This is a genomic window from Streptomyces sp. NBC_00669 (genome assembly GCF_036226785.1).
GTDB lineage: Bacteria > Actinomycetota > Actinomycetes > Streptomycetales > Streptomycetaceae > Actinacidiphila.
In genome coordinates this window covers 1-56,619 of record NZ_CP109018.1, presented here as the reverse complement: position 1 = coordinate 56,619, position 56,619 = coordinate 1, and the positions used below count along the sequence as shown (strand labels likewise).

Sequence of the window (56,619 nt, the reverse complement as noted above, 5' to 3'; positions counted from 1 at the left end):
CATGGTGCGCACAGCGGTGACCGAGGTCGCGGCGTGGTGGGTCGTCATGGTCGCGCTCACGGTGGTGCTGATCAGCTCGGTCGGACCTGTCGAGCTGGCGGTCGCCGCCGTGGCCGGGCTCGGCGCGGCGTTCGCGGCCCGGCGGATCAGGCGGGCGGTACGGCTCGGGCGGCCGCGCGGCCGCGGAGCTCCCCGCGCGCTGGCGGTACTGCCCTGGTCGCTCGTCCGCGGCGCCGCCGTGCTGGCCCGCGACACGTGTGCCGGCGGGAGGCGGTCGGGCGCGGTGCGCCGGGTCGTGCTGCGTCCGGGCACCGGAGCCGGTTGGGCGGGGCTGCTGCTGGGCGCTTCCGCGGACACGTGCGTCCTGGGGACCGGCGAGGGCGGCGACGAGGAGAGCGCGGAGAACGGCGGGAACGGCGACGGCCCCGCCCCCGGGGTGCGGGTGCATGCCCTGCGCCCCGAACCCGGCGTGATGGAACGCGCGTTCGGCGGTCCAGGCGGCCCGGGCGGTCCGCGGTGAACGCGTGGACGGCCGCGGCCCTCGTGCTGCTCGCCGGCGCCGGCCCCGCGTGCCTGTGGGTCGCCGCGTCCGGCTCCCCGGTGCGGCGGCTCGTCGCCCTGTCGTCGCTCTCCACGGTGGTGGGCGCGGTGTTCCTCGTCCTGCCGCAGGGCTACGACCGGTCGTCGTACCAGGACCTGGCGCTGGTGCTGGCGGTGCTGGCACCGGCCGGGACGCTCGTCTTCGCCCGTTTCGTCGCGGGGGAGGGGAGCGACGCCCCCGTGGAGGAGCGGCACCGATCCAGCGACTGAGAGGACAGCAGGACATGGTGGGACTTCGGTACGACACGTCCGCGGTGAACCGCGGATGACCGCCGGTCACGTGGTGGCCCTGGCGCTGCTGTGGGCGGGCGTGGCCTGCGTGCTCCTGTCGGCGCTGGCCCTGGTACGGCTGAAGGGAACGTTGATGCGCCTGCACGCGCTGGCCGTCTCGTCCTGCCTGGGCGTTCCGCTGATCGCGCTCGCCGTCGCGGTCCAGCAGGGCCCCGGACGCGCGGCGGTCAAGACCCTGCTGATCGGGCTGCTGTTCGCGGCCGGCGGCACGGCCGGCACGATCGCCGTCGGGAAGGCCGCGTGGGAGTCCGGCGAGGGGGAGCAGCGGTGAACACCGCACTCATCGGCGTCGCGCTCGGCTTCGTGGTGGTGGCCGCCACGCTGGCGGTGCTGTGCCGCGAGCCCGTGCGGCAGGCGGTGCTGCTGGGCGTCCTCGGACTCGGCCTGGCCGTGCTGTTCGCCGTGCTGCAGGCACCCGACGTGGCGCTGTCGCAACTGGCGGTCGGCACCGTGCTCACACCGCTGCTCATCCTGCTGACGGTCCGCAAGGTCAGACGCCGCTCGGTGGCCGACGCCGCGAAGCCCGCCGGCGGCGGGTCCGGGCCCTGCGACCAGGGCCCGCGGGGCGGGACCGGGTCGTGAGTCCCCGGGCACGTCTGCTGCTGTTCCTGGTCTCCGCCGCGGTGATCGGCGTCTACTTCACCCTGTCCTGCCGGGAACTCCCGTCGTTCGGCGGAGCCTCGCACCCCTACGGCGAGCGCGCGGTGGCCGCGGCGCTCGCCCACCGCACCGCCAACGTCGTCTCGTCGGTCAACTTCGACCTGCGCGCCTTCGACACCCTCGGCGAGGAGTCGATCCTCTTCTGCACGGTACTCGGGGCGACCTTGCTCCTGCGTCTCGCCCGCGACGAACGCCAGCACGCCGCCGCGTCGGAGACCGTCCTGCCCACCACCCGGCTGCTGGGAGCCGTGCTGCTGCCGGTGACCGTGGTGGTCGGGGTGTACATCGTCGCCCACGGCCAGCTCAGCCCCGGCGGCGGGTTCCAGGGCGGGGTGGTGCTGGCCACCGCGCTCCACCTGGGCTATGTCGCCGCCGACTACCGCGTGTTGCAGCGGCTGCGACCGCTGGTCGTCCTGGACATCGCCGACTCGCTCGCGGCGGCGTCCTTCACCGCGATGGGCGTGGCCGGGCTGGCCGCGGGCGGCGCGTTCCTGAAGAACGTCCTGCCGCTGGGCACCTTCAACAAGATCACCTCGGGAGGCATGGTGCCGCTGTTCAACGCGGCGGTCGGCGTCGAGGTGGCCTCCGGGGTGATCGTGCTGCTCGCGCACTTCCTCGACCAGGCCGTCGAGGTCACCGGGACCGGTACACAGGAGGAGGACGCCTGATGGGCGTGTGGCCCTACCTGGCCGCGGGCTGGATTCTGCTCGTGGCCCTCTACGGACTGGTGACCAGCCGGAACCTGATCCACGCGATCGGCTGCCTGGCCGTCGCCCAGTCCTCGACGTACGTCCTGCTGCTCGCCGTGGGCTACCGCGACCACGGCACCGCCCCGGTGTTCTCCGACCTCCGACCCGGCTCGCGCCCGGTGGTGGACCCGATCGTCCAGGCCCTCGCCCTCACCGACATCGTCGTCGGCGCGACGGTCACCGCCCTGCTGCTCGCCCTCACGATCCAGCTGCGCAAGCGGCACGGAACCGTCGATCCCGAGTCGCTGACCGCGCTGAGGGGCTGACGGTGTGACGGACGCGACCCTGCTGCCGCTGGCAGTGGCGATCCCGCTGCTCGGCGCGCCCCTGCTGGCCGTCGCGGGCCGGGTACTGCCGCGCACCGGCTGCGACGTCCTGGCCACCGGCGCCGCCGCGGCCGACGTGGTGTGCCTGGCGCTGCTGTGGTCGCACATCCAGGGCGTCGCCGTCACACCGGTCGGCGGCTGGCCGGCGCAGATCGGCATCGTGCTCGCCGCGGACCGGGTCGGCGCGGGCCTGGCTCTCCTCGCGTCATGTCTGGTGCTGGCGGTCCTGGCCTACTCCTGGCGGTACTTCGACGAGCCGCGAGGTGAACGCGCGGGCCTGTTCCCCGCGATGGTGCTGACCTTCCAGGCCGGCATGGTCGGCTTCGCCCTGACCGGCGACCTGTTCAACGCCTTCGTGTTCTTCGAGTTGATGGGCGCCGCCGGATACGCCCTGACCGGCTACCGCATCGAGGACCCGCGCCCGCTCCAGGGCGCCCTCACCTTCGGGATCGTCAACTCCCTCGCCGCGTACTGCTCGCTGCTGGGCATCGGGCTGCTCTACGCCCGCACCGGGCAGCTGAACCTCGCCGCGATGGGCCGGGCGATGGGGGAGCACCGGACCGACCTGCTGGTCGTGGTCTCCTTCGTGCTCGTGGTCACCGCCATGCTGGTCAAGGCCGCGGTGGTGCCGTTCCACTTCTGGCTGCCCGACGCGCACGCCGTCGCCCCGACCCCGGTGTGCATGCTGCTGTCCGGCGCGATGGTCGAGCTGGGCGCCTACGGGATCGGGCGCGTGTACTGGACGGTCTTCTCCGGTCCTGGCGGCATCCCGCACGACGCGTTCCGCCACACCTTCACCGCGCTGGGCGTGCTCACCGCGCTCGTCGGCGCCGCGATGTGCTGGCAGCAGCGGCACCTCAAGCGCATGCTCGCGTACTCGACCGTGGGCCATGTCGGGCTGTTCATGGTGGGCATCGCGCTGCTCACCCCCGGCGGCGTGGCCGGCGCCGCCGTCTACGTGGCCGCGCACGGCTGCGCGAAGGCGGCGCTGTTCGGCCTGACCGGTGTGCTCCTGGACCGCTACGGCTCCGTCGACGAGCACGGCCTGTACGGTCGGGCGCGCGATCTGCGGCTGCTGGGCGTGCTGTTCGTGCTGGGCGCGCTCGCGCTGGCCGGGCTGCCGCCGTTCGGCACCGGGCTGGGCAAGGCCCTCGGCGAGGCCGCGGCCGGCCACAGCCAGGCGTGGCTCCCGGCCGTGTACGTCCTCACGTCCGCGCTGACCGGGGGAGCGCTGCTCCGGGCGGCCCTGCGGATCTTCTGGGGCGCCGGACCGGTTCCGCACAGCCGGCCCGGCGAGGCCGAGACCAGCGGAGAGGGCGAGGAACCCGAAGTCAGGGAGCCCGGGCGGGCGCTGCCGCCGATGATGGTGGCGGTGCCCGCCCTCCTGCTCGCCCTGTGCGCCGTGGTCGGCTGCCTGCCTGCCGTGGCGCGCTCGCTCGCCCGCGGCGCCGCCGTCTTCACCGACCCCGCCGTCTACCGTGCCGCCGTCCTCGGTCCCGCCGTCGCGCACCGGGCGGTGCTGCCGCACGTCGCGTCGGCGTGGACCGCCGAGGGGCTGCTGCTGGGCGGCGGGTCGGCCGCCGCCGCGGCCGCGTTCGCGGTCCTCGCGGTGCTGCGCCCCGTCCGGCTGCCCTTGCACCGGGGGGTGCGCGCCTTGGTGACCGGGCTGCGGCGGCTGCACTCCGGGCACCTGGGCGACTACGTCGCGTGGCTCGCCCTCGGTGTCGCCGCCCTGTGCGCCGCGTTCGGCGCGCAGACCTGATCCGGCGCGCAGACCTGATCCGGCGCGCAGACCTGAGGGGGCGGTAGCCCCGGCGTCAACGCGTCATCACGTGCGCGGATCACCGCGCGGCGCACGCCGGGCCGGACCCGCCCGGGCAGGCTCGGGCCAAGCAGGCTCAGGCCGGGCGGGTCACCGCTTGCAGGACGGTGCGGTTGAAGGCCGGCAGGTCGTCGGGCTTACGACTCGTGATGAGGGCGTTGGGGCCCGCCGTGCACACCTTCACCTCCTCGTCCACCCAGGTCGCGCCCGCGTTGCGCAGGTCCGTCCGCAGGCTCGGCCACGAGGTGAGCGTCCGGCCACGGACCGTGTCCGCCTCGACCAGGGTCCACGGGGCGTGGCAGATCGCCGCGACCGGCTTGCCGGCGGCGAAGAACCCGCGTACGAGGTCGAGCGCCTTGGCGTCCTGGCGCAGCGCGTCCGGGTTGGCGACGCCGCCGGGCAGGACCAGCACGTCGAAGTCCGCCGCGGAAGCCTCGTCCACGGCGAGGTCGGCCGGGAAGGTGTCGGCCTTGTCCAGGTGGTGGAACGCCTGGACCTCGCCTGCCTCGGGGGTGATCAGTGACGGCGTCACGCCCGCGTCGGACAGCGCCTGCCAGGGGGAGGTCAGCTCCACCTGCTCGACGCCCTCGGTCGCGGTCAGGAATGCGGCTCGCACGACATCACGTCCTCTCGTTGCCGGAGCCCCGTTCGAAACGTTCACGCTGCGGCTACCCGTCGCCGTGCAGCGAAAACGGCATCCGCGCCCCGGCGTCCCGTCGCCTGCCCACCGCGAGGCGTACTCGGCTCCCGCCCGCCGGGGCGCTCGTGGCTCAGCCCTCCGGGGTGTCGTCGCCGTGGCTGCGGACGATCTCCTTCATCTTGGCGACCGCGAAGCCCCAGCCCTGCTCGACGGTGGGCTTGGCGGGGACGGCGATCTCGTCGGGGTTGGTGACGACATCGAGCAGCACGGGGCCGCGCACGTCCAGCGCGGTGCGCACCGCCTCGTCGAGTTCGGCGGGGTCGGTGACGCGGATGCCGGTGAGTCCCAGGGCGGTCGCGACCGCGGCGAAGTCGGGGTTGTCCAGGACGGTGCCGAACTCGGGCAGGCCGGACTGCTCCTGTTCGAGTTTCACCATGCCCAGGCGGCGGTTGTCGAAGACGACGAGCGTCACCGGAAGGTCGTAGGTCCTGAGCGTCATCAGGTCGCCGAGCAGCATGCTCAGGCCGCCGTCGCCGCAGAACGCGACGACCTGCCGGTCGCGGTCCAGGAATTGCGCGCCGAGCGCGTGCGGCATGGCGTTGGCCATCGAGCCGAGGTTGTAGGAGCCCAGCAGGCGGCGCGTGCCGCGCATCTCCACGAACCGGGAGAGCCAGACCGTGGCCATGCCGGTGTCGGAGGTGAAGACGGCGTCGTCGGCGGCGTACCGGTCGACCGCGGCGGCCAGCGCCTCGGGGCGGATGTCGTGGGCGCGGTTGTCCAGCGCCGAACGGACCCGTCCGATCAGCCCCTTGTCGTGGCCGGGCGCGGCCAGCCGGTCCTGGCCCTCGCGCCAGGAGGCGAAGTGCCGCACGGACTTCTCCAGGTGCCCTCGGTCACGGCCGCCGTCGGGGGCCGGAGCGGACAGGTGGGCGAGCAGGTCGCGGACCGTCGCGCCGACGTCGCCGACCAGGCCGATCTCCACCGGCACCCGGCGCCCGATGTGGGTCGGCTCGGTGTCGACCTGGACGACCGTGCGGCCCTCGGGATACCAGTCGCGGTACGGGAAGTCGGTGCCCAGCAGCAGGAGGGTGTCGGCGTCCTGGAGCGCGGCGGCCGCGGCGGGGTTGCCGATCAGGCCGGTCTGGCCGACCTGGAAGGGGTTGTCGCCCTCGAAGCCCTCCTTGGCCTTCAAGGTGAGCACCATCGGCGCGGCCAGCCGGTCGGCGAGCGCGAGTACCTGGTCGCGGGCCTCACGCGCGCCGCGCCCGACCAGCAGGGTGACCCGCTCCGCCTCCTCCAGCAGGCCGGCGGCCGCGCGCACGGCGTCCTCGTCCGGGCGGGTGGTCGGCGTGGTGACCGAGAAGCGGGACGGCCGGTCGTCGGGGAGTTCCTGCTCGCCGATGTCGCCGGGCACCGTCAGCACCGCGACGCCCTTGCGCCCGAGGGCGTTGCGGACCGCGGTCTCCAGCAGCAGCGGCAGTTGCCCGGGGGAGGTGATCGTGGCGCGGAAGACGGCCACGTCGCTGAAGAGCGCGTCGTTGTCGACCTCCTGGAAGTAGTCGCTGCCCAGCTCCGCCAGCGGCACCTGCCCGGCGATGACCAGCACCGGGGTGTGGCTCTTGGCCGCGTCGTAGAGGCCGTTGAGCAGGTGCACCGAGCCGGGGCCGACCGTGCCCATGCACACCGCGAGCCGCCCGGTGAGCTGGGACTGGGCGCTCGCGGCGAAGGCCGCGGCCTCCTCGTGCCGGCAGCCCACCCACTCCACGCCGTCGGTGGTGCGGATGGCGTCGGTCAACGGGTTCAGGGCGTCGCCTACGACGCCGAAGACCTGGCGCACTTCGAGTTCGGCGAGAGCGTCCACGATGACGCGGGCAACGGTGCGGGCCACGGTTCCTCCAACAGGGGTGGTTGGGACGGCTCAGAAGTGGTCGGGATCGGCGGCGGCCCAGTCGGCGGCCCATGACGCGGGCGGCTCCGCCAGGAGCTGCCCGGGCGACAGCCAGTCGTACAACTCCTCGTAGGAGCGGACGGTGTACGGATCGATCCGCCGCCGCAGCATGTGCGGACGCAGCTGGGACGCGTCGCCGACACCCATGGACGCCATGATCTGCAGCGCGCTGGCCACCGTCGCGGACTGCAGGCGCTGCACGCGCGCCGACTTGTCGCCCACGTCCAGGGCGCGGGCGCGCCGCGGGTCCTGGGTGGTGACGCCGACCGGGCAGGTGTTGGTGTGGCAGCGCTGGGCCTGGATGCACCCGACCGCGAACATCATGGCGCGGGCGGCGTTGCCGTAGTCGGCGCCCTGGAGCATCCGCTTGACGAGGTCGGAGCCGGTGGCGATCTTGCCGCTGGCGCCGATCCGGACCCGGTCCCGCAGCCCGGCGCCGACCAGCGCGTTGTGCACGGTGATCAGACCCTCGGTGAGAGGGGTGCCGATGTGGTCGGCGAACTCCAGCGGCGCCGCGCCGGTGCCTCCTTCAGCGCCGTCGACGATGATGAAGTCCGGCGTGGTGCCCTCCTCGACCATCGCTTTGCAGACGGCCAGGAACTGGCCGCGCGAGCCGACGCAGAGCTTGAATCCGGCCGGTTTGCCACCGGAGAGCTCGCGCATCCGGGCGACGAACCGGACCAGTTCGCGGGGGGTGCCGAACGCCCGGTGGTAGGGCGGCGACACGACGGTCCGCCCCTGCGGGACGTCCCGCACCCGGGCGATCTCCGCGTTGACCTTGGCACCGGGCAGCACGCCCCCGATGCCGGGCTTGGCCCCCTGGGAGAGCTTCAGCGACACGCACTTGACGTTGTCGTGACCGGCCTTGTCGGCGAACTCCCCGGGATCGAAGCCGCCGTCCTTGTCGCGGCAGCCGAAGTAGCCGGTGCCGATCTCCCAGACCAGGTCACCACCGTGCCGCAGGTGGTACTCCGACAGGCCGCCCTCGCCCGTGTCGTGCGCGAACCCGCCTGCCGCCGCTCCCTTGTTGAGGGCCATGACCGCCTGGGCCGACAGAGATCCGAAGCTCATGGCGGAGACGTTCAACAGCGCCATGTCGTACGGCTTGGTGCAGTCCGGGCCGCCGATGCGCACCCGCGGCGGCTCGTCGGGCACCGGGCGCGGGGCCATGGACGGGACGAGGAACTCGTGACCGGTCGCGTAGACGTCCCGCTCGGTGCCGTACGGCTGCTCCGCGTCGGTGCCCTTGGCCCGCTCGTAGACGATGCTGCGGGTGTCACGGTCGAAGGGGCGCCCGTCGAAGTTCCGCTCGATGAAGTACTGCTGGAGCTCCGGACGGATCTTCTCCAGCAGGAAACGGGCGTGGCCGAGGACCGGGTAGTTGCGCAGGACCGAGTGGCGGCGCTGCGACAGGTCGTACAAGCCGAGCAGCCCCAGCGCGGCAAGAGGCACCGTGGCGACCCACCACCACGGACTGGCCGCCACCGCGGCGACGGCCGCGGCAACGGCGGCGAGCAGGGTCAGGGCCACCGCAAGGGATCTCATCACCCCTGCCGCATTACCGCGCAGGTCCTCCGCATGCTGCCCGCCGCGTCAAGTTCCGGTCATGCCCGACGACGTTCGGTCATGCCCGGGCTCGGGCGGCCCGGCCCCGCCGTGACCGCCTCCCGGCGCCCTTCACGGACCGTGTCCGGGCCGACCGATTTTCGTGAGGGACGTGCTTCGATGCGGCCCGGCACGTGTCATTCCCGGTGCGGGGGTAACCGACTGGACATGGAGATGCCACGTTTGAAGGCTTTGGCCACGCTATGCACCATAGATCCCTCCCGGGCGGCATCCGGCCCGCGGTCGCCCGAGCGCGGCGACGGCCGCACGAAGGCCCTGCTCCGTCCGGGCCGGTGAGTTCCCCGATGCCGGTGAGCCCCTCGATACCGACAGGCTCGACCTGCGACACCGGCGGCCCCGGGGAGGCCGGGACCGCAAGACCGAGAGGTGTTTCCGTGACGACCGTCGCTGAGCCGCTCCGCCGGGGCTCCGGCAAGGTGTGGGCGCTACCGGGGGTGTACCTGCCGCAGGCCGACACGCGGTTGCTCGGCCGTGCCCTGCGGGCGGAGGAAGCGCTCGCAGGGGCGGACGTGCTCGAGATCGGAACCGGCAGCGGGGCGCTGGCGGTGCTGGCCGCTCGCATGGGCGCCCGGGTGGCTGCCACCGACGTCTCCTGGCGGGCGGTGCTGAGCGCCCGTGCCAACGCGGTGTTGCAGCGGCAGCGCGTTCGGGTCCGCCGCGGCGACCTGGCCGGCCCGGCCCGGGGGCGCACCTACGACATGGTCGTGACCAACCCGCCCTATGTGCCCTCGCCGCAGTCGAGGCCGCCGGCCGGCGCCGCCAGGGCCTGGGACGCGGGAAACGACGGGAGACACGTCGTGGACCGGGTCTGCTCGCACGCTCCGGCGCTGCTGCGCCCGGCCGGCGTCCTGCTGATGGTGCACTCCGGCCTGTGCGGGGTGGACCTCACGCTGGGGCAACTGGAGAGTGCCGGTCTGGCCGCCGAGGTCGTGGCGCGCGAGTACGTGCCCTTCGGGCCGGTACTCGGACGCCGCCTGCCCTGGCTGCGGGCGCAGGGCCTGATCGGGCCGGGCGAAGAGCACGAGGAACTGGTGGTGATCCGTGCCGCGCGAACCTGAGACGCACGACGCCGAGACGCACGACGCCGAGGCACACGGGGCCGGGTCACGCGGGGCGGACTCACGCGAGGCCGTCGCGCACCCCGACCCTCGTGAAGTCGAGCCGCGCGAGCCCGAGTTGCCCGACGCCGTACGGGATCGCCGCCCCCGCCGGATCACCGTCGATCCCGAGGGGCCGATCCTGGTCGAGGGCCCGGTCGAGGTGGTCCGTGAAGACGGCACCGTGGCTGCCAGCGACCGGTTCGCGGTCGCGATCTGCACGTGCCGGCGTACCCGAACCGCCCCCTGGTGCGACACCAGCCACCGCCGTCACCGCCGTCCGTGCGTGACCGAACAATCCGGAAGGGACGAGCCACGTGGCGACCCGGAATAGCACCGAGCGCGACCGGACCGCACCCGCGGTGCCCAGCTCACGCGGACCGCTGTCGAGCGCCGTGGTGGTGGCCCTGACCGCGAACCACCGGCCCGGCCCGCACCACCTGCGCCACGCGGCCACGACCGACGCGCCCTACGGGGACGACCTGCAACTGGCCCTCTACCTGCTGTACGAACTGCACTACCGTGGCTTCGCCGGGGTCGACGAGTCCATGGAATGGGCGCCCGTCCTCGCGCCGCTCCGGGAGGCGCTGGAGGACCGCTTCCTGCGTGCACTGCGCGACGACGTACCCGGCCGCGCTCCGGAGGACGCGTTCGCCGACCTCCTCGTCGAGCCCGCCGACCGGAGCGGGAGCGTCGCGTACCACCTCGAACACGAAGGCGCCCTGGGGCAGGTGCGCGAGTACGCGGCCCTGCGCTCGCTGTACCACCTGAAGGAGGCCGACCCGCACGCCTGGGTCATCCCGCGACTGCGCGGGCGGGCGAAGGCCGCCATGGTCGCCATCGAGTACGACGAGTTCGGCGCGGGAAGGGCCGAGGAGGTGCACGCCCGGCTCTTCGCCGACCTGATGGACGACCTGGACCTGGACACCGCCTACGGCCGCTACGTGGACCACGCGCCCGCGGAGATGCTCGCCGTCGTCAACCTGATGACCCTGTTCGGCATGCACCGCCGGTCGCGGGGGGCTCTGGTGGGGCACTTCGGCTGCGTCGAGGTGACCTCGTCGCCCGGCTCGCGGCGACTGGCCGCCGCCATGCGCCGTACCGGGGCCGGCCCTGCGGCGGTGCGGTTCTACACCGAGCACGTCGAGGCCGACGCGGTCCACGAGCAGGTGGTACGGCACGAGGTGGTCGGCGGGTTGCTCGCCGACGAGCCGCACCTGGCCGGCGACGTCGCCTTCGGGGTGGACACCACCGTCCTCCTGGAGGACCGCCTGGCCGCGCACCTCCTGGGTGCGTGGCGGTCGGGAGGATCGGCCCTGCGCCACCCGCTGTGACGGCAGGCGGCGGCCCTCGCCGACGTGGCGTCGCCGCCGTGCCTGCCGTCGCCCACCGCCGGCCGGGTGTCTTCGGACCGCCGGCCCGGCCGGCGACGGGCGGGTCCACTTGGCCTCCCGGATCGCGGTCCGGCGAGGAACGTACGCAGCGGTGGATCAGGGGATGGACTCGGCTGCCCGCAGACGGACACCTCCCGGAGGCTCACCGCGGTCAAGCTGAGCTGCGCGCGGGGCGGTCGAGCCGGGGAGTGACCGCGCGGGCGCTGTCCGTGGTCGGCCGACAACAGGTGTCTTTCGCGGCCCAACAGGCGGTGTGCCGCGCTGATTCAGGTCGTCGGCGGCGGAAGCGTCAGCGGCATGTCGTCCTCTCCAGATGCGAAGCCGTGGAAGAGGACGAGACTGGCTGGAAGGGCGAGGTGCCGTGAAGGCGGACCACCCCGGGCCGCACCTCTGGTGCCATCCCGGGCGGGGGGCGGCCGGGCGGCGACTCGTGGACGTGACCACTTCGCGCGGCCACCCCGGCGTGCGGAGGAGCCGGCCTCGGACGCGATGCCGGACCTCGTCCGGAACCGCGCACTCGACGGTGAGAAGGCGAAGCGTGATGGGCGAACCGAAGAACCTCGGCATGGCCGCGGCCGTGGCCGGAGGGTACCTGCTCGGCCGCGGCAAGAAGGGCCAGATGGCGCTGACCGCCGCCGCGTTGCTGGCCGGCAGGGGCCTGCGGCCGGGCTCGCTCGTGGCGGACGGCGTCCGCAAGGTGCCCGGCGTACCGGCGTCCCTCAAGGGTGGTGGCGACGACGAGGGCGGTACGGCCCCGGAGGGCGGCCACGGCACCGGCAGCGGTGCGCACGCGCACGGCCGCCTCAGCCGGGCCGCCCGCGGCGTGGCGAACCACGGCATCACGGCGCTCACCGGGGCGCTGCACGAGCGCACGCTCGGCCTGAACGACGAACCCGCGGACGACGGGGAATCGGCGGCACCGGAGGCGGCCGACAGCAGCGACGGCAACGGCGGCGAGGCCGACGACGACACCGCCGTCGAGGACGAGGCGGGGGGTGAAGCCGAACCGCCCGCGCCGAAGCCGGCCGCCAAGAAGGCCGCCAAGCCGGCCGCCAAGAAGGCTGCCAAGAAGGCCGTGCCGGAGAAGCGGGCGGCACCCAAGAAGCGGGCGGCTCCGAAGAAGCCGGCCGCGGCGAAGGCACCGAGCGGAAAACCCGGCGGCAAGAAGCCGTCACCCGCTCGGAAGACGACGGCGAAGAAGAGCCGACCCGGCAAGAAGGCAACCCCGCAGGCCCGGCGGGAGAGGTGACCGTTCATGGCGACCGACCAGAAGACCAACGAAACCGACCCGAGCCCGATCACCCTGCTCAGGCACGAAGTCAGCCACTATCTCAGCGCCCGCGCCAAGCACGCCGCCCGCAAGGCCGGAAGCAGGCTGACCGACGCGACCGACAAGCTGATGGATGTCGACGAGGACAGCGGCACCGTCCCGAAGGTCGGCAAGCGCGTCCTGCACGGTGAGTCGCCGGCCGCCGCGATCGCCGCCGAGAAGGGCGAGGACATCAAGAGCGGCGTCACCGGGAAGATCAAGGACGCCGTCTCCGGCGGCGGTTCGGGCGACGACTCGTCGGGCGACACCAAGGCCACGAACATCGTCGAGATGATCGACGTCGGGGTCCCGCTGCGCACCGCGTACGACCACTGGACCGAGTACGAGAACTTCAGCGGGTTCACCAAGGGGGTCCAGCAGGCTGAGCGCGGCGAAGAGGCGACCAGCGAGTGGACGGTCAAGATCGGCCCGTCCACCCGGAGTTGGAAGGCGACCGTCCAGGAGCAGCTTCCCGACGACCGTATCGTCTGGAAGTCCGAGGGGTCCCTGGGCACCACGCAGGGTGCCGTCAGCTTCCACGAGATCACCCCGACGCTCACCCGGATCATCCTCGTCCTCGTCTACTACCCGACCGGCATCGTGGAGAAGACCGGCAACCTCTGGCGTGCTCAGGGCCGCCGGGCGCGGCTGGACTTCAAGAACTTCCAGCGGTACGTGACCTTCGCCGAGGAGGAGGCCGAGGGCTGGCGCGGCGAGATCCGCGAGGGCGAGGTCGTACAGACCCACGAGGAGGCCATGGAACAGGAGGAGGCGGAAGCGGACGACGAGGACGACAGCGACGAGGACGCCGAGGACGACGAGGAAGAAGAAGGCGTCGACGAGGACGACGAGGCCGAGGAAGAGGCCGGCTGACCATGGACGGTGACCGGAAGACGGACGAGACCTCGCACGAGGTGGAGGTGGTGCCGGACGAGGCGGGGGCGCCGCAGGAGGCCGCCCGCAGCACGAGTGACGATCCGGACGTCCTGCTCGACGTCAAGGACCTCCACGTCGACGAGATCGATCTCGACGTCCAGGATCTGCGGGCACGCGTGGCGCTCCATGCGGAAGTGCTCGACCTTCTCAAACTCGAGGTCGGAGTGGACGTCGTGCTCGGCCGGGTCGCACTCGACATCACCGGTGTCCAGGCGCAGGCGCTGCTCAAGGTCCGCCTCGACAACGTGGCGGCGATCCTTGCCAACGTGCTGCGCACCATCGACCGCAACCCGCAGATCCTCGAACAGATCACCCGGCCGGTGGGCGAGGCGGCTCGGTCCGTCGGTGAGGGCGCCGGCCGCGCCGTCGGCGAACTGGGTTCCGGGGCGGGCGAAGCCGTCCAGGATGTCGGCGCCGGCGCGGGCGAGGCCGTCCAGGAGGTCGGCTCGGGCGCGGGTGAAGCTGTCCAGGACGTCGGCTCGGGCGCCGGCAAGGCCGTCGAGGACGTCGGCTCGGGTGCCGGCAAGGCCACGGAGGCGGCCGGGTCGGCGGTGGGCGACGCCGCGGGGGAGGTCGCGGACACGGCGTCCGATGCCGCGGGCGAAGCCGTCGAGGACATCAGCGCGACGGCGAGCACGACCGCGGAAGGCGCGGCGGACACGGTGGATACGGCGAAGGACCTCGCGGACGGGGCCACGGAGCACGCCGCGGACGAGGCCGGCGAGACGGCGAAGGGCTCCGTGGAGGACGCGGGGGGCGCGGAGGACGTGGAGGACGCGGAGAGCGCGAAGGACACGGAGAGCGCGGAGGACGCGGAGGACGCGGAGAAGGAGAGCACGGCGCCGGACGCCGAGCGGCCGCAAGAGCGCGCACCCGAGTACGCCGGTCCTTCCCGGCACCGCCCCCGTCGCCACGGCCACCGCCGTCCCGCTCCCTCGCGCCGCGCGGCCGCCTCCCGCCGCCACCGGCCGCGCTGACCCCGCGGTCACCTATACCCCGTACTACCCGTAGACCGCCGGGCGCCCGCTACGCGGGCCGCGTGATCGCCTCACCCGTAGGCGGGGTCCGGTGCGCCGCCGGGGGCTGGGACCTCGGGGGCTCCGGCGGCCTCGGGGGTGGACGCCGGCTCCGCGTCCACCAGGGTGCGTTCGTCGAACGGCAACTCGCCCGCCAGCACCCGCGCGACCCGCTCCTTGTCGACCTCGTGCACCCAGGTCCCGACGAGCAGGGTGGCCACCGCGTTGCCGGCGAAGTTGGTCAAGGCGCGCGCCTCGCTCATGAAGCGGTCGATGCCGACGATCAGGCCGACGCCGTCGACCAGCGCGGGCTGGTGCGACTGGAGGCCGCTGGCCAGGACGGCGATCCCGGAACCCGACACGCCCGCGGCGCCCTTGGAGGCCAGCATCATGAACAGCAGCAGGCCGATCTGCTGGCCCAGGCCCATCGGCCGGTCGAGCGCGTCCGCGATGAACAGCGAGGCCATGGTCAGGTAGATCATGGTGCCGTCGAGGTTGAAGGAGTACCCGGCCGGCACCGTGACACCGACGACAGGGCGGCTGACGCCCAGGTGCTCCATCTTCGCGATGAGCCGGGGAAGCGCGGACTCCGACGACGAGGTGGACAGGATCAGCAGGAACTCCCGGCCCAGGTACTTCAGCAGCCGGAACAGGTTGACGCCGGTGGCCAGCCGCAGCACCGTGCCGAGCACCACGACGACGAACAGCACGCAGGTCATGTAGAAGCCGATCATGATGGTGGCCAGGGCCTTGAGCGCGTCCGTGCCCGTCTCGCCGATGACCGCGGCCATCGCCCCGAACGCCCCGATCGGCGCGGCCCACAGGATCATGGACAGCACCCGGAACACCAGCTTCTGGAGGTGCCCGATGCCGCGCAGCACCGGCTCTCCGGAGCGCCCCATCGCCTGGAGGCCGAAGCCGACCAGCAGGGCGACCAGCAGCGTCTGGAGCACCTGGCCCTGGGTGAGGGCCGACAGCAGGCTGGTGGGGATGATGCCCAGCAGGAAGTCGACCGGGCCGACATGGGCATCGGCCGCCGCGGTATGGCCGATGTGCCGGGTCGCCTCGGTCAGGTGGAGTCCGGCGCCCGGGTGCAGGATGTTGCCGACGACCAGGCCGATGGCCAGCGCGACCGCCGACATGACCACGAAGTAGCCGAGCGCGAGGCCGCCGACCCGGCCGACCTTCGCCGCCTGCCGGACCGAGCCGACGCCGAGCGCGATCGTGCAGAAGATCACCGGCGAGATCATCATCTCGATCAGGGAGACGAACCCGGTTCCCAGCGGCTTGAGTTCCCTGGCGAAGTGCGGCCACAGGAAGCCCGTGGCGATGCCGAGCAGCACCGCGACGATCACGGCGAGGTACAGGTACTGTGTGCGGTCCCGCTGGGGGGCGGGCGGTGCCCCCGCCGGCGATACGGGCATGGCTGGTCTCCTTGACGACGTCGGTGGCGTCCGGGGCGTGCGCCCCAGGGTCGCGGGGCCGCGGGTCCACGGGCTCGCGGGTTCACGGGCTCGCGGGCGGGCGTCCGGGACACGGCAGTGCGTGCGGCTCACGTCCTGGCGGTCCCCGCGACTATCGCGGGCCACGTGACGTGCGTCACGGTTGTGTTCGTTGAGTTCACGCAGAGTCGAGAGGCGGGCCGATGCCATGGCGGCGCCACGTATGCCCTACCCCCGCAGCCTGGCCGGGCAGTTGTTCGCGATGCAGGCCGTCCTGGTCGCCCTGGCGGTGACCGCCTGCGCGATCTTCGGCTACGTCAGCGACGGGCGCCAGGCCGAGCAGTCCGCCCGCCGCCAGGCCACCGCGGTGGCCCGGGCGGTCGCCGACACCCCCGCGGTGGAGCAGGCCGCGCGCGGCGGCGATCCCACGGCGGAACTCCAGCCGTACGCACGGTCCGTGCAGCGCGACACCGGGGTGGACTTCGTGACGATCATGGACACCCACGGCATCCGCTGGACCCACCCCGACCCCGCCGAGATCGGCCACCGCTACCTGGGCCACATCGCACCGGCGCTGCACGGCCACACCTTCGCCGAGACCTACACCGGCACGCTCGGGCCGTCGGTACGGGTGATCACCCCCATCCGGTCCGGCACCCGGATCACCGGGCTGGTCAGCGCCGGCATCACCGTCGAGGCGATCAGCGCGCGCTCCCGCAAGCAACTGGCCGCGCTGATCGGCGTCGCGGCCGGCGCGCTGGCCCTCGGCGGGATCGGCAGCTACCTGGTCAACGCCCGGTTGCGCCGCCACACCCACGGCATGAACGCCCGCGACCTGCACCGCATGCACGACTACCACCAGGCCGCGCTGCACGCCGTACGGGAGGGACTGCTGCTGCTCGACGGCGAGCAGCGCATCGCGCTCATCAACGACGGCGGGCGCGAACTGCTGGGCCTGGACGAGGAGGCCGTGGGCCGGCAGGTCGCCGAACTCGGCCTGCCCGACGCCCTGACCGCGGCGCTGCTGGCCCCCGAGGCGCGCGTCGACGAACTCCACCTGACCGCCGAGCGGGTCGTCGTCGTCAACACCGCGCCGGTCTCCGGCGGCGAGCAGCGCGGCACCATGGTGACCTTGCGCGACCACACCGAACTCCAGGTGGTGATGGGCGAACTGGACTCCGAACGGGGCTTCAGCCGGGCCCTGCGCGCCCAGGCGCACGAGGCGGCCAACCGGCTGCACACGGTCGTCTCACTGGTCGAACTGGGCCGCGGCAACGAGGCGGTGGACTTCGCGACGTCCGAACTGCGGGCGGCGCAGGCCCTCACCGACCAGGTGGTCGCGGCGGTCGACGAACCCGTGCTTGCCGCGCTCCTGCTGGGCAAGGCGGCGCAGGCCAACGAGCAGGGGGTCGAGCTGGTGATCACGGACGACAGCCGACTGGAGGACGGGCTGCTGCCCGCCGGCCTGGCACCGCGCGACCTGGTCACCATCCTGGGCAACCTGATCGACAACGCCGTCGACGCGACACAGGGCCTGCCGGCCGCACGGATCGAGGTCACGGTCACCGCCGCCCGCGAGGCCCCCGGCGGGCTGCTGCTGCGGGTGGCCGACACCGGTCCCGGCGTACCCTCCGGCGACACCGACGCGGTCTTCGAACGGGGCTGGTCGACGAAGCCCGCGCCGGCCGGCGGCCGCGGGCTCGGCCTGGCCCTGGCCCGGCAGGCCGTGACGCGCAACGGCGGCACGCTCGCGCTGACCGCCGGGCCCGAGGGCGGCGCCGTCTTCACCGCGCGGCTGCCCCCGCGCCCGGAGCCCGGACCCGGACCGGTGTCCGAGCCGATCCCCGCACCCGTAGCCGTATCTGTCCCCGCCCCCGCCCCCGCCCCCGCCCCCGTCCCCGTCCCCGGACCGGTGTCCGGACCGGTGTCCGTACCCACCCGAGAAGGCGCCGGCCGGCCGGCAGGAGGAGGACAGGCATGAGCGAGCAGGCCATCCGCGTGCTCGTGGTCGAGGACGACCCGGTCGCCGCCGACGCGCACGCGCTCTACGTCGACCGCGTGCCCGGATTCACCGCCGTCGGCAAGGCCCACAACGCGGCGCAGGCCCGCCGCCTGCTGCTGCGCGCCCCGGTCGACCTGATCCTGCTCGATCTCTACCTGCCCGACGGCCACGGCCTGGAGCTCGCCCGCTCGCTGCGTGCCGCCGGTCACCGGATGGACGTCATCGCGGTGACCTCCGCCCGCGACCTGGCGGTGGTCCGCGAGGGCGTCTCGCTCGGCGTCGTGCAGTACATCCTCAAGCCCTTCGCGTTCGCCACGCTCCGCGACCGGCTGCTCGGCTACGCCCGGTTCCGGGCCGCGGCAGGAGAGGCGGGCAGCCAGGACGAGGTCGACCGGGCCCTGGCCACGCTGCGCCCGTCGAGGCCCGCGGCCCTGCCCAAGGGGCTCAGCGCCCCCACGCTGGAGACGGTCGTCCGCACGCTCAGGGTCGCCCCGGCCGGGCTGACGGCGGCCGCGACCGCCGCGTCGGCCGGCATCTCCCGCATCACGGCCCGCCGTTACCTGGAACACCTGGTCGAGCAGGGCCGCGTCGAGCGCAGCCCGCAGTACGGCCAGGTCGGCCGCCCGGAGCTGCACTACCGCTGGCTGACCGCCGATTAGGCCGAGTCCGGAGGGAGCCCGTCGGCGGCGATCGCCGCCCAGACCTGTCGGGCGAGGCCGTCGACGGGGAGGGCGCCGTCGACGACCAGGTCGCAGTCGTCGCGGACCGGCTCGACGTGCCGTGCGTGGGCGCCGCGCCGGTGGAGCCGGTAGTTGCGGAGGAGCACGTCGAGCGGGAACCCGTCCCGCAGGCACTTGCGCTCGATCTTCCGGACCAGGCGGAGGTCGGCGGGCAGGTCGACGAAGACGTCGAAGCGCACGTCCGCCGCCCGAGACTCGAGGTGCCGGGCGAAGAGGCCCTCGACGATGACGACGGCCGAGGCGGCCAGCGCGGTGTCGGCGTCGGCGGCGAGGCGTACGAGGTCCAGCGACCGCGGGTCGCCCACGTCCAGCCGCGGAGCCCCGGCCTCGTCCGGCGCCCACACCCCGTGCTCGGGACTGCGGAAGTAGTAGTCGTCACCGTGCAGCACCCGTACGGGGAACCGGGGCGCGGCAGCCGCCAGCGCGGCGGCCAGCGTGGTCTTTCCCGCCCCGGCTCCTCCGGTCAACGTCACCAGCATCTGTCCACCCCTCGAACCGCCCGCCCGCGAAAGCGGGTTCCGCCCGCCCGCCGATGCGGGGCTGCCTGCTCAGACGCCGAGCCGCACCGGCCGTGCCGGAGGGCCGGTGGCGACCAGCGCGGTCAAAGGAGTCGCGAGGTCGCGGGGGGAGAAGAGATCGCTGCCCGCGTACGAAGCGATCTCGCGCAGGTGCCACCACTTCAGACCGCGGATGGCTTCCGCGGCGAGCTGCTCGTCGGACAGGGACCCGCGGGGAGTGAACGTGGTGGTGCGCACGAGGAAGTAGTCGTTGCTGACCCCCTCGTAGCCCGCGGCGTACCCGGGGCCCACGGCTTCCTGGTGCCAGACGTGCGGCGGATCGGCCCCGAGAACCAGGCCCACCTCCTCCCGCACCTCACGGCGGAGCGCGGCAAGGGGCGTCTCGCCCTGCTCGATCCCGCCGCCGGCGGCCGCCCACACCACCCTCCCCGCGGGCCGCGAAAGGACGTGACGGCACAGCAGGATGCGGTCCTGCTCGTCGAGGATGAGCGCACGGACGGCAGGACGCAGCTTCACGGACGGCATCCCGGCACACTAACCGCCCACCGCACCAACGGATCGGCTGTCAGGGGTGCCCGTCGGCGGGGAGCAGCAGGCTCCGCAGGAGAGCCGCGACCTTCCCGGGCCGGCTGACGAACGGCGAGTGACTCGTGTGCCAGGTCAGCGCGCGGGAACAGCGCCTGCTCATCCTCCGCTGAAGGTCGGGGTCAACGGCGCGATCCCGAGCGCAGGTCACGTAGGTGGAAGGTGTGCTCCGCCAGGATTGGCGCGCAGGCACGCCCCGACCGCATCCCGGTTTCTGGGGCCGCAGCAATGACGTGGCCCAGGCCGCCCGCTCGATCGGGGCGTCCGCGTAGAACGCTTCCACGGCCGCCGTGGCGTCCACACGGGTCCGGCCGTCGTCGTCGCGCACGATGGCGGACGCGAGGAGCGCGATCAGGGGAGGCTCGGCCATGGCGTCCACGACGGCCTGCACCGCCGCGGTGTCGGCTGCGAGCGAGCCGCGATGCAGTTCCGGGACGGCCACCTCGACTCCGGCGGCAGCCAGCTCCGCGACCACCAGGTCGAAGTGCCGCGGGTCGTGGTACAGCCCGTGCACCAGCACCACACCGTTCACGATGAGCCCCCGATCCGGCAGCGCGTCCACTTCTCCCGTGGCCATGATCGCCTGCGCGCCGCCGGCCACGCCAGCACACGGGTTGCACGTGAGCGCCTCGGAGCGGACGACCTCGCCGCCTCGCAGGAGGGAACTGAGTGCCCCTTTCAGAGGGAACGCGGTTCCTGATCGCCCTCCCGTCGGGCGCCCTCGAGTCGTTGGACGATCTGCCACAGGGGGGTGCTGCTCCTGGTGACCAGGACGAGGGTCTCCCCGGTGTCGCCCCAGGTGCGGTGGACCAGGTCGAGGGCCTGGTCGACGGCCGCGGCCACGTCGCCGCGGGCGCCGGAGCGCAGCCAGCTGCGCAGGCCGTAGTTGTGCGCGGCGACCACGCTCGCGGCGACGGTGTACGCCCGCGCGCCCCCGTCGGGCAGGGCGGAGAACCGGCGTTCGAGGTAGGCGGCCAGCGCGCGTTCGTACCGCCAGACCACGGCCGTCTCGTGGGTCTTGAGCGCGGGCACCTTGCGGGTGAGGGCGTACCGCTTGACCGAGAAGTCGGGGTTCTGCGCGTACATGCGCATGACCAGGCGGGCCGCACCGCAGGCGCGGCCGACCGGGTCGGGGTCGTGGGCGCCCTCGTCGAGGTAGCCGACCATGTCGGCCAACGCGCCCTCGTGGTCGGGGAAGACGACTTCCTCCTTGGTGGGGAAGTACCGGAAGAAGGACCGCCGGCCCACGCCGGCCCGCCGCACGATGTCGTCGACGGTCGTGCCGTCGTAGCCGTGTTCGGCGAAGAGCTCGAACGCGGCGGCCACGAGCAGATCCCTGATCGGGGTCTTCTCCTGGCCCTCCGCGCCACCGGCTCCGCCGGGGACGTCGGGAAACGGCTCATCGTGGCGATCGCTCATGGCACGAACGTACAGGCTCCCTTCCCCTGTGGCACTCAGTGTGTAAAATATCGGCACTGAGTGCCATTCTGGGGAGTGCTATGTCAGACCTGTATCGCCTGTCCGAGGAGCATGAGATGCTCCGCGATGCCGTCCGGTCGCTGGCCGAGGCGAAGATCGCGCCGTTCGCCGCGGAGGTCGATGAGCAGGGCCGTTTTCCGCAGGAGGCGCGGGACGCGCTGGAGGCGAACGACCTGCACGCGATCCATGTTCCTGAGGCGTACGACGGTTCGGGGGCGGACGCGTTGTCGACGGTGATCGTGATCGAGGAGGTGGCGCGGGTGTGTGCGTCGTCCTCGCTGATCCCGGCGGTGAACAAGCTGGGGTCGATGCCGGTGCAGCTGTCGGGGTCGGAGGAGTTGAAGGCGAGGTACCTGGGGGCGCTGGCGCGTAAGGAGGGCATGTTCTCCTACGCGCTGTCGGAGCCGGAGGCGGGTTCGGACGCGGCGGGGATGAAGACCCGCGCGGTACGCGACGGCGACGGATTCGTCCTCAACGGCGTCAAGCGCTGGATCACCAACGCGGGTGTCTCGCAGTTCTACACGGTGATGGCCGTGACCGACCCCGACAAGCGCTCCAAGGGCATCTCGGCGTTCGTGGTCGAGAAGGACGACGAGGGCGTGTCCTTCGGCGCCCCGGAGAAGAAGCTCGGCATCAAGGGCTCCCCGACCCGCGAGGTCTACTTCGACAACGTCCGCATCCCCGCCGACCGGATGATCGGCGCGGAGGGCACCGGCTTCGCCACCGCGATGAAGACCCTGGACCACACCCGCGTCACCATCGCCGCCCAGGCCCTGGGCATCGCCCAGGGCGCCCTGGACTACGCCAAGGGATACGTCCAGGAACGCAAGCAGTTCGGCAAGGCCATCGCCGAGTTCCAGGGCATCCAGTTCATGCTCGCCGACATGGCCATGAAACTGGAAGCCGCCCGCCAGCTCACCTACGCCGCCGCCGCCAAGTCCGAACGCTCCGACCCCGACCTGACCTTCTTCGGCGCCGCCGCCAAGTGCTACGCCTCCGACGCCGCCATGGAGATCACCACCGACGCGGTCCAACTGCTGGGCGGCTACGGCTACACCCGCGACTACCCCGTCGAACGCATGATGCGCGACGCCAAGATCACCCAGATCTACGAGGGCACCAACCAGGTCCAGCGCATCGTGATGGCCCGCAACCTGCCCGGCACGCGGTAGACACCCGTCGACCACGAACGGCCCGGCCGTACGGAAGGCCGGTGACACGGGGGAGGGCTGGTGGCCGTCACGCGGCCACCAGCCCTCCGGTCCCACACCGTACTCATCGTCGCCGGACCGGCATCCGGACGACGGGGTTACCGCTGGGCGAGTGCCTTGACGACATCCTCCACGACGGCGTCCTCGGTCCTCTGATCCTCGTAGGAGACCTTCTTGTTGAGACCGTTGCGGTTGTTGAGGTGCTCGGCCACGCCCGGGTCCACGGTGTGCGCCTGACCCAGGATCTCCGCCGGCTTCGGGCCGTACTTCGCGCCGAGGCCCTCCAGGTACGCGCGGTCGAGGTGGTAGAAGTCGATCGCGTTGCTCCCGAGGATGGCACGCGCGTCGCCCTCCGGGATGTCGTCGAGCACCAGGCGCAGGAAGTCCTCGGTGTTGGGCCAGGTGCCCTCGGCGTGCGGGTGGTCGCTGCCGAACATCACCTTGTCTATCCCGACGTTCTCGCGCACGTCGAGGTCGGTGAGCCGCATGAAGGTGGGCGTCACCGCGCAGTTACGCTCCCAGTACTCCCAGGGCGTGAGCTTGAGGATGCCGCCGGCCTCCTCGTTCTTGCGGGTCAGCGCGTCCAGCGTCGGCGGAATCCAGTAGCTGCGGATCTCGACGAACACCACGCGCAGCGCGGGGAACCGGTCGAAGACACCCGACCACATCAGCTGCCACAGCGGGCGCCGCTCGTCGAAGATGTTCTCGAAGATGTGGGCCAGGGCGTCGGGTCCGCTGCCGGCCTTCTCCAGGGCGCCCTTGATGCGGGTCAGTATGAACCCTGTCAGAGCCGTCTCGTGGTGAACAAGGTGGTCCCGTGTACCGCGTCCACTTCCTTCCGATCGGTCTCGGTGAACCCGATCTTGGCCAGCACTCGGCGAGAAGCGGTATTCCAGTCCCAGACCGTGGCCCACAGACGTTCGTACCCAGACGATCGCGCCCATTCCACAACCGCCAACGAGGCCTCGGTCGCGTATCCCTGACGCCAAACTCGGCGTAGCAGCTCGAAGGCCAGTTCCGGTTCCCCTGCCGGCTCTCGCCCGCTGTCGACCAGCCCGCAGTAGCCGATGACGTCACGAGAGGCTTTCCGTTCGACTGCCAGCAACCCGGTCGACCAGACCTCGTTGGTGCGGATCGAATCCTCGAGCTCCGCGACGGTGGGGTGTCCGTCAGCGTCGACTCGACGGTGCGGCGGCACTCGTGGATCACGTTCGGTCCACAGTTCACGCTGGACGACAGCCTCGGCTACCCGCCAAGGTCTGAGCAGCAGGCGACTCGTCTCGAGTACAACCTCGCCGCCCGGCGCGCCAACTGTCATGACGGCAACCATCTCACGGGCGCACGCGCCGTCGTGCCACGGGGCGCGGTCGGTCCTGCCGATCCTGGACGCCCGATATACGGGACAACCGAGATCAATCCCTATGCGTCGTCTTGGACCTGTGCACGTTCGGTTGTACCCGGTAGGGCACTGACCTGTACGCCGACATCCCGCTTCGCGGACGCGGCAGTGCCGTCATTTCTCCTCGACATCTCCGATCTCGTTGATCACTAACTGCCTTCGGAAACCGTCGACAAACACTGTCCCCGGACATCAACGACGCCAGCCCCCCGATCTTCCTGCCCTCACCCTCTGCCCTGTACGGGTCTGTCAAATGATCGGGAGCTACACCGAACGATTTACCGTCTCTCACTCGGCTACGTCTTCTCCGCGGTGAACTCCTTCATCTCCCACAACCGGAAGACGAACCCCAGCTCACTGCCGGGCACCCGGTGGATCACCAGCCCGTCCGGCCCGCTGCCGCTCACCGTCGACGAGGGCGGGTCCAGGATCTCCACGCTGCGGCCCGGCCCGGGGGGAAGATCGCGGGTGGAGAGATACCACAGCCACTCGCCCACGTAGCCGGTGACGCCGGTGAGGTTGTTGGCCTCGAACACCGGGGCGGCGTACAGCAGGACGTGCTCGCGATCGGGGCCGACCAGCGGGGTGCCGCCGAGGGCCCAGGGCTCTGTTGCCCCAGAGCCGGTAGGCGAGGTCGTCCACGTCGGTGCGCGCCCGCATGATCTCGTCGGCGATGATCCAGCCTGCCGCAGCTTGGTCCTCTGAGTCCGTCCCGATGGTGGTCACCACCAAGTCCCACGGGCACACCTGCCTGACGCCGCGGCTCTCCCGCCCGGTGCGAAGTCCACGAGGCGCCCGCCGGCGGCCCGGGCGGGTGGTTTGGGTCGTACCAGCCGTGGTGGCCGGCGGGTGGCGCGTACGGTCCGAGGCCGTGGACGACATTGAGCTGACCGACGATGAGCACCTACGGGCCCTGGCCGCGTTGGAGGCCGCCGTCGGGAACGACGACAGCGCCCTGGCCGTACCGGCGGGCGGTGAGGAGGAAGCGTCCACGGGCTGTCGCTCTGCTGGTGCCGGCGGCTTCCCCGGGCGCGCCGGGTGGAATCCGGCTGTCCGACCACAAGAAGTCAACCCGCGACTCTCCGTCAGAAGCCCGAACGGGTGAACCTCTTGGTTCATGAGCGGTGACGAGGCTCCGCCGAACGCCCCGGGATTCGCGGAGCGACCGCCGTCGGGCGGATTTCGCTCCCGATCCGGGGCATACCGGTGACTTCTAGGGTGTGGATCATGAGCATTCCTTCGGAGCCGATCGGCAGCCTTCCCCGTTCACCCGCCCTGCAGTTGGCGCGCACCGAACACGCCGCGGGGCGCCTGAGCGACGCGGAGCTGGCGGGCGTCCAAGGCGAAGCTGTCGCCGACACTCTCGACCGGCTGGACAAGCTGGGCAGCCAGGTCCTGGTCGACGGGGACCAGGGCAAGCCCAGTTCCCTCACGTACCCCCTCACCGGCCTCGCGGGCCTTGGGACCGACGGGGTCACCATCCCCTTCGCCGACGGGCACACCCGGCAGCTGCCCGTCCTGACCGGCGGACCGTTCCGCTACCAGGTCCGGGCCGAGACCTACCTGCGCGCCGCCCGCGCCCGTACCGGCCTCCCCGTCAAGCAGTCTGTGGTCGCCCCCTCGGCCCTGAGCCTGCTCTACCCGCCCGACGGCATCGACGGGTACTCCCGCGAGGCGTTCCTGGGTGACCTCGCGGACGAGGCCGAGGCCGAGATCCGCGGATGCCTCGACGCGGGCGCGCACCGCGTGCAGTTGGACTTCACGGAAGGCCGGCTGTCGCTGAAGCTCGACCCCTCCGGCGGTGTCCTGGACGACTTCGTCGCCCTCAACAACAAGGTCCTGGGCCGGTTCACCGAAGACGAACGGGCACGCCTCGGGGTACACACCGACCCCGGCGCCGACGACGACTCCACCCACAGCCTCGACGTCGACTACGCCGGGTTGCTGCCCAGACTGTTCCGGCTCACGGTCGGCAACTTCTACCTCCAACTGGCCGGCGAGCCCGACCGCGAGCGCGTTCTGCGGATGATCGCCGACCAACTGCGTCCCGGGATCAGGGTGTTCGTCGGCGTCATCGACCCGATCGACCCGAGGGTCGAGACCCCCGAGGAAGTACGCGACCGCGTCCTGGAGGCCGCCCGGCACATCCCGGTGGACCAGCTGGGCACCTGCGACGACGCCGGCTTCGCCCCCTTCGCCGACGACACCTCCACCTCGCGGGACCTGGCCTTCGCCAAGATCGACGCCCGCCTGCGGGGCACCGAGCTCGCCGCCGAGGCCCTCGGCCTGTAGTCATGTCCGACGGAGCGCTTCACTCGGCGAGCGTCGCCAGGTGAAGCGCTCCTTACCTTGTTGGTGGGTTGATTCCGGTCCTTCGTACGATCGGGAGACCCAGGGGCCTGGGTGTGGCTGAAAGCGCTCATGCCGTACGTGTGGCTTTGACTGATAGGCCGCTCGGTGCCTCGCGACTCCTGCCCGGAGACCAGCAGCAGCGGCCCGCGCCGCGCGTTGGCGACGTCCACCACCGCACGGGAGCTGCGCGCCGTGCCCGCGCACCCGAGGTCGGCGAGAAGCCGCCTCGGGGCCGGCACCACGTACCGATCGAAAAGTGCGCCGGACTCCCGCGCCCCCGCGGTGTTGGCGAAGACCTGGTGGAACCCTCGCGCGGACAGTGACACCAGCCGGTGGTCGCCGTCCGCGCCGTCAGGGGTCCACCACCGGTCCGGGGTGGCGGGCAGCGGGACGTCGTCGATCGGGGCGGGGGTGATCGCCACCGCGGCTCGGCCCAGGCCGGCACCGAGGAGGTGCTGGGCGACGAGCCCGCCGACCGAGTGGCCGATGATGACCGGCGGGACGTCCAACGACCGCATGAACCGGGCGTAGTGGTCCGTCAGCGCGTCCAGACCGATGTCGCCGAACTCTTCGGGGTCCCGGCGTACGTCCCGGAGTTCGGGTTGCTCCCCCGGCCAGCCGGGGGCGAAGGCGAGGAACCCCCGGCCGGCGAAGCGCTCCACCCACGACTCCCAGGCGAGCGTGTGCAGCCACGCGCCGTGGATGAAGACGACGGGAGTACGGTCCACGGTTGGGTTCCTCCGAGCATGCCGATCACCCGGCACCGGTACAGGGGCGACCGCTTCAGCATCGTTCAGGCAGCGCGATGGCGGCCAGAGTCGAATGACTGAAGGTTCTCGTCGGAAGGCAGCGGGACCGGGCGGCCTCCGCACACGCCGCCGACCGGGGGCGGAGCAGGTCGGGGGAGGGGTGCGGGGAACTTCGTACGTCAGATGACTGAGGTCTGGGGGTGTGCGGCCGGCCACGCGGGCACCGTTGCGCACGGGCCCGCCCGCGGGCAGTTGCGCACGCGACGCGCGCGTACGGTCCGCCCGCGCTCGGACCGTGCCCCGCCGCGCGCCCCCGGCACACCCGGGCCCGCCCGGCTGGCATGCTGACCCGCATGACTGCTTCCGCGACACACATGTCCCTGCCCGACCGGGTGGAGGAACTCCTGGCAGCCGGCGGACCGTTGCCCATCGTCGCCGCGGGCGAGGCCGTCCTGCGCGGAGTCGCCGAGCCGTACGACGGCCAGCTCGACGACGCGCAGCTCGACCGGTTCGTGGCCGCGCTGCGCGAGACGATGCACGCGGCCCCGGGCGTCGGACTGGCCGCGACGCAGGTCGGCATCCCGTTGAGCATCGCGGTGGTGGAAGATCCGGCGCCGGGCTCGCCGGAGGCGCTGGAGGCGCGCGAACGCACCCCGCTGCCCTTCCGGGTGCTGGTCAATCCCGTCTACGAACCCGAGGGCGACACCCGAGCCGCGTTCTTCGAGGGCTGTCTGAGCGTGCCCGGGTGGCAGGCGGTGGTGGCCCGGCACCGGCGCGTGCGGTTGCGGGCACAGGACGAGCACGGCCGGTCCGTTGACGAGGTGTTCAGCGGCTGGCCGGCACGTATCGTGCAGCACGAGACCGACCACCTCGGCGGCGTCCTCTACCTCGACTCGGCCCTGTCGCGGTCGCTGTCCACCAACGAGGCCGTGGCCGAGCACTGGTCGCAGCCCACCCCCGAGGCGGCCGCCCGGGCGCTGGGTTTCGAGCTGCCGTGACGCCACGGACCGCCCCGACAGGCGACGACCCCGGGAGGGGCGGCGTCGCCCGTCGGGGCGGTGGTGGGGGCCGTCGTACCGGCTCCGCCTCAGCGGTCCAGCAGCGCTGCCCACGGGTCCGGCACGATGACGTCGGCCGGCGGCTGCGCGCGGGGACGGCTGTCGCGGGTGGGAGTCAGAGGTGGTCGGCGTCGACGACGGCCTGGGCGAACACGGTCGGCGCCTCCTGCGGGAGGTTGTGGCCGATGTTCTGGATCGTGCGGTGGTCGTACGCGCCGTTGAAGTACGTCCGGTAGTTCGCGCCGTCGCCGGCCGGGGTGAAGGGGTCCAGCGCCGGGTCGAGGGTGATGGTGGGGACGCCGATCTTGGGAGCGGCGGCCAGCAGCTTCTCGTAGCGGACGTAGCGCGGGTCGGTCTCCACCAGCCCGATACGCCAGCGGTAGTTGAACAGCACGGTGGCGGCGTAGTCGGGGTTGGTGAACGCCTGCGCGGTGCGCTCGAAGGTGGCGTCGTCGAAGTTCCAGTTGGGGGAGACGATCTGCCACACCAGGCGGCACAGGGCCTTGCACTCGTCGGCGTTCTCCATGGCCTGCTTGCCGCGGTCAGTCGAGAAGTACCACTGGTACCACCAGTTGTGCTCGACGGCCGCCGCGGCCGGGGTCTTCTGCGCCTCGACGTCGGTGATGACGTAGCCGCTGGTGGACACCAGCGCCTTGACCCGCTCCGGCCACAGGGCGGAGATGATGTCGGCGGTGCGCGAACCCCAGTCGAAGCCGGCGAGTACGGCCCGGTCGATGCGCAGGGCGTCCATGAACGCGATGATGTCCAGCGCCACCGCGGACTGCTCCGCGGTGCGCGGCGTCCGGGGGGACAGGAACGTGGTGCTGCCGTGGCCACGCAGGTAGGGGACGAGCACCCGGTAGCCGAGCCGGGACAGCGCCGGGGCGACGTCGACGAAGCTGTGGATGTCGTAGGGCCAGCCGTGCAGCAGCAGGACCACCGGGCCGTGCGACGGGCCGAGTTCCGCGTAGCCGACGTCCAGCAGGCCCGCCTTGACCTGCTTGACGGCGGGGAAGGCGGTGTGCGTGCCGGGGACGACCGGGGGCACGGTGGAGGCGGGGATGCCCGTGCCCTTCGTGCTGCTGCCGCGCTGGGCGGCCGCACCGCTGCCGGCGGCATTCGCGGTGCCCAGACCGGTCATGGCCATGGCCGCCGCGCCGGTGCCCACGCCGATGGCCTTGCCGAAGGTACGCCTGTCGATCATGTGAAAACCCTCTGTGTCCCGTGTGTATCGGTGGCCGGCCCGCGCAGCAGGCGACCTTGTGCAAAGCGTCCGCCTCCGCCCGGCCGTGTGCTCCGACCGCCGCGCCGCGAGGCCGACGGTTCATCACTGTCGCCTCTGGCGTGGCCATCCACATCAGTCAGTTGACGGTGAGTCGCGCGCGGCGGGAGCGAGCCGGAGCGGACACCGTCCGCGGCAGCCGGGCCTCGGGCCCGCACGGGGCGGGCCCGAGGCCGGGGCGCCCGACTGGGGCCCGCGACCCTCGGGCCCGGCTGCGACTTGGGCTGCTCTACGGTGCGACAGGTCGGGGCGCCTCGTCCGGCGGAGGCCACGCGGGTGAAGGCGGCGCGCTGCTGCTCGGGCCGGCCGGTGGGGAGGTGTCGGCGGGAGCCGACGGGGCGCTGTGCGGGAGGAGCCGTGGCAGCACGAGGAGGACGGCCGTCACCGCCGCGGCCAGCAGGACCACCGCGGCCTTGCGCAGCCCGGGGTGGGCGACCCTCCGTGTGCGGGTCGACGGCCGGAAGGTCGGGCGGAGCGCGGTGACCTGGTCGGCCCGGGCGTGCAGTGCGGCGCGAAGACGGTCCTCGACGGCGGTCACGACATCTCCTTCAGTCTTCCGGCCAGAGCCGTGAGCGCTCGGCTCGCCGTGGACTTCACCGCGCCCTGGGACAGGCCCAGGGTCGCCGCGATGTCCGCTTCGGACAGGTTCGACCAGTACCTGAGGACGAGGACCTCCCGCTGGCGCACGGTGAGCAACCTCAGCGCCCGCAGCACCTCCTGGTGCTCCTCCCTGAGGAGCACCTCCTCCTCCGGCGGCGGTGCGGGCATGACGCGCGGGGGGATGTAGGCGCGCACGGTGCGCCTCCTGCGCAGCACGTCCCGGGAGGTGTTGACCACGCTGCGCCGTATGTAGGCCTCGGGGTCGGCGAGGTCGTCGAGCGTGTCGCCGTGACGTCGGTACACGGCCGCGAAGGCTTCCTGGACGACGTCCTCGGCCGTGGGGATGTCGTCGACCAGGAGGACGGCCAGGCGCACGAGTTCGAGCCTGCGGTGACGGTACAGCGCGTCGATCTCCTCCGCCGCCGTGCCGGACGGCCGGCTCCTGAGGTCCGACCTGTCGCGGTCCTGGGAGAGCCGGGCCAGCAGCCATCGCCACGGGGTACGGCGGAAAGCACCTTCCCAGGCGGGGACGGCAGCCATCAACACCCTGTTCCCGCGGGCGGGATGGCGACGTCCTGGCGCCGTGAGGGCCGGCTGCCGTCCGGTCGGCGGCGCCGTGGGGATGTCGGAGTACTGGCGTGGACGGTTTCCCCGCGGGTCATTTCTGTCATGGGCGTCAATCTGTAGCGTATCGGGCGGTTCAGGGCTTCCAGGGAGTGCCCTCCACTGGGAAGGACGTCTGGGGCACCGGCAGGTTGCAGTCCCGCGCGCGATCCTTACGCGCGTCCGTGCATGCGTGCGTGCGTGACGCCGCGGCGCACCCCGCCCGTCTCCCGCCTGCGGGACTTCGATCGTCGTGACCCGCAACCTAGGCCGGGCCCGCACGTCTGTCAGGGAGTAGCGGGAGGTTCCACCCCGCTGCGGACCTGAGGGAGAAACGATGAAACGACACCAACGCAGGCGGACTTCGGCTCGCGCGCTGGGCCTGTCGGCGGCGGTGCTGTCCGCCGCGGCGGCAGCCTTCACGTACGCGCCCGCGGCCGGCGCCGCGGCACCGCACGACGCGACGGGGCTGAGCGCGGCGCATGTGTCCGGCGCCGTCAGGACGGTCCGCTACGACCTGGGCAACGAGGCCTGGCACCTGCCACAGACCGGTGAACCGGTCGAGCTGGCCGGGGTGGTGCACTACCCCGCCGATCTGGGCAGGGGGCGGCACCCGCTGATCGTGATGCTGCACGGCTGGCACGAGACCTGCGCCGACCGGGCGGCGGACGCCGCGCGCACAGCCGCCGAGAGCAGTGGGGACGACGCCGCGTACGAGGCCGCCAGCGCCAAGCTGTTCGCCTGGCCGTGTGCGGCGGGCACACCTGCCCTGCCCAGCGATGCCGGATACGACTACCTGGGCCGCAGCCTGGCCGCCCAAGGGTTCGTCGTGGTGTCGATCGGCGCCAACGGCGTCAACGCCTCCTCCGTGTGGGGCGATGACAATGCCGCCGCGCGTTCGGATCTCGTCAACCAGCACCTGCGCCTGTGGCAGGAGCTCAGCTCCAAGGGCGGGGGTGCGCTCGCGGGCGCGTTCGTCGACCCGGACACCGGAGCGCGGCGGGACGTCGGCTTCGCCCACCACGTGGACATGGGCGACGTGGGGATCATGGGGCATTCCCGGGCCGGGGCAGGGGTCACCTGGCTGGCGGCCGACAGCCACCGGGGGCAGTGGCCCAAGGGCGTGAACGTCAGGGCGGTGGCGGCGGTGGCGCCCGCCTACAACGTGATGACGGAGGACATGTCCGCCTACACGATCACCAAGACCCCCTTCGCCGTCCTCCGGGGGACCTGCGACGGACAGGTCGGCGGCGAGGCGTTCGCGTTCGCGGCCGACGCGGCCAAGGAAGACCGGGGCGGCTTCTACCGATTCGCGATTCACGGGGCGAACCACAACTACTTCAACACGCAGTGGTCGCCGCAGAGCGGTCAGGTGGCCGCCTCCGACGACGCGACGCCGGTGGAGGGACACCCCGGGCAGTGCACCGACCGTGAGGATGCCGCGCCGGCCAGGGAGCTGACCGAGGCGCAGCAGCGCCGCGTCGCCGTCACGTACCTCGGCGCCTTCTTCGACCGCTACCTCCTCGGCGACACCCGTCAGGACCAGGTCCTGACGGGGGCGCGGCACCCCGACGCGGCCCTCACGCAGGTGGACGTCACCACCGCCGGCCTCTCCTGACCGCCGCGGGCCCCTCACGCCGCGGTGCCGACAACGCGAGAACCCCGGGAACGCCCGGAACACCTCGGTGAGCGCCCGGGCGCATCGCGGGAACCAGGGTCGGTCGTTCGGATCTGCGTGGCCGCGGAGATCCGACCGACCGGGCCGGCGCCCACCACGGGCACGTCGTCGCCGCGGCACGCCCCGGGTCCGCGGCCCGGCTCGCCGGCCGGCTTGTTCGGAACCATCGCTGGACCCCTCGCCTGAATGACGACCGTGCCTCAGTCCTGGCTTTCGAGGCATCGGGCCGGCCGGCCGCGGCGCCGGCTTCCGGGGGGCGGGCGGCCGCCGCCGGACGCCTGCGGTCAGGTCGAGTCGAGGCCCGCCGGCACGAGCGAGCGCCCGCCGGGGCGCTCTCCACCGCTCAGCAGCACCAGTTCGGGCGACCACCGGTCGGCGACCACCGCGCCGGGAAGTCACCGCGCTCGGTGGCGGCCAGAGCCTCGTGCGCCTGCTGCCGACCGGCCCCGGTGCGCCGGGCGGAGTCGTCGTGGGCTGACGCCGCGGTCGCTGCCAGGGTCCGCGCGAGTTCGGCCCGCGCGCGGCTCAGCCGGCTGCGGACGGTGCCGACGGGTATCGCGCAAGCGTCGGCGATCTGCTGGTAGGAGGTGGCACCGGTGGTGAAGTAGCGCAGCACGACCGGCATCCGCAGCACGGGCGGCAGCTGCTCGACGGCCTCCCGGAGCCAGTCGCACAGCGCCTGCCGCTCCAGAACCTGGTCGGGCGTGGCGTCGTCGGGCGGCAGCAGCACCTGCTCGACCGGCAGAGTGCGCCGTGAGGCGCGCAGCAGCGACCGGCAGCCGTTGCGCACCACCATCCGCAGCCAGGGGCCCACGGCCTCAGGATCTTGGACGTCGACGATCCGGCGCAGGGCGACCAAAGCCGCGTCCTGCATCACGTCGTCGGCATCGGGTCCGGGGCCCAGCAGGCTGAGCGCCACCGCCCGCATACCCGCGCGGTGGCGCTCCAGCAGCACTCCCAGGGCCGCGGTGTCGCCGCCCTGCGCGGCCTGTGTCAGCGCCGCGTCCCACGCCCGCCCGGCATCCCCCGTCGCATCGTGGGAGCGCTGCCTCTTCGTCATGGTCGTTCCCCTTTCACCATGGCCAGGGCCCGCACCCGGTCGGTGCGGTCGCGGAACAGCTCAGGGAGGCGGAGCCGTGAGCGGTGCGGCCCGTCGGCGTCCGTTCAGGCCACCGGTGCCTCGTCCGTACCGCTCTGGAGGGTTTCGCCGGTTACGGGCACGCCGTCCTCGGTGTCCCGGTGGGACGCGAGGAAGAACGTGAGCAGGGTGCCGGCGGCGACCAGCGGCAGCAGCCACAGGAAGGCGGTGCCGGTGGCGCGGGCGAACGCTTCCAGGGCGGCGTGCCGTACGCCGGACGGCAGCACGGCGATCGTGTCCGGCCGGGCCGGGTCGAGGCCGCCGGTCACCGGCAGGCCGTGCAGCCGGTGCGCGAAGTCGCTTGTCAGCAGGCTGCCGAAGATCGAGACGCCGAACGCGGCGCCGATCGACCGGGCGAAGGTGACCACGGCGCTCGCCGCTCCGATGTCCTGCGGGGACACGTTGTTCTGCACCGCGGTCAGCACCACCATCGGCACCATGCCCATGCCGACGCCGGTCACCACGAAGTACAGGCTGAGCACCACGGTGCCGGTTCCCGTTCCCAGCGTGCCCAGCAGGAGCAGCCCGGCGACATTGAGGGCCATGCCGGTGATCAGGATCAGCCGCAGCCGTTCGACCCGCGCGGACCAGCGTCCGGCCAGGGACTGGCTGACGACCAGGCCCAGAACCAGCGGCAGCATGTGCACGCCGGACAGGGTGGCCGACACCCCGTGCACGATCTGAAGGTAGGTCGGCAGGTAGAGCAGGACGCTGAACATCGCGGCGTTCGCGGCGAAACCGATCAGCGAGGAGAGGACCACGGTGCGGGAGGTGAGCATCGGCACCGGCAGGATGGGCGCGGCGGCGCGGCGCTCCACCGGGACTACCAGCGAGGCGAGCACGACCGTCGCGAGGATCAGGCCGACGATCGACGGCGACCCCCAGCCCCAGCGCCGGCCGAAGGAGGTGACGAGCACGACCCCGGTGGCGATCGCCGCCAGCAGCAGCGCGCCGAGGCAGTCGATCCGGGCCGCCGTCTTCCTGGTCGCGGCCGGCAGCACCCGGCCGGCGATCGCGAGCGTCACCACTCCGATCGGCAGATTGATCAGGAACGCCCACCGCCAGGAGAGCTGGTCGGTGAAGACCCCGCCCAGCAGCGGGCCGACGATGCCGGCGACGCCGTACACCGACCCGAACATGCCCTGGTAGCGGCCCCGTTCACCGGGACTGACGATGTCGCCGACCAGCGCGAAGGTCAGCACGATCATGCCGCCGCCGCCGACTCCCTGCAGTGCCCGGGCACCGATGAGCTGCGGCAGGTCCTGGGCCAGGCCGCAGCCCACGGAGGCGATGAGGAACAGGCTGGTCGACGCGAGGTACAGGCGCTTGCGCCCGAACATGTCGCCGAGCTTGCCCCACAGCGGGGTGACCGCGGTGGTGGCCAGCAGGTAGGCGGCGCTGACCCACGCGATGTTGTCGAACCCTCGCAGGTCCTCGGCGATGTGGGGCAGCGCGGTGGAGACGACGGTGGAGTCGAGGGAGGCGAGGAACACGGCCAGGATCAGCGCGCTCATGGCGGCGGTGACGCCGGGTCCACGGGGTGGTTCCCGTGGTCCTGTGCCAGACATGGGAAGTGCCTTCCGGGAGGTTCGGGTGGGGGAGTTCAGGGGGGCGCGGGACCGGGTCGGCCGGCCTCACGAGGCGGTCACAGGGTGACGGTCTTGTACTCGATGTACTGGTTCAGGCCGACGACGCCGTACTCGCGGCCGATCCCGCTGGCCTTGAAGCCGCCGAAGGGCCCGTCGTAGCCGATCGAGGCGCCGTTGACGGTGACCGTGCCGGTGCGGATGCGGCGGGCGACGGTGAGGGCGTGCCCCTCGTCCGCGGACCACACGCCGCCGGACAGGCCGAACTCGGAGTCGTTGGCGATGCGCACCGCGTCGTCCTCGTCGTCGTAGCCGATGACGACCAGCACCGGGCCGAAGATCTCCTCCTGCGCGATCCGCATCGAGTTGGCGACGTCGGCGAACACGGTCGGCGTCACGTAGTAGCCGTTCTCCAGGCCGGCCGGTATCTGCGGACCGCCGGTGACCAGGCGGGCGCCTTCCTTGATGCCGAGCTCGATGTAGTCCCGCACGCGCTGCTGCTGGTCGCGGCGGACCATCGGGCCGATGAACGTGTCGGGGTCGTCGGGGTCGCCGACCTTGAGCGATTCCACGAGTTCCTTGAGCGCGGTGACGACCTCCTCGTACCGGCTGCGCGGCGCGAGGACGCGGGTCTGCGCGATGCACGCCTCGCCGTTGTTGAGCAGGGAGGCGAACTTCAGCCCCTGCACTGCCTTGTGCACGTCGGCGTCGGGCAGGATGACGGCGGCGGACTTGCCGCCCAGCTCCAGGCTGACCCGCTTGAGCTGCTGCCCGGCGATCGAGGCGATCCGGCGGCCGGCCCCGGTCGAGCCGGTGAACGCGATCTTGTCCACGTCCCGGTGCGAGACCAGGTACTCGCTGGTCTCCCGGTCGGCGGGCAGCACGCTGATCACGCCCTCGGGCACCTTGGCCTGCTGTAGCAGCTCGGCAAGGAAGCCCATGCTCAGCGAGTTCTCCGGAGAGACCTTGAGAACGACCGTGTTGCCGGCCAGCAGCGCGGGGATGATCTTGGCCATCGCCGAGGAGAACGGCGAGTTCCACGGGATGACGGCGGCCACCACGCCGATCGGCTCGCGGCGCACCACGCTGCGCACGGTGGAGGCGGGGTCGGTGGGCGCCACGATCTCCTCCCAGCCCAGTTCCTCGGCGGCCTTGAGGTACGAGTCGGCCTGCCGGGTGAGCCCGGCCTGACCGGCCCGCGTGAACCATCGGGCCGAGCCGTTCTCGGCGGACATCAGAGTGGCGATCTTCTCGGCGTTCTCCTCGCGCAGCGCGTTGAGCCGGCGCAGGATCGCGATGCGCTCGACCGGCGACTTCCGGGGCCAGGAGCCCTCGTCGAAGGCGGTACGGGCAGCGGCCACCGCGCGGTCCACGTCGGCCGGCTGGGCCTGCGCGGCGCGGCCCAGGACCGCCCGGTCGTGCGGGGACAGGATGTCGAGCAGCTCCGGGTCGCTCGGCTCGGCCCAGGAGCCAGCGATGAAGAGGCGATCGTAAATGATCATGGGGGTACTCCAGTCGGTGAAGGCATCGCTCGTTATCTGTCACTCGACTGTAGCACTTGTATCTTGTTAGTTCGCAAGAGTGAGGCGTTAGTTGGATCAGATTCCTCGTTGGGGCATAAGGTGAGCCGTGTGAGAGCCGACGCAGTACGCAACCTGGAAGCCGTCCTGACCACCGGAGCGCGCATGCTCGCCACCGATCCAGGTGCGAGCATCGCCGCGATCGCGGCAGAGGCCGGGGTCGACCGGCGTACCGTGTACCGACGGTTCACCTCCCGCGAGGAACTGCTCGCGGCGATCTACGAATCCCGGCTGGAGGCCATCGAGCAGGCGATCGAGGCGGCCAGGCTGCGCGAGGCCCCCGTCGCGGTGGCGCTGCACCGCTACGTCGAGGGCATCATCGGCGTGAACCGCAAGTGGCCGGTCGACCTCAACCGGATGCTGGCCGAGGACGCGGTCAGCCGCCGGCGCGACCGGTCGGTCCAGGAGGTCGACACGTTTCTCGCACGCGCCGTCGACGAGGGGTTGCTGCGTTCCGATCTGCCGGGCGGCTGGGCGAGCCTGGTACTGCCGCAGCTGATGCTGCTCGCCGCGGAACGGCTGCCGGAGCTGAGCGCCGCTCAGGCCGCCGACACGGTGGTCGACACGCTCGTGCACGGGTTCGGCGCGGTGTGAGACGAGCGGCCCCGCCCGGGCCACGGGCCGTCAACCGCCCGCGTGCCCGCGCCCTGCGGTGCCACGCCGGGGAGCCCCGCCGATAACGGGCGCCGGGTACCAGCACGAGCACCGGCACCAGCGCGGCGGAACCGCACATCGGGTGGGCTGCCGCCCGGGTACCTGAACCAGCCCGTCCCGACCGCCGAACCGTTCGTCACCAACCCCGTCCGCGACGGTGCCGACAGCGGCAACGAGCGCGTCCACAAGAGCGGTGACCTGGTGAGGCACTCCGGCCGCCGCCCAGGCCAACCGGGTCCGGCGGGTGGTCGCGTGGATGACCGAGGGGGCGTCCGGGTGGTGAGGAACGCAGGGCGGCCGGCTGCGGGGGCGGGTGATGGTGGGTCCGGTGGTGGCGGGTCTGGTGTCCGCCGTTGTGTCGCTGTGCCGTTGTGCCGGGCCGGTGAACGGCCCGGGAGTTGTCCGCGGGCCGTTCACCGGTGTGCTGTCGTGGGTTTCGGTGGTGTGGCGCTACAGCGGGGGCAGTGCCAGGTGCTCGCGCAGTGTCGTGCCTTCGTATGCGGTGCGGTAGGCGCCCCGCTCCTGCAGTTCGGGCACGACCTTGTCCACGATGTCGGTCAGTGAGGACGGCAGGAGGTGCGGCACGATGTTGAAGCCGTCCGCCGCCCGGGTGCGCACGTAGTGTGTCCACTCGTCGGCGATCTGCGAGGCGGTGCCGACGAAGGGCGGTCGGCGGGCCGACACCTCCCGTACCAACTGGACGATCGACAGGTCGCGTTCGGCCGCCAGGTCCCGCCACTTCTGGATCTGGGCCAGTTTCCCGGTGCGGGCCTCGATCGCGATGGTGCCCCGGGACGGGTCGAGTTCCGCCGCGCTGGGCTCGATGTCCGGCAGCGGCCCGTGCGGGTCCCAGGCCGACAGGTCGGTGCCCCAGTACTGCTCCAGGAAGGCGATGGCCCGCGGCGGCGACACCTGCTCCTCCCGCAGCCAGCGGGCTTTGTCCTCCGCCTCCTGCGGGGTGTCGCCGACCACCACCTGCGCGCCGGGCAGGATGCGCACCGCGTCGGCCGGCCGGCCGTGCCGGAGCAGCCGGGCACGCAGGTCGGCGGCGTAGGCCACCGCTTTCTTGTACGCGATGTTGGCGGAGAACACCACGTCGGCGTGGGCGGCGGCCAGTTCGCGGCCGCCGTCGGAGTCACCGGCCTGGAAGAGCACCGGCCGGCCCTGCGGACTGGCCGGCACGGTCGCGTGTGCCCGGAGCCTGACCAGGTCGGTGTCCCGGACCACGGGCCGGCCCGTACCGGACTCGTCCGGGCCGCTGTCCGCCGCGGACCACAGTGCTTTCGCGGCCTCGACGAAGCCGGTGGCCCGCTCGTAGCGGCGCTCGTGGTCCAGCCAGCCGCCGTGCCGGAAGTTCGCGCCGGTCCAGGCGTTGTCGGTGGTGACGATGTTCCAGCCGGCCCGGCCGCCGGACAGCAGGTCGAGGCTGGCCAGCCGCCGGGCGAGGTCGGCCGGGTAGTTGTAGGTGGTGTTCTGGGTGGCGACCAGGCCGATCCGGCTGGTCGCGCCGGCCAGCGCGGACAACTGGGTGATGGCGTCCGGGCGTCCGGCGATGTCGAGGTCGAAGATCCGGCCCTGGTTTTCCCGGACGCGTAGTCCCTCGCCGAGGAAGAAGGCGTCGAACAGGCCGCGTTCGAGCAGCTTGGCCACCTCGACGAATGTCTCGATGGCGGTGTGCGAGGGGGAGTCCGGGTCGGTCCAGATGAGTTGCGGGCCCACGCCGGTGAAGAAGACACCGAGGTGTACCTGCGCGTTCGGGTCGTGGTCGGGGGTGGCGGTGGCGGGTTCGGGTTCCGGCACGAGGGTCACCTCAGGAGGTCGTGGTCGCCGTGGCGGCGAACCGGTTGGCCGGGCGCGGCAGGCCCAGGGTGTCGCGCAGGGTGGCGCCGGGGCGCGGCGGCCGGTGCAGCCCGCCCGCGGCCAGGGCCGGCAGCACCTGCGCGGTGATCACGGGCAGGTCGGTGCCGAGCACCGCGGGATGCAGCCGTACCCCGTCGACGCTGGCGGCCAGTTCGCCGAGCAGGCCGGTCAGTTCGGTCGGCGAGCCGACGTGGCGCAGCCGCCCGGCCGGTGGCCAGGGCGCCGCCTCCGCCAGCCGGGCGAGCCGTTCCGCGGCCGGCACGGCGGCGTCGAGTGCCACCTCCAGCTCGGCGAACACCAGGGGTGCGCCGGCCTGCCGGGCCGCCGCCGCGGACGCCGCGACACCCTCGGCGTCCGGTGCCGTGACCAGCGCGATGTCCGCCCGGCTGTCAGCTCCCGAGCCGGCGGGTGCGAGCACGACGACCTGGCCCTGCGGCGGCCGGGGCGTGATCAGCGGGCCCTTGACGGTGAAGCGGGCACCCTCGAAGTCGACGTGATGGACCTTGCGCCAGTCCAGGAAGCGGCCGGTGGGCACGTCCTTGATGACGGCGTCGTCCTCCCAGGAGTCCCACAGCGCCCGGGCGGTGTCGATGACGTCGGCGATCTCGCGGCGCAGCGCCTGGTCGTCCAGCGGGACCGCCCCGACCGTGGCCTGGGCGTCGGGCCCGTTCGCCGCGCCGACCACCCAGGCGGCCCGGCCGCGGCTGGCGTGGTCCAGGGCGGCGAGCTGGGTGGCCAGGTGGAACGGCTCGGTGACGGTGGTGTGCAGCGTCGGGGCCAGGCCGATGCGGTCGGTGAGGGTGGCGACGAACGCGGCGCGGGTGCCGGCCTCCAGACGCCATCCGCCGCGGTCCGGTGGCAGTGGCTCGTCGGCGAAGGTGACGAGCGTGAAGCCGGCGGTCTCGGCGGCGGTGACGGTGCGGCGCAGCCCGCCCGGGCCGACCCCACGGTCCGGCGGGTCGGTCGGGTGGGAGGTGTCGGACAGCTCGTGCCCGGCGGCGGGGTGGGCGCCGGCGCCGTCGGTCTCCAGAGCCAGGTGCAGGGTGCGGTGCGCGGGGTCAGTGCTGGTGGTCACGGTGTGCGGCCTCCTGAGCCGGGACGGACCGGTTCGTGGTCTTCGGGGTGGTCGGGGTCTTCTCGCCGGCCTCGATCGCCACCGGTAGCCGGTTCTCGGCCGGCGGCAGCGGGCAGGTGGCCAGGTCGGTGTAGGCGCAGGGCAGGTTGGCGGCCCGGTTGAAGTCGACCAGCACGGTGCCGTCGGCGTCGGGCGCGGCCAGCGACAGCGAGCGGTTCGCCGCGTACGTGGTCACCCCCGAGGTGGCGTCGGTGAACAGGACGAGCAGGCTGCCGGGGGTCCGGCCGTTGAAGGCGGTCAGCCGGTGGGTGGTGCCGTCCAGTGCGAACTCGACCTCGCCCGGGGCGTCGTAGACGTGCTGGAGGCCCTCGACGACGGCGCCGACGGTCGTCGGGCGCGGGGTGTCGAACGGCAGGTAGCGGCCGGTGCGGGCCCAGCGCGGGTCGGGGGCGTAGGCGGGGGTGCCGGTGAAGGCGGTCAGCAGGGCGTTGTCGGGGTGGCGGGGGCGCAGGATGTCGTGGCCGCCGCGCTTGGCGACCTCGATCACCGCGTCCCCGGCGGCGGGGAACAGGCCGCCGCGCTCGGCGATCACCCCGAAGTCGTGGCGGCCGCGCAGCACTTGGCCGTCGAGGGTCAGTTCCTCGCCGTCGTCCAGTTCCACCACCACGCCGTCATGGGTGCTCGACCATGCGCCGGGCGCGTCCGGGAAGCGGGTGGGGGTCGCGTCCAGCCAGCGCAGGCTGGTGATGGCGAGGAAGCCGTGCGGGTCGGCGAGCACCCGCTCGTGTGCGGCGTGCCACTCCTCCCACTCCCGGGCGAAGCTCGCGCGGTCGGTCTCTTCGGCTTGTGCGGTCATTTCGGCTCCTTGGGCCGGGCGTGTGTCATCCGGGGTGGAGGTGCGGGGTGCTCGCGGGTTCCGGGCTGTGGCCGGGCGCGGTACCGGGGCAGGTGTCGGTGCCGCGCGTGCGACAGCGCTCTCGGTGTCGGCGTGCCGGTACGGATCGGCGGATCAGTGGCCGCTGCGGGCGGCGGACAGCACGGGGGCGTGTTCCTGGCCGGTCCTCACCGTGGTGGCGGCGGGCCGGGGTCGAGTGGAGCTAGCCGACCGTGCGGGGCAGAGAGGCGGCATACGGGCCCGCCATGGCCTCGGGTGCGCCCGGACACATGGCGCCGGCGACGCGTTGGAGGTCGATGTGCCGCCGGGAGTACGTGGCGACCGAGCGCGCACTGGTTTCCCGCACCGCTCCGCCTCCCCGTCCTCTCGGCGCGCGCCTGCCGGACACGCGCCCCTGACGATCCCTCACAAGCCGTACGGTGGGGAGCCGTTGCCGGACAGCCCGGCCGGGTTCCCACTGCTGACGCTCATGACCTGCGAGCACCGTAACTCCGCCGTACGGTCGAACACAATCCCCACCCACCTCCGCCCCCGGAGGTGGGGAGGCCGATCGGCGGGCGCGGGAAACGTGAGTTGCGCCGCGCGGGCCCGGGGACGACCCGCCGGCCGTGTCCTGGCAGCCGTACGCACACCGGTAGTGCCTGTTTTCGAACCGGGCTGGGGTTTCTTCCAACCCGCTGAATTGAATGGTGGTGATTCAACCCATCTCGCTCGCCGCGAGGGGCAGTGACTCCGGGACAGCCCGATGTCGGCGGTGGCAGAGTGGGAACTGGAGCCAGGAATCCGGCGAGGAGATGGTCAACACGGCGGACACCGTGTTGAAGGCGATCAGCATCGCTGGGCTCGTGGGAGGTCGGCGGTCCCGCTGACGGTCTTAGGCGGTGACGAAGTACGGATCGCGGCCTGCAGCTTTCTCATGCTTCTCGAACTCGCTCGCGAGGAGACCGAAGCGGTGGATGTCCCGATATCCGCCCGCCTGGAACACGTGCTCACGCTGTACGCCCTCTGCAGTGAAACCGAGCTTGTGCTGGAGGGCCAACGACCCCGCGTTGCCCGCGTAGACCTCGGCGTAACAGCGGTGATACCGCCGTTCTCCGAACATGAATGACAGGACCAGCCGCATGGCTTCTGACGCGTAGCCCCGTCGCTGGTATGCGGCACCCAGGTGGATGCCGTAGTGGAAGTTGCCGTTCAGCCGGTCACAGTCGTTCAGTACGATGGCGCCCACCAGGTCGCCGCTGTCCAGCGCCTCGATGATCAGGAAGTACTCGTCCTCCGTGCGGCTCGGCCCCTTCTCGCTCTGGTCCTGAATGCGCTTGCGGGCCGCGGCAGCGGAGATCGGCAGCATCAGCCGCTCGCCGTTTCGCTGCGTCTCCGCTTCCAGCTCGAACGCGGCCAACTGCTCCCAGTCCTCAGGCTCCACGCCCCGCAAGCGCACCCGCTCACCCGTCCAAAAGCGCGTCACTTCAGCCATGTCCAGCCCCCTGTCATCACTGCCAAGCACCGTTCCCACCCTGCCGCACACGGTCGGTCCCCTGTCCAGAGGGCCCTCACAACAGGCGTCTGAACGGAGATCCTTCGCCGCACCGGCAGCAAACAGGATCGCAGTTCGTACCCGACCCCGGGAGGTGATGATCAACACGGTGGGCACCGTGATGAGGATGATCAGTCCCGTTGGGCTTCGCGGGAGGCCGGCTGTCCGCTTCTGCGGGAGCTCCGACGGGTGATGCGCCTGGTCATGAGGGTGATCGCGGCCCAGACGATGGTGATTTCGGGGTGCATCAGCCGCAGCCGGAACAGCACCTCTTTGGCCGCGTTGCGGTCGGTCATGTTGGCGGGGGTGACCATCACGAACAGCGGCAGGCCTTTGGTGTCCACGACCAGATGCCGTTTGCGGCCGTTGATTTTCTTCCCGGCGTCGTAGCCGGGGGAGTCCTTGCCGACGGTCTCGGCGGCCTTGATCGACTGTGAGTCGATGACGGTGGCCACCGCCCCGGGCGCCCGGCCCATCTCGCGGCGGATGCGTTTGCGGAGCTGGTCACGGATCTGTCCGATGACGCCGGCGGCGGCCCAGCGGGCCATGAAGCCGTAACACGTGCGCCAGGGCGGGAAGTCCTTGGGCAGGGCCCGCCACTTGCATCCGGTATCAACCACGTAGCGGATCGCGTCCACGATCTCCCGGCGCGGGTGCTTCTCCGGACGGCCGCCGGCCGGGGTCTCCCATGCCGGGACCGGCAGCAGGGGCTCGATCAGGGCCCATCCGTCGCTGAGCTGGGTGTTCAGGTGCCTGACCCACCGGCTTTTGGGTTGCAGCACGGCGTGGGGGGCGACGGTCCCGGTGATGAACCGGCGGATCTCGGTGAGCTTGCCGCGGATGACCGAGACCTCGTATGCCTGGAGCTCGGCGGGTTCGGCGCACCGAGCTGCCGGTCGCGCATCCCGGGGACGGCCCGGCCGGCCGCGGCGACGAACGCGTGGCAGGCGGTGACCAGGTCCAGGAACTCCACCGACCGGTCAATATTCTTCACCGCCGGAGCGACGGGGCTGGAGTCCTCGAAGTGCTCGCGGGCCTGCCGACCCCGCTCGACCTGGGCGTGATTGACCTGGTGACGGGCGGTGTCGTCCGACATCGCATGCGCCGGTTTCACGGCATCCTCCGCTCCTCGGGGAAGAGGCTCTGCCCCGTACTCCGGTCGATGACCGAGATGGCCTCCACCGGGCAGGTGAACGCGGCGTCCAGCACGCGCTCTTCGGGAGCGACGCTGGTCGCGGTCGGTTGTGATCTGCCGGTGCTGCCGAGTGCGAACCGGCCGGGAGCGGTGCTCGCGCACACGCCCGAACCGATGCAGCGACGGCTGTCGACCTCGACCGTCCAGTCGTCCGCCATGCGTTTCCTCTCTGTCCGCCCGCGCTGTTGCCCCGCCGCACCTCCCGAGCCTCCGGAAATTCTCTTTCCGAAGGCATATGCAATTCCCTGCGCGCGCAGGCGGAATGGTGCCGGTGCGGTGCGAGGAGGCGCCGCCTCAAACTACCCGGCACAATTCCCGGGCGAAAGGCCGTCGCAATCAGCCATCTTCAGCCTGCGTGAGAACTGGCTTCGTGGCCGGGACCGGTCCGCCGCTGGGCGCCTCGTGCGGCTGATGGCGGACGCGTCTGCCCCTCTCCCGCGTCCTCTTTGCCCCTGCACAGGCGGAATATGCGGCCGGGGCGGGGCCCGTCCGGGGCCGCCGGTGGACCGGCCGCTCGACACGATCCGCGACGGTGCCGACGAGCGCGTTCGGGACGGTGTGCCGGTGTCCTGATATCCGCTGCATTTCCCCCTCGGCTGTTGGCATTGCCGGTTTCTGCCCTGATGATGATCCGGCCGGTGAACCCGACCGAGCACGGTAGGGCCGGTGAGGTGAAAGGAATCCTCCATGAACGAGGAAATCGAGCAGCTCACGGACGAAGACCTGCCCGAGCTTGCGCTGTTGGTCGACATTCCCTCGGGCGACGAGTCCTGACGGTACGTCCGCACATCGCGTCTCCGCGGCGGGCCTTCCCGGGCCCGCCGCACATCGCTGCCGAGGACCTGGAAGAGGGTGCATGCGCGTCGAACCGGATGCCCAGGAGGCCGTCCACGAGCGGACCCAGGTGCTGCGGCGCCTGCGGCGCGTACTGGAACGGGCGGAGCTGACGCGGCCGGCGCCGGAAGCGTTGCGCCATCCGGCGGCGGCCGAGGTCGCCCACCTCGCTCAACACGCGCTGCGGTCGGGCCCGTTGAGGCCGGAGCAGCACAGCCGTCTGGCCGCGCGGCTGGAGCGGGTGCCGCCTGCCGCCTTCGGCCCTGCCGACCCGCAGGACCATCTGGACCGGAGCGTGACCCGGGCGCTGCGCGCCATCCCGGCGCGGCAGGGCGCCGACGGACAGTCGGTCACCGCCGTCCTCACCGTGTGGGACGAACGCGAGCGCGCCTCGCTGGCGCGGGCACTCGGCCTGCTCACCCGCGTCTGGCCGGAAGCCGCCGCCGAGGTACGGGAGACAGTCACCGAGATCGCGCTGCTCGACGGCGAGGCGATCAACGGGTTCACCGACTTCACCGTCCACGGCGCCGTCCTGATCCACCGGGCCCGGCTGACGGACAGCGCCGCCGGACTGCCCGGCCACGTGCGGTTCGCCGAGGCACTGGTACACGAGGGCACCCACACCCGGTGCAACGCCGCCGCCCTGACAACCCCGTTCCTGGAGACGGGAGACCAGGCACAGGACGCCGACGGCACCGGCCGCGCCGGCGAGTTGCTCGTCGAGACCCCGTTGCGGGCCGACCCCCGGCCGCTCACCGGCCTGTTCCAGCAGACGGTGGTGCTGGCCCGCAGCGTGGAGTTCTACCTGCGGCTCACCGGCGCTGACCCAGCCGTCGACTCCCGGCGCGCAACGCTCCTGCGCGGAGCCCACCAGGCCGTGGACACCCTGAACGCGCACGCCGACCAGCTCACGGACGACGGGAAACGGCTGCTCGCCGAGTGCGGCACGCTCATCGGAGCGGACAGGTGACGCCCTGGACCCCCCAGGTGTTCGCGCCCTACCCGCGCCGGCCCGACCTGCTGTTCGCGCGGGTGGCGGCCCGCTCCGCCGCGTTCGACAGCACCAGCGCCGCAGGAGGTGCGCCGGTCCTCGTCGGCAGCGCCGCGGGCCACGAGCGCGACCAGGTCGCCGTCAGCGCGCGAGGTGAGCTGCTGGAGCGGCTCGGCAACGTGATGGCCGGGCGCGCGGCCGAGGCCGCCGCCGAACTGGTGGGCAGCGTTGCGGAACTGCGCCGCAAGGGGATACCCGTCCTCGAACCGTACCCGGGCGCGGACACCCGTCGGCTGTGGGTGCGCGGCCGGACCGCGGACGGCGCGCAGGTGTGCGTCCCGGCGGGCGCGGCCTTCCTCCAGCACCGGCCCCCGGCCGGCTGCGACGCGGCCCGGACGGCCGGCTCCACCGGTATCGCGGCCCACCCCGACCGGCGGGCCGCGATACGCCACGCGGCATGGGAGGTACTCGAACGGGACCTCGTGCGGCGCAGCTGGTACCGGCTCACGGACCGGCCACCGCACCGGATACCGTTCGACCCCCCGCCGGCTCTCACCGCCCACCTCCAGGACCGGGCACTGACCACGACGGCCTTCGCTCTCCCCGCTCCGCCCGCCACGGCCTGCGTCGTGGTGTGCCTGCACCGGCCGGACGGCACCGGCCAGGCGTTCGGGGCACGCTGCGGACCGGCGGACACCGTCGCGTCGCTCGCCGAGAAAGCGGCCTACGAGGCGCTGATGGTCCGTTGGAGCATACGGACCCCCGTGGCCCGCACGACCTGGGCACGCTGGCACGGGACGACACCGCCGGCGACCGCCGTCCAGCACGCGCTGTGGGCCTTCCACCGCCAGGACAGCCTGGGGCTGTGGAACGTGGGCCCGTTGTCCGCCGTGGCTCCGCCCGCGCACGGCGGGACACCGGACCCGCTCGATGTGCTCGCCGCCCACACCGGCCAGGACGTCGCCCTGGTCGACAGCACCTCGGCGACCGCCCGTGACGCCGGGGTCAGGGTGGTCCGCGTGCTGGCCCCCGGAACCAGCCCGCTGCCGTCCGGCACAGGCCCCGGGCACCCCCACCCCTTCGGCTAGGAGCCCCATGCCCCCCGACCCCGCGCGGCCGAGCCCCGGCTACGCCGCCGACATCCCCGACGACTACGACCGCTGGTTCGGCAAACCGGGGATCACCGGGGCGACCGTCGACGCGCTCGCCGCCCTCGCCGGTCGCGGGCCGGTCCTCGAACTCGGCGTCGGTACCGGCCGAGTCGCCCTGCCGCTGCGGGCACGCGGTCTCGCGGTGCACGGCGTCGAAGGGTCCGAGGCGATGCTGCGCCGGCTGCGCGCCAAACCCGGCGGCGAGGGTGTCCCGGTGACCGTCGGCGATTTCGCCGACGTACCCGTCGACGGCAACTTCAGCCTGGTCTATCTGGCCGGCGGCACCTTCGCGGAACTGCCCGACCAGGCCTGCCAGGTCCGCTGCTTCCGGAACGCGGCGGCACGTCTGGCACCGGGCGGCCTGTTCGTGCTCGACGCCCACGTGCCCGAGGCGCTGGCGGCGGCCGGAACGGAGATCGTCGCCGAGGGGGAGGACCTCCTGGTGCTGTGCCACCGCAGGCTCGACACCGCGGCGCAGCGCTACCACTCGTACTACGTCATCCACGAAGGCGGACGCACCCGGCAGCTGCGCGTCGCGTTCCGCTACGCGGGACACGGGGAGCTGGACCTGATGGCCGCTCAGGCGGGACTTCGGCTCAAGGAGCGCTGGGGCGGCTGGACCCGGGCGCCCTTCACGGCAGACAGCACCTACCACGTGTCCGTCTACGAACGCCCCTGACCCCACGACCAGCGCGCCGACCAGGACGGCCACCCTGTGACGCGTCGACGGAGGCCCCGATGGACCAGCCGGAACAGCTCAGGGAGTTCCCCTTCCCGCACCGGGACGGCCTCGACCCCGTGCCCGAGTTCGCCGAACTGCGCCACAGCGCCCCCGTCGTCCGGGTCCGGATGCCCAGCGGGGACACCGCGTGGCTGGTGACCCGGCACGCGGACGTGCGCCGGGTGCTGGCCGAGCCGTGCTTCAGCCGGGCACGGGCGACCCGGGGCACGGGACCGCGGTACGCCCGCACGACCACCCTGCCCGACTCGATCCTTGCCGCCGACCCGCCCGACCACTCCCGGCTGCGCCGGCTCGTCGCACCCGCCCTCGGCGGACGCCGGGCGGAGGCGATGCGCGGCGCCATCGCGCTGCTGGCCCAGGAACTGCTGGCGGACCTGGAACGACGGCCGTGTCCCGCCGACGCCGTCGCGGGCTTCACCCGGCCGCTGCCGCTGACCGTGATCTGCGACCTGCTGGGGACGCCCCGTGTCGACGGCGACCGGCTCGACGCGTGGAACGACGCGCTGCGCAGCCTCACCGCGATGCCGGACGCCGAGGTCACGGCGGCGGTCGACGACATGACCGGCTACCTGGCCCGGCTCGTCACCGCCAAACGCGCCCACCCCGGCGACGACCTGCTCAGCGCGCTCATCGCCGCCCGGGACGCGGGCGACCGGCTGAGCCAGGGCGAGCTGATCTCGTTCTGCGTGGTCCTGCTCGCCGGCGGCTACGGCACCACCGCCGACCGCCTCGCCGGCCTGATCCACCTGCTGCTCGACCGGCCGGAGCGCTACGACCTGCTCGTCCGCGAACCGCACCGGGTCGCCGACGCCGTCGAGGAGCTCCTGCGGTACGCACAGGCCACCGTCGGGGCGAACCTGCGGGTGACCACCAAGGCCGTGTCGCTGAGCGGGGTGGAGATCCCGGCGGGCGAAGCGGTGATCGCGCTGACCTCCTCGGCCAACCACGACGAGGACGTCTACCCCGCACCCGACCTGCTCGACCTGACCCGGGCCGCGCCCGCCCACCTGGCCTTCGGACATGGCGCGCACTTCTGCGTCGGGGCACAACTCGCCCGAGTCCAGCTCCAGGAGGCCCTCGCGGCTCTGGTACGGCGCCTTCCGACCCTGCGCGCGGCAGGCCCCCCGCAGTGGAAGCGCGGCCAGATCACCCGGTCCCCGCGGACCCTGCCGGTGCGCTGGTGAGCCGGGCGGCGGCCCGACTGCCGCCCTCCTCCAGCAGGACCCGGTTCCCCACCGGACCCGGCCCGGCCCGCCGTCCACCTCGGGGCCGCGGGAAGCGTTTCCGACCGGCCGCGGGAAGCGTTCCCGACCGGCCGCGGCGACGCCGGCCGACCGGCTCCACGAGAGCAGAGAGTAGGAACCATGCGCATCGCGTACCTGCACGGCGGCAGCATCCCCTCGTTCTTCGCCAACGGCGTCCACGTCATGCGCATGTGTGACGCGTTCACCGACGCCGGACACGACGTCACCCTGTACTCCCTGCCGGGCACCTACACCGACCAGGACCCCTACACGTACTACGGCGTCCGCCACCGCTTCCCGATCCGGCTGGTCCCCGCCCCCGACTACACCCAGGACGGCTACCGCCGGCGCGGACAGGACATCAGAGACCTGCTCACCGGTGACGCCGTCCCCGACCTCCTCTACTCCCGGGACCCGCACACCCTCGCCGTCACCGCCGACCTGGCCCCGTTCGTCTACGAGGTCCACCAGCTGCGCCGGGACCTGCCCGCCGGCTTCGAAAGAGCCCTGCTCAGCCACCCGCGGCTGGCGCGGGTCGTGGTCGTCACCCGCGCGCTCGCGCACGATCTCCAAGCGGCCTACCCGGAACTGGGCACGCTGCCGATCCACGTCGCCCCCGACTGCGCCGACCCCCCGGCCGCCGCCACGGCGACCGCCCCGCTGCCGGGACGCCCCGACGCGCCGACGATCGGCTACGTCGGCCACCTCTACGACGGGCGCGGCATCGACCTGATCATCGATCTCGCCGGGCGGCTGGCCGCCTTCGACTTCCACCTGGTCGGCGGCACCACCGAGGACCAGGCCCGCTGGCAGGAGTCCTGCCCGCACCCCAACCTGTACTTCCACGGGCACCAGCCGCCCTCCGAACTCCACCGGTACTTCCCCCTGTTCGACGTCGTCCTCGCCCCTCACCAGCCGAAGGTCTACACCTGGGGCAGGATCGACGAGATCGGCCGCTGGACCTCCCCGATGAAGCTGTTCGAGTACATGGCGCACGGCCGCGCCATCGTCGCCTCCGACCTCCCGGTCCTGCGCGAGGTGCTCCAGGACCGCGTCAACTGCCTGCTCCGCCCGTCCGACGCGCCGCAGGCATGGGCCGACGCCCTCACCGAACTGATCGCCGACCCGCTACTGCGCGCCTCACTCGGCGAGGAGGCCAGGCGGCAGTTCCTCCAGCACTACACCTGGCGCCGCCGCGCCGACCTGGTCCTCGCCGACCTCGCACCACGGGGGACGGGCGGCCTCGGAACACCGGCGACACGCAAAGCCCCTACGCCGGCCGAGGGCCTCCACACGGCGGACACCGCAGCCGTCAACGACTGATCCGCTCTACGCGTCCAGGGAGGATTCCGTGCGCCACGGGAACGATCAGCGGCCGGCACCGACCAGAGTCGTCGTCACGGGGGCCGCGGGCTTCATCGGCTCGCACCTCGTCGAGGCCCTTCTGACGAACGGGAACACGGTCGTCGGCGTGGACCGCCGCGCCCCGGACAGCGACCCGGCGACGACGGCACGTCTGAGCCGCGCCCTCAAGCACCCCCGCTTCTCCCTGGTCACCGCCGACCTGCGGACCTGTCCGCTCACCGCCCTGTTCCGGCACTCCCACGCCGTCTTCCACCTCGCCGCGCTGCCCGGAGTACGCGGCTCGTGGGGCGAGCAGTTCGGTGAATACACGTCATGCAACGTCTTCGCCACCGAACGCGTGCTGTCGGCCTGCGAGGAAGCCCGCGTTCCCCGCCTCGTCTACGCCTCCTCCTCCAGCGTCTACGGCAGCAGCGCCGGAGCCACCCACGAGACGACCGCACCCCACCCCGAGTCCCCCTACGCGGTCAGCAAACTCGCCGGAGAACAGCTCTGCCTGGCCCACGCGGACCAGGCCGCCTCCACGCTCACCGCAGTGGTGCTGCGGTTCTTCACCGTCTACGGCCCCCGCCAACGCCCCGACATGCTCATCGGCCGGGCACTGACGGCGGCCCTGGGCGGCCCGGAGCTGACCCTGTACGGGGACGGCGGCAACTCCCGCGACTTCACCTACGTCGGCGACATCGTCCGCGCCGCCGTCGCGGCCGCGACCCGCCCCGTCGGCACGAGCGTCCTGAACGTCGGCGCCGGCGTCAGCACCAGCGTGGCCGAAGTCCTGTCCACCGTCGAGGAGTTGACCGGCCACGCGGTGCCCGTCACCCGCCTGCCCGCCCAGGCGGGCGACGTGGACACCACCCTCGCCGACCGGTCACGCGCGGCGGAACTGCTGGGCTGGGCGCCGCGCACCACCCTCCGCCAGGGCATCTCCCGGCAACTTGCCCACCTCACCGCCGACTCGCTGCGCCTTTGAAGGCCGGGTTCCCCGGCGGTCAGCACGCCCGCCGACAACTCCGGCGCCCGCGCTGCCGCCTGCAGCGTCGCCGGACCCCGTCGGGGCGACCGGGGGAGTGGGCCGTGCGCCAGGCCGAAACGCGGCTCTTGGAACGCGCAAGGGCGCACGCGATGATGATGCGTGCTCGGGCCGGTGCCGGCGTGCCGACGTGCCGACCTCCTGGCCGCCGCCGTGGGGAGCGGCCGGTCCGCGGTACCCGACCGCCTCCCGGTCCCGGCCGTCCGGGTCAAGCGCGCCCCGCCCGAGGCGGCGCCCGGCAGGTCCCCGTGAGGACTCGCGCGACACCGCCCGCCCGTCTTGGCCCACCGCGAGGAGACGCCCATGGACGCAACGGACATCACGTGCCACGAACCGGCCGCCGGGATTGGTGCCGGCCGCCGCAGGCCCGCCCGGCCGGCGGGACAGGGGTAGGCCGGCCGTGCGCATCGCCTACCTGCACCCCGGAAGCGTCCCGTCGCTGTACGCCAACAGCGTCCACGCCATGCGCATGTGCGACGCGTTCGCGCAAGGCGGCCACGAGGTCACCCTCTACACCACGGCGGGCACCTTCACCGTCGACGACCCGCACGCCTACTACGGGGTCCGGCCCCGCTTCCACATCCGGTGGGTGTCCGGCCCCGACTGGACCCCGGCCGGCTACCGGATACGCGCCGCCCGCGTGCGCGGCCTGCTCACCGGCCCGGACACCCCCGACCTGGTCTACGGCCACGACCTGTACGCCCTCACGGCCGCGGTCGGCGTCGCGCCGCTGGTGTACGAGACCCACCGCCTGCGGGACGACCCGAACACCCTGGGCATCGAGGCGCGCCTGCTCAAGTCCGGCTCGCCCGCCCGGCTCGTGGTGATCACGCACGCCCTCGCCCACGCCTACCGGGCCGCCTACGGCGACGAGGGCCTCCCGCCGATCGTCGTCGCCCCCGAGGGCGCCGACCCGCCCGCGTCCCCCGCGGATACTCCGGCGCTGCCGGGACGCCCGGACGTGCCCCGGATCGGCTACGTCGGCCACCTGTACGAAGGGCGCGGCATCGAGCTCATCCTCGAACTGGCCCACCGGCTGCCGGGCCTAGACTTCCACCTGGTCGGCGGCACCCCCGAGGACCTTGCGCGCTGGGGCGGGCGCCCCCGCCCCGCCAACGCGCACTTCCACGGGCACCGGCCGCCCGGCGCCGTATGGTCCTACTACCCGCTCTTCGATGTCGTGCTGGCCCCGTACCAGACGAAGGTCTACACCGCGGACGGGCTCGGCGAGACCGGCCGCTGGGCCTCTCCGATGAAGGTGTTCGAGTACATGGCCCAGGGCCTTGCGGTGATCGCCTCCGACCTGCCGATCCTGCGCGAGGTCCTCCAAGATCGGGTCAACTGCCTGCTGCGACCGCCCGCGGAGCCGGCGGCCTGGGCGGACGCGCTCCTCGAACTGCTCGCCGACGAACCCCTGCGGCGCGCCCTCGGCGCCGAGGCCCGGCGCCAGGCCCTGGGGCGGTACACCTGGCGCCACCGCGCCAACCGCGTGCTCGCGGGCCTGCCCGGCCTGCCCGGCGCCCCCGGCCTCGGACCCGGGGGGAGCGAGGCGCTTTAAGGACTTGTCCGGCCGATCGTGTGACTACTCCGTCCACGGGTCGTTGATGTGGACCTGGGGCGGGGAGATCTGACGGATGCCGAGTGGGACCGGCTGCGGCCCTTCCTCCCGCTGAGCAACGGTCGTTGCGGCAGGTCCGCGCTGCCCCTGTGCGTCACAGTTGGAGGGTACGGCCGATGGATCGCGTGACCACAGTCGGAGAGCCCGGCCCTTCACCGAGCCGCGCTGCTGCTCACCAGCGCATGTCGAGCGCGTCGAGTTCCGCCCGGCGTTCGGGCGCCAGCTTGTCGGCTCTGCGGCGGGTGTTGTCGATGAAGGTGCCGAGCTTGTACGGGACCCCGTCGACGATTTCGAGGTGCTTCCTGGGGACGTGGAGGTGGCCTTCGCGGGTGTGGAACTCCTTGGCGGCGCGGATGTTCGTGACCCATCTGTCGGCCTGTGTACGGGGCGCTTGTGGCCGCTCGTCAGGCGCTGCGGGGGACAAGCGGAGCATGTTCTCCAGCATCCAGACCTGCGCGGGCAGCAGTTGCTCCCAGCCGAGCCGCTGCGCCTGCACCCAAGCCCCGAGGTCCTCGCCCTGCAAGGTCATCTGCCCGGGCGCGGTGGGCAGCGGGGTGCGGGCTTCGATGAGGTCCTGGCACAGTTTGTAGCAGCGTTGCCAGGTGACGGGCCAGGTCGGGCACCAGGACGGGTCGATGGCCTCCAGGGCGTCGCGGCGTTCTTCGGTCAGTGCCCCGGTGGTGGAGCCGACGGGCAGGCCGGCCTCGCGCCGCTCCTGGATCTGCGCGGCTTTGCGGCCGTAGGTGCGTTGGTTCTTCATCCAGACGCCGATGGGGAAGCCGTTCCAGACTGCCGGGGTGGGTGGGAGGAGGTGGCCGTGTTCGGCCGCCCACCCTTGCGCTGCTGACAGTCCTTCGGCGAAGGCGACGTCCCAGTGCGACCAGATCATGCCCAGGTCCTCGAGTTCCTGGGCCCGCGCGGGCTTCAGCTCCTCGGCGTTGAAAAACCTGCGCTGGTCCGCGATCCACGTTCCGAGAGGAAAACCGGCGGGCTGCCAGTCCTCCGGAGTCGTGAAAGCGTAGGGGACTCTCAGATCCCCGTTCTCCTTCGCGTACTTACTGGCGGCCTGGATTCCCCGCCGCCAGTAAGCATGCTCCGGGCGGAGGACCCTGAGGTTCATGAACTGCGCCAGGACGGCCGGATCGCGCGGTGTGGAGAAGGACAGGAGACCCTGTGCAGGAGCCGACAGCCCGCCTTCTCCTTCCCTCCGGCCCGAGGCCGCGAGCTCCGCCACGGTGGGCTTCTGCGCCCGGCTGGTGGCCTGCTGCTCGGCCAGCTGCTCGATGGTGTCGGTGTCGTGACTACGAAGCGCAGCCAAAATCCGCGCCAACGACGCATAGCCCTTGGACGTCAGCATGGCGTCCGGGTCCTCGCCCTTGCCGAGGAAAACCGGCACTACCAAGCTCGCTACCTTGCCCTCTCCGGGATTCATGCGCAGCGCCCGGCCAACGATCTGGAGGATGTCGACGGCCGATCCGCGTACGTCCCCGAAGAACACAGAGTCACAACCGGGGGTGTCGACGCCTTCCCCGAGAATCCGAACGGAGCTGAGCAGCCGCAGGCGCATCGGGACCAGGTCTCCGTCGTGCCGTTCACCGACCGGGTCGCCGAACGTGGCCAGCGTGGCCCGGCGGTGCCCCGGCTTGTGTTCCCCGCACAGCCAGTCCGCCCACACCCGCTCCGGCTCGGGGTAGGTCTCCGGGTCGTCCTCCCAGAGGCGGCGGGCCACGGCCGGCACCCCGGCTGCCATCGCTTCGGCCTCGCTGGTCCGGTAGTGGAAGGTGAGCATCCTGCGCAGGCCGCGCTCGGCGGCGGTCTTCACCGCGGCGGTCTGCAGGGCAGCGAGCCGGGAACCGCGTACGTGGTCCGAGCGGGCCTCGACACCGAGCAGCGCGGCCGCCTGGAGCTCGGGGTCGGTGACGTCGACGCACACCACCTGCCAGGCGGCGACCAGCCCGAGGTTGCGGGCTTGGGAGAGCGTCAGCTTGTACGCCACCGACCCGAACCACCCGTCGGGGTCGTCTTCCATGCTCGCTAGCAGCACCGGAGCGCCGCCGGCGCCTTCCTCGGCATCCGGGGCATCCCACACCCGCGGGGTCGCGGTCATGTACAACCGCCGGTCAGCCGGGATCCGCAGGTTGTCGTGAATCGCCGCCCACGGCTTTGAACCCCTCCCGCTGGTCCGGTGCGCCTCATCGACGACCACCAGCGACCAGCCGGCCAACCCCGCCGCATGCGCCCGCTGGAGCATCCCGAGCCCCACCGAGGCGTACGTGGCGAACACCGTCACCTGCTCCAACCCCCGCGTCCACGCCACCAGCTCGTCCACGTCCGTCGTGCACGCCGCCAGCCCCTGCGCCTCCTGCGCCCGCAGCGAGCACACCCCGTAGAACGGCCCCGTACGCCCGCCGGCTCGCCACGCTGCTGCCATCTGCCCCAGCAGATCCAGGGTGGGCACGAGCACCAGGACTCGGCCCGCCCGCAGTTTCCGGGCGGTCAGTACCGCCATGAACGTCTTTCCTGAACCGGTCGCGGCAATGACCTGTGTCCGAAGCCCCTGCGCAGGCATTCTCTGGCCCGGCAGCAGTTCGAGTTTCCGTACCGCCGCGTCGGATGCCTCGATCTGATGTGGAAGCGGGTCCATTTCCGCAACCGTGGTTTCAGCTCCGTCTTTGACTACCGCCACCATGGTGGTGAAGCTCCCTATCCCGGGACGATGCCCTGCCCCGTGCGGGTGTGCTCCGGGGGCGGGGACTGAGTCCAGAGACTATCGCACAGAATAATTTGACGCACTCCTGGGGCGGCCCCGTCGATGGAACGGTCACCGCCGCTGTTCGCTGTCCAGTCCGGACTCTGCCTGTGCCTACTCGACCGCCTCGACCATCCGCCGGTGCCTGCTTGTGAGGTGGGGCTGTTGTTTCGGTGAGTGGGAGCGGCCGGCTGGCTTCTGCCTGAACAATGGGTTCCTGGACTTTGGAGAGGGTGGACTCCCATGACGACTTCCGCGTTGGACCAGGTGCGAGCGGACGGTGGTGACGAGCTACAGGAGCAGGGCAGGATCGTGCCGACCAAGGCGTTCACCTGGTTGCTGCTGACAGCGGGTGCGCTGGGACTGCTCGCCTCTTTCGCCCTCGCCAACGGCAAGTTCGCTTTGCTGCAGCACGCGGTCGACCTTCATCACGACCACCTGTCGTGCAGTTCCAGCCCGGTCATCGCGTGCAGGGCGTTGAGGAGCAGTCAGGCGCATGCCTTCGGTTTCCAGAACCCGATCATGGGCCTGGTCGCGTACGGCGTGGTGATCTGCGTCGCCATGGGTGTGCTTGCCGGCGGTCGCGGCTACAAGCCGTGGTTCTGGTACGGCCTGCAGGCCGGCGGCTTGTTCGGCGTCTGCTTCATCAGCTGGCTCCAGTACCAGACGATCTACAACATCCACGCGGTCTGCCTGTGGTGCTGCCTCGCCTGGGTCGTCACCATCCTGATCTTCTGGTACACGGCCGTGCACAACATCAGGCACGGTCTGATCAAGGCGCCGGGCACCGTGCGAGCAGCGGTGTTGAAGTTCCACTGGGTGGTGCCGGTGGTCTGGTACGCGGTGATCGCAACGCTGATCCTGACGCACTTTTGGTACTACTGGAAAACAGTCATCTAATCAGGCGATGGTCCCTCCGGCCATGCCGGCCCAGCTGTCCCAGTCAACCCAGTACGCAGTTCCCCCGCTCTCGCCGGAGCACCGCCCCCGCATTTCCCCTAGCCAGCTTGCTTGTTGTCCGCCGTGTACATCTGTTGCTGCACCGGTTGTGGGGCGCGGAGCGTCCCGCCGGCCGGAGCGGAGCGAGGGCCGAGCAACCGTCAGGGGGACTGCGGAGCAGGTCCCCTGACGGTTCGCCAATCCTGGAGCACAGCGGAGGGATTGGCTCGCGCGGAGCGCGAGCAGACCGCGCGGAGCGCGGTCACGCTGAGCGAAGCGAGGCGTCAACCACCGAGCGAAGCGAGGTGGTTCGTTTGCACAGCGCGCAGC

General features: G+C 72.3%; 52 protein-coding genes and 3 pseudogenes. 28 read left to right on the top strand and 27 right to left on the bottom strand.

The window, feature by feature from the left end; genetic code table 11:
* Position 1 precedes the first annotated feature (1 nt).
* The 7 genes from OG896_RS00270 to OG896_RS00240 are packed head-to-tail and all read left to right on the top strand — an operon-like array spanning position 2 to position 4,388.
* A complete protein-coding gene (locus tag OG896_RS00270) occupies positions 2–520 on the top strand; it encodes a hypothetical protein (protein WP_329361197.1) in 519 nt (172 codons plus the stop codon).
* Positions 517–810, top strand: a complete 294-nt coding sequence (locus tag OG896_RS00265) for an MrpF/PhaF family protein (protein WP_329361195.1) — start codon at positions 517–519, stop codon at positions 808–810. The genes OG896_RS00270 and OG896_RS00265 overlap by 4 nt, the downstream gene beginning before the upstream one ends.
* Positions 811–865: 55 nt before the next feature.
* Positions 866–1,162 (top strand): cation:proton antiporter, encoded by a 297-nt coding sequence (locus OG896_RS00260; protein WP_329361193.1) that lies wholly within the window; start codon positions 866–868, stop codon positions 1,160–1,162.
* Positions 1,159–1,473, top strand: coding sequence for a Na(+)/H(+) antiporter subunit B (locus OG896_RS00255; protein ID WP_329361191.1), 315 nt, complete (start codon positions 1,159–1,161; stop codon positions 1,471–1,473). The genes OG896_RS00260 and OG896_RS00255 overlap by 4 nt, the downstream gene beginning before the upstream one ends.
* Entirely contained in the window at positions 1,470–2,219 is a 750-nt protein-coding gene (locus tag OG896_RS00250; protein ID WP_402446441.1) for an MnhB domain-containing protein, read from the top strand. Before OG896_RS00255 ends, OG896_RS00250 begins: the two co-directional genes overlap by 4 nt.
* Complete coding sequence (locus tag OG896_RS00245; RefSeq protein ID WP_329361189.1) at positions 2,219–2,566, top strand: sodium:proton antiporter; 348 nt, start codon at positions 2,219–2,221, stop codon at positions 2,564–2,566. Before OG896_RS00250 ends, OG896_RS00245 begins: the two co-directional genes overlap by 1 nt.
* Before the next feature lie 4 nt (positions 2,567–2,570).
* Positions 2,571–4,388 carry a complex I subunit 5 family protein gene (locus tag OG896_RS00240; protein WP_329361188.1) on the top strand — a complete coding sequence of 606 codons (1,818 nt, stop codon included), beginning with the start codon at positions 2,571–2,573 and terminating at the stop codon, positions 4,386–4,388.
* Positions 4,389–4,524: 136 nt separating this feature from the next.
* Here OG896_RS00240 and OG896_RS00235 read toward each other — a convergent pair whose 3' ends face one another.
* The 3 genes from OG896_RS00235 to OG896_RS00225 form a co-directional block, all read right to left on the bottom strand.
* On the bottom strand, positions 4,525–5,064 hold the full coding sequence (locus tag OG896_RS00235; protein ID WP_329361186.1) for a type 1 glutamine amidotransferase domain-containing protein: 540 nt from the start codon (positions 5,062–5,064) through the stop codon (positions 4,525–4,527).
* Between the two features lie 154 nt (positions 5,065–5,218).
* Positions 5,219–6,976 (bottom strand): thiamine pyrophosphate-dependent enzyme, encoded by a 1,758-nt coding sequence (locus tag OG896_RS00230; protein WP_329361184.1) that lies wholly within the window; start codon positions 6,974–6,976, stop codon positions 5,219–5,221.
* 30 nt (positions 6,977–7,006) lie between these two features.
* Positions 7,007–8,581 carry an FMN-binding glutamate synthase family protein gene (locus tag OG896_RS00225; protein WP_329373584.1) on the bottom strand — a complete coding sequence of 525 codons (1,575 nt, stop codon included), beginning with the start codon at positions 8,579–8,581 and terminating at the stop codon, positions 7,007–7,009.
* Positions 8,582–9,036: 455 nt separating this feature from the next.
* On the opposite strand from OG896_RS00225, the gene OG896_RS00220 reads away from it, so the two are divergent.
* From OG896_RS00220 to OG896_RS00195, 6 genes are all read left to right on the top strand, one after another.
* Positions 9,037–9,720, top strand: a complete 684-nt coding sequence (locus OG896_RS00220; protein ID WP_329361182.1) for a HemK2/MTQ2 family protein methyltransferase — start codon at positions 9,037–9,039, stop codon at positions 9,718–9,720.
* Between the two features lie 118 nt (positions 9,721–9,838).
* Complete coding sequence (locus OG896_RS00215) at positions 9,839–10,093, top strand: CDGSH iron-sulfur domain-containing protein (RefSeq protein WP_329373583.1); 255 nt, start codon at positions 9,839–9,841, stop codon at positions 10,091–10,093.
* Complete coding sequence (locus OG896_RS00210; RefSeq protein ID WP_329361180.1) at positions 10,077–11,093, top strand: iron-containing redox enzyme family protein; 1,017 nt, start codon at positions 10,077–10,079, stop codon at positions 11,091–11,093. Before OG896_RS00215 ends, OG896_RS00210 begins: the two co-directional genes overlap by 17 nt.
* Positions 11,094–11,694: 601 nt before the next feature.
* A complete protein-coding gene (locus OG896_RS00205; RefSeq protein ID WP_329361178.1) occupies positions 11,695–12,402 on the top strand; it encodes a hypothetical protein in 708 nt (235 codons plus the stop codon).
* Positions 12,403–12,408: 6 nt separating this feature from the next.
* Complete coding sequence (locus tag OG896_RS00200; protein ID WP_329361175.1) at positions 12,409–13,335, top strand: SRPBCC family protein; 927 nt, start codon at positions 12,409–12,411, stop codon at positions 13,333–13,335.
* A gap of 2 nt (positions 13,336–13,337) precedes the next feature.
* On the top strand, positions 13,338–14,375 hold the full coding sequence (locus OG896_RS00195) for a hypothetical protein (RefSeq protein WP_329361173.1): 1,038 nt from the start codon (positions 13,338–13,340) through the stop codon (positions 14,373–14,375).
* A 71-nt stretch (positions 14,376–14,446) separates the two neighbouring features.
* Here OG896_RS00195 and OG896_RS00190 read toward each other — a convergent pair whose 3' ends face one another.
* The gene (locus tag OG896_RS00190; protein WP_329361171.1) at positions 14,447–15,838 is read right to left on the bottom strand and encodes a cation:dicarboxylate symporter family transporter; all 1,392 of its coding nucleotides are present in this window, start codon (positions 15,836–15,838) and stop codon (positions 14,447–14,449) included.
* A gap of 226 nt (positions 15,839–16,064) precedes the next feature.
* On the opposite strand from OG896_RS00190, the gene OG896_RS00185 reads away from it, so the two are divergent.
* Positions 16,065–17,837: a sensor histidine kinase gene (locus OG896_RS00185; RefSeq protein WP_329361169.1), complete on the top strand. Its 1,773-nt coding sequence runs from the start codon at positions 16,065–16,067 to the stop codon at positions 17,835–17,837.
* Positions 17,834–18,517, top strand: a complete 684-nt coding sequence (locus OG896_RS00180; RefSeq protein WP_328473625.1) for a response regulator — start codon at positions 17,834–17,836, stop codon at positions 18,515–18,517. The genes OG896_RS00185 and OG896_RS00180 overlap by 4 nt, the downstream gene beginning before the upstream one ends.
* Here the strand turns inward: OG896_RS00180 and OG896_RS00175 are convergent.
* The 4 genes from OG896_RS00175 to OG896_RS00160 all read right to left on the bottom strand — a co-directional run bounded on the left by OG896_RS00175 (position 18,514) and on the right by OG896_RS00160 (position 21,120).
* Positions 18,514–19,077 (bottom strand): AAA family ATPase, encoded by a 564-nt coding sequence (locus OG896_RS00175; RefSeq protein ID WP_329361165.1) that lies wholly within the window; start codon positions 19,075–19,077, stop codon positions 18,514–18,516. The genes OG896_RS00180 and OG896_RS00175 overlap by 4 nt on opposite strands.
* Before the next feature lie 69 nt (positions 19,078–19,146).
* The gene (locus OG896_RS00170) at positions 19,147–19,641 is read right to left on the bottom strand and encodes an NUDIX domain-containing protein (protein WP_329361163.1); all 495 of its coding nucleotides are present in this window, start codon (positions 19,639–19,641) and stop codon (positions 19,147–19,149) included.
* A 40-nt stretch (positions 19,642–19,681) separates the two neighbouring features.
* Positions 19,682–20,278: an alpha/beta fold hydrolase gene (locus OG896_RS00165; RefSeq protein WP_329361161.1), complete on the bottom strand. Its 597-nt coding sequence runs from the start codon at positions 20,276–20,278 to the stop codon at positions 19,682–19,684.
* 101 nt (positions 20,279–20,379) lie between these two features.
* A complete protein-coding gene (locus OG896_RS00160) occupies positions 20,380–21,120 on the bottom strand; it encodes a TetR family transcriptional regulator (protein WP_329361159.1) in 741 nt (246 codons plus the stop codon).
* A gap of 80 nt (positions 21,121–21,200) precedes the next feature.
* On the opposite strand from OG896_RS00160, the gene OG896_RS00155 reads away from it, so the two are divergent.
* Entirely contained in the window at positions 21,201–22,352 is a 1,152-nt protein-coding gene (locus OG896_RS00155) for an acyl-CoA dehydrogenase family protein (RefSeq protein ID WP_329361157.1), read from the top strand.
* 137 nt (positions 22,353–22,489) lie between these two features.
* Here OG896_RS00155 and OG896_RS00150 read toward each other — a convergent pair whose 3' ends face one another.
* The 3 genes from OG896_RS00150 to OG896_RS00140 form a co-directional block, all read right to left on the bottom strand.
* On the bottom strand, positions 22,490–23,059 hold the full coding sequence (locus tag OG896_RS00150; RefSeq protein ID WP_329361155.1) for an amidohydrolase family protein: 570 nt from the start codon (positions 23,057–23,059) through the stop codon (positions 22,490–22,492).
* 116 nt (positions 23,060–23,175) lie between these two features.
* Positions 23,176–23,709, bottom strand: coding sequence for a GNAT family N-acetyltransferase (locus OG896_RS00145; RefSeq protein WP_329361153.1), 534 nt, complete (start codon positions 23,707–23,709; stop codon positions 23,176–23,178).
* A 377-nt stretch (positions 23,710–24,086) separates the two neighbouring features.
* A complete protein-coding gene (locus OG896_RS00140; RefSeq protein ID WP_329361151.1) occupies positions 24,087–24,326 on the bottom strand; it encodes a hypothetical protein in 240 nt (79 codons plus the stop codon).
* Positions 24,327–25,017: 691 nt separating this feature from the next.
* Here OG896_RS00140 and OG896_RS00135 point away from each other — a divergent pair.
* Together OG896_RS00135 and OG896_RS00130 are read left to right on the top strand one after the other, a co-directional pair.
* Positions 25,018–26,082 (top strand): 5-methyltetrahydropteroyltriglutamate--homocysteine methyltransferase, encoded by a 1,065-nt coding sequence (locus tag OG896_RS00135; protein ID WP_329361149.1) that lies wholly within the window; start codon positions 25,018–25,020, stop codon positions 26,080–26,082.
* A gap of 1,162 nt (positions 26,083–27,244) precedes the next feature.
* Positions 27,245–27,889: a peptide deformylase gene (locus tag OG896_RS00130; protein ID WP_329361147.1), complete on the top strand. Its 645-nt coding sequence runs from the start codon at positions 27,245–27,247 to the stop codon at positions 27,887–27,889.
* Between the two features lie 175 nt (positions 27,890–28,064).
* On the opposite strand, the gene OG896_RS00125 is transcribed toward OG896_RS00130, so the two are convergent.
* From OG896_RS00125 to OG896_RS00115, 3 genes are all read right to left on the bottom strand, one after another.
* Complete coding sequence (locus OG896_RS00125; RefSeq protein WP_329361145.1) at positions 28,065–29,153, bottom strand: alpha/beta fold hydrolase; 1,089 nt, start codon at positions 29,151–29,153, stop codon at positions 28,065–28,067.
* A 307-nt stretch (positions 29,154–29,460) separates the two neighbouring features.
* On the bottom strand, positions 29,461–29,769 hold the full coding sequence (locus OG896_RS00120) for a hypothetical protein (RefSeq protein ID WP_329361143.1): 309 nt from the start codon (positions 29,767–29,769) through the stop codon (positions 29,461–29,463).
* A complete protein-coding gene (locus tag OG896_RS00115; RefSeq protein WP_329361141.1) occupies positions 29,766–30,371 on the bottom strand; it encodes a SigE family RNA polymerase sigma factor in 606 nt (201 codons plus the stop codon). Before OG896_RS00115 ends, OG896_RS00120 begins: the two co-directional genes overlap by 4 nt.
* 400 nt (positions 30,372–30,771) lie before the next feature.
* Between OG896_RS00115 and OG896_RS00110 the strand changes: the two genes are divergently transcribed.
* On the top strand, positions 30,772–32,052 hold the full coding sequence (locus tag OG896_RS00110; protein WP_329361139.1) for an alpha/beta hydrolase: 1,281 nt from the start codon (positions 30,772–30,774) through the stop codon (positions 32,050–32,052).
* Between the two features lie 403 nt (positions 32,053–32,455).
* Here the strand turns inward: OG896_RS00110 and OG896_RS00105 are convergent, their stop codons facing one another.
* The 3 genes from OG896_RS00105 to OG896_RS00095 form a co-directional block, all read right to left on the bottom strand.
* Positions 32,456–33,172: an RNA polymerase sigma factor gene (locus OG896_RS00105; RefSeq protein WP_329361137.1), complete on the bottom strand. Its 717-nt coding sequence runs from the start codon at positions 33,170–33,172 to the stop codon at positions 32,456–32,458.
* A 104-nt stretch (positions 33,173–33,276) separates the two neighbouring features.
* Complete coding sequence (locus tag OG896_RS00100; RefSeq protein ID WP_443056888.1) at positions 33,277–34,764, bottom strand: MDR family MFS transporter; 1,488 nt, start codon at positions 34,762–34,764, stop codon at positions 33,277–33,279.
* A 131-nt stretch (positions 34,765–34,895) separates the two neighbouring features.
* A complete protein-coding gene (locus tag OG896_RS00095; protein ID WP_329361133.1) occupies positions 34,896–36,338 on the bottom strand; it encodes an aldehyde dehydrogenase in 1,443 nt (480 codons plus the stop codon).
* A 183-nt stretch (positions 36,339–36,521) separates the two neighbouring features.
* On the opposite strand from OG896_RS00095, the gene OG896_RS00090 reads away from it, so the two are divergent.
* Entirely contained in the window at positions 36,522–37,010 is a 489-nt protein-coding gene (locus OG896_RS00090) for a TetR/AcrR family transcriptional regulator (RefSeq protein ID WP_329373582.1), read from the top strand.
* Positions 37,011–37,520: 510 nt separating this feature from the next.
* Here OG896_RS00090 and OG896_RS00085 read toward each other — a convergent pair.
* From OG896_RS00085 to OG896_RS00050, 9 genes and pseudogenes are all read right to left on the bottom strand, one after another.
* Entirely contained in the window at positions 37,521–38,870 is a 1,350-nt protein-coding gene (locus tag OG896_RS00085; protein ID WP_329361130.1) for an NtaA/DmoA family FMN-dependent monooxygenase, read from the bottom strand.
* Between the two features lie 10 nt (positions 38,871–38,880).
* Positions 38,881–40,005, bottom strand: coding sequence for an LLM class flavin-dependent oxidoreductase (locus tag OG896_RS00080; RefSeq protein WP_329361128.1), 1,125 nt, complete (start codon positions 40,003–40,005; stop codon positions 38,881–38,883).
* Positions 39,989–40,861 (bottom strand): DUF1684 domain-containing protein, encoded by an 873-nt coding sequence (locus OG896_RS00075; protein WP_329361126.1) that lies wholly within the window; start codon positions 40,859–40,861, stop codon positions 39,989–39,991. Before OG896_RS00075 ends, OG896_RS00080 begins: the two co-directional genes overlap by 17 nt.
* A gap of 241 nt (positions 40,862–41,102) precedes the next feature.
* The gene (locus OG896_RS40375) at positions 41,103–41,246 is read right to left on the bottom strand and encodes a putative leader peptide (protein WP_402451611.1); all 144 of its coding nucleotides are present in this window, start codon (positions 41,244–41,246) and stop codon (positions 41,103–41,105) included.
* Between the two features lie 528 nt (positions 41,247–41,774).
* A complete protein-coding gene (locus OG896_RS00070; protein ID WP_329361124.1) occupies positions 41,775–42,374 on the bottom strand; it encodes a GNAT family N-acetyltransferase in 600 nt (199 codons plus the stop codon).
* Between the two features lie 278 nt (positions 42,375–42,652).
* Positions 42,653–43,183 (bottom strand): annotated as a pseudogene (locus tag OG896_RS00065) (IS5 family transposase); the annotation flags it as partial.
* Positions 43,166–43,315 (bottom strand): annotated as a pseudogene (locus OG896_RS00060) (RacP protein); the annotation flags it as partial. The pseudogenes OG896_RS00065 and OG896_RS00060, both read right to left, overlap by 18 nt.
* Before the next feature lie 5 nt (positions 43,316–43,320).
* Positions 43,321–43,533, bottom strand: a pseudogene (locus OG896_RS00055) (DUF6192 family protein); the annotation flags it as partial.
* A gap of 11 nt (positions 43,534–43,544) precedes the next feature.
* A complete protein-coding gene (locus tag OG896_RS00050; RefSeq protein WP_329361122.1) occupies positions 43,545–43,787 on the bottom strand; it encodes a ferredoxin in 243 nt (80 codons plus the stop codon).
* A gap of 698 nt (positions 43,788–44,485) precedes the next feature.
* Between OG896_RS00050 and OG896_RS00045 the strand changes: the two genes are divergently transcribed.
* The 7 genes from OG896_RS00045 (at position 44,486) to OG896_RS00015 (ending at position 52,541) form a co-directional block, all read left to right on the top strand.
* Positions 44,486–45,433 carry an aKG-HExxH-type peptide beta-hydroxylase gene (locus OG896_RS00045; RefSeq protein ID WP_329361120.1) on the top strand — a complete coding sequence of 316 codons (948 nt, stop codon included), beginning with the start codon at positions 44,486–44,488 and terminating at the stop codon, positions 45,431–45,433.
* Positions 45,430–46,542: a YcaO-like family protein gene (locus tag OG896_RS00040; RefSeq protein WP_329361118.1), complete on the top strand. Its 1,113-nt coding sequence runs from the start codon at positions 45,430–45,432 to the stop codon at positions 46,540–46,542. Before OG896_RS00045 ends, OG896_RS00040 begins: the two co-directional genes overlap by 4 nt.
* Before the next feature lie 7 nt (positions 46,543–46,549).
* The gene (locus OG896_RS00035; RefSeq protein WP_329361116.1) at positions 46,550–47,284 is read left to right on the top strand and encodes a class I SAM-dependent DNA methyltransferase; all 735 of its coding nucleotides are present in this window, start codon (positions 46,550–46,552) and stop codon (positions 47,282–47,284) included.
* A 59-nt stretch (positions 47,285–47,343) separates the two neighbouring features.
* Complete coding sequence (locus tag OG896_RS00030) at positions 47,344–48,531, top strand: cytochrome P450 (RefSeq protein ID WP_329361114.1); 1,188 nt, start codon at positions 47,344–47,346, stop codon at positions 48,529–48,531.
* A 180-nt stretch (positions 48,532–48,711) separates the two neighbouring features.
* Complete coding sequence (locus tag OG896_RS00025) at positions 48,712–49,914, top strand: glycosyltransferase family 4 protein (protein ID WP_329361112.1); 1,203 nt, start codon at positions 48,712–48,714, stop codon at positions 49,912–49,914.
* A 28-nt stretch (positions 49,915–49,942) separates the two neighbouring features.
* On the top strand, positions 49,943–50,923 hold the full coding sequence (locus OG896_RS00020) for an NAD-dependent epimerase/dehydratase family protein (RefSeq protein WP_329361110.1): 981 nt from the start codon (positions 49,943–49,945) through the stop codon (positions 50,921–50,923).
* Positions 50,924–51,383: 460 nt separating this feature from the next.
* Positions 51,384–52,541 (top strand): glycosyltransferase family 4 protein, encoded by a 1,158-nt coding sequence (locus OG896_RS00015; protein WP_329361108.1) that lies wholly within the window; start codon positions 51,384–51,386, stop codon positions 52,539–52,541.
* 232 nt (positions 52,542–52,773) lie between these two features.
* Here OG896_RS00015 and OG896_RS00010 read toward each other — a convergent pair whose 3' ends face one another.
* Complete coding sequence (locus tag OG896_RS00010; protein WP_329361106.1) at positions 52,774–55,290, bottom strand: DEAD/DEAH box helicase; 2,517 nt, start codon at positions 55,288–55,290, stop codon at positions 52,774–52,776.
* 303 nt (positions 55,291–55,593) lie between these two features.
* On the opposite strand from OG896_RS00010, the gene OG896_RS00005 reads away from it, so the two are divergent.
* Positions 55,594–56,250: a vitamin K epoxide reductase family protein gene (locus tag OG896_RS00005; protein WP_329361104.1), complete on the top strand. Its 657-nt coding sequence runs from the start codon at positions 55,594–55,596 to the stop codon at positions 56,248–56,250.
* Positions 56,251–56,619: the final 369 nt, after the last annotated feature.

What these genes read in the sequence shown, in the direction of transcription:
- OG896_RS00200 (WP_329361175.1), top strand. Translation starts at nt 12,409, where the DNA reads ATGGCGACCGACCAGAAGACCAACGAAACCGACCCGAGCCCGATCACC.
- OG896_RS00175 (WP_329361165.1), bottom strand. Translation starts at nt 19,077, where the DNA reads ATGCTGGTGACGTTGACCGGAGGAGCCGGGGCGGGAAAGACCACGCTG.
- OG896_RS00130 (WP_329361147.1), top strand. Translation starts at nt 27,245, where the DNA reads ATGACTGCTTCCGCGACACACATGTCCCTGCCCGACCGGGTGGAGGAA.
- OG896_RS00150 (WP_329361155.1), bottom strand. Translation starts at nt 23,059, where the DNA reads ATGTGGTCGGGTGTCTTCGACCGGTTCCCCGCGCTGCGCGTGGTGTTC.
- OG896_RS00185 (WP_329361169.1), top strand. Translation starts at nt 16,065, where the DNA reads ATGGCGGCGCCACGTATGCCCTACCCCCGCAGCCTGGCCGGGCAGTTG.
- OG896_RS00095 (WP_329361133.1), bottom strand. Translation starts at nt 36,338, where the DNA reads ATGATCATTTACGATCGCCTCTTCATCGCTGGCTCCTGGGCCGAGCCG.
- OG896_RS00135 (WP_329361149.1), top strand. Translation starts at nt 25,018, where the DNA reads ATGAGCATTCCTTCGGAGCCGATCGGCAGCCTTCCCCGTTCACCCGCC.
- OG896_RS00030 (WP_329361114.1), top strand. Translation starts at nt 47,344, where the DNA reads ATGGACCAGCCGGAACAGCTCAGGGAGTTCCCCTTCCCGCACCGGGAC.
- OG896_RS00165 (WP_329361161.1), bottom strand. Translation starts at nt 20,278, where the DNA reads ATGGCCACGGGAGAAGTGGACGCGCTGCCGGATCGGGGGCTCATCGTG.
- OG896_RS00225 (WP_329373584.1), bottom strand. Translation starts at nt 8,581, where the DNA reads ATGAGATCCCTTGCGGTGGCCCTGACCCTGCTCGCCGCCGTTGCCGCG.
- OG896_RS00110 (WP_329361139.1), top strand. Translation starts at nt 30,772, where the DNA reads ATGAAACGACACCAACGCAGGCGGACTTCGGCTCGCGCGCTGGGCCTG.
- OG896_RS00035 (WP_329361116.1), top strand. Translation starts at nt 46,550, where the DNA reads ATGCCCCCCGACCCCGCGCGGCCGAGCCCCGGCTACGCCGCCGACATC.
- OG896_RS00125 (WP_329361145.1), bottom strand. Translation starts at nt 29,153, where the DNA reads ATGATCGACAGGCGTACCTTCGGCAAGGCCATCGGCGTGGGCACCGGC.
- OG896_RS00050 (WP_329361122.1), bottom strand. Translation starts at nt 43,787, where the DNA reads ATGGCGGACGACTGGACGGTCGAGGTCGACAGCCGTCGCTGCATCGGT.
- OG896_RS00190 (WP_329361171.1), bottom strand. Translation starts at nt 15,838, where the DNA reads ATGCCCGTATCGCCGGCGGGGGCACCGCCCGCCCCCCAGCGGGACCGC.
- OG896_RS00180 (WP_328473625.1), top strand. Translation starts at nt 17,834, where the DNA reads ATGAGCGAGCAGGCCATCCGCGTGCTCGTGGTCGAGGACGACCCGGTC.
- OG896_RS00155 (WP_329361157.1), top strand. Translation starts at nt 21,201, where the DNA reads ATGTCAGACCTGTATCGCCTGTCCGAGGAGCATGAGATGCTCCGCGAT.
- OG896_RS00075 (WP_329361126.1), bottom strand. Translation starts at nt 40,861, where the DNA reads ATGACCGCACAAGCCGAAGAGACCGACCGCGCGAGCTTCGCCCGGGAG.
- OG896_RS00245 (WP_329361189.1), top strand. Translation starts at nt 2,219, where the DNA reads ATGGGCGTGTGGCCCTACCTGGCCGCGGGCTGGATTCTGCTCGTGGCC.
- OG896_RS00105 (WP_329361137.1), bottom strand. Translation starts at nt 33,172, where the DNA reads ATGACGAAGAGGCAGCGCTCCCACGATGCGACGGGGGATGCCGGGCGG.
- OG896_RS00010 (WP_329361106.1), bottom strand. Translation starts at nt 55,290, where the DNA reads ATGGTGGCGGTAGTCAAAGACGGAGCTGAAACCACGGTTGCGGAAATG.
- OG896_RS00115 (WP_329361141.1), bottom strand. Translation starts at nt 30,371, where the DNA reads ATGGCTGCCGTCCCCGCCTGGGAAGGTGCTTTCCGCCGTACCCCGTGG.
- OG896_RS00025 (WP_329361112.1), top strand. Translation starts at nt 48,712, where the DNA reads ATGCGCATCGCGTACCTGCACGGCGGCAGCATCCCCTCGTTCTTCGCC.
- OG896_RS00145 (WP_329361153.1), bottom strand. Translation starts at nt 23,709, where the DNA reads ATGACAGTTGGCGCGCCGGGCGGCGAGGTTGTACTCGAGACGAGTCGC.
- OG896_RS00090 (WP_329373582.1), top strand. Translation starts at nt 36,522, where the DNA reads ATGCTCGCCACCGATCCAGGTGCGAGCATCGCCGCGATCGCGGCAGAG.
- OG896_RS00100 (WP_443056888.1), bottom strand. Translation starts at nt 34,764, where the DNA reads ATGAGCGCGCTGATCCTGGCCGTGTTCCTCGCCTCCCTCGACTCCACC.
- OG896_RS00270 (WP_329361197.1), top strand. Translation starts at nt 2, where the DNA reads ATGGTGCGCACAGCGGTGACCGAGGTCGCGGCGTGGTGGGTCGTCATG.
- OG896_RS00005 (WP_329361104.1), top strand. Translation starts at nt 55,594, where the DNA reads ATGACGACTTCCGCGTTGGACCAGGTGCGAGCGGACGGTGGTGACGAG.
- OG896_RS00260 (WP_329361193.1), top strand. Translation starts at nt 866, where the DNA reads ATGACCGCCGGTCACGTGGTGGCCCTGGCGCTGCTGTGGGCGGGCGTG.
- OG896_RS00205 (WP_329361178.1), top strand. Translation starts at nt 11,695, where the DNA reads ATGGGCGAACCGAAGAACCTCGGCATGGCCGCGGCCGTGGCCGGAGGG.
- OG896_RS00170 (WP_329361163.1), bottom strand. Translation starts at nt 19,641, where the DNA reads ATGCCGTCCGTGAAGCTGCGTCCTGCCGTCCGTGCGCTCATCCTCGAC.
- OG896_RS00045 (WP_329361120.1), top strand. Translation starts at nt 44,486, where the DNA reads ATGCGCGTCGAACCGGATGCCCAGGAGGCCGTCCACGAGCGGACCCAG.
- OG896_RS00160 (WP_329361159.1), bottom strand. Translation starts at nt 21,120, where the DNA reads ATGAGCGATCGCCACGATGAGCCGTTTCCCGACGTCCCCGGCGGAGCC.
- OG896_RS00195 (WP_329361173.1), top strand. Translation starts at nt 13,338, where the DNA reads ATGGACGGTGACCGGAAGACGGACGAGACCTCGCACGAGGTGGAGGTG.
- OG896_RS00070 (WP_329361124.1), bottom strand. Translation starts at nt 42,374, where the DNA reads ATGGCTGAAGTGACGCGCTTTTGGACGGGTGAGCGGGTGCGCTTGCGG.